This window comes from Micromonospora sp. NPDC047644, from assembly GCF_040704315.1.
GTDB lineage: Bacteria > Actinomycetota > Actinomycetes > Mycobacteriales > Micromonosporaceae > Micromonospora.
The window spans coordinates 170,063-227,733 of the sequence record NZ_JBEYSY010000001.1; the positions used below are offsets into that span (position 1 = coordinate 170,063).

Below are 57,671 nucleotides of genomic sequence, written 5' to 3' on the forward strand. Positions count from 1 at the left end.
CGACGCCGGGCTCTGGGCGGCTCTTCTCCTCGCCACCCCGGCAGCCCTGCTCGGCGCCGACCAGCTGAGCCAAGGGATCCGGGGCAGCCACGGAGGCGGACCCAGCCCAACAGCCTTCGCCGCCACGACCGGGGCGATCCTTCTCGCGGGCTCGGCGCTGCTGGCAGTTGCCCTCGCCGGTCAAGCCGCACGCCACCGGAGCGTACGCCGACGAGTACTCGACATTGTCTGCCCGACCTGCGGGCATAGGCAGCAGGCGACAGCCGAGGCGTGACCCTCTCTCGGAGCTTTCGGATCTCATGGCCGCAGGCAGCACACCTATCGCTGTGGCGACGAGAGTCCCTGTCGTACCCGACGGTCCCGGTGGTGCCAGCGAAGTCCAGCCAGCACCACCGAGAACCTGTCCGTCGACCGTCAGCCGACAAGGAACCCGGCAACCATCACCAGGAACGTGACCACGGTAATGAAGCAGCCGCCACCTGCGACGATGGCGGCCGACGGCTTGTTCCCAGCCAACCACCACAGCACGCCGGCGGCCGTGCCCGCCAACACTCCGACGATCATGAAGATCGCCAACCACACACTCCGGTCCGACAACAAGACTCCCTGTCCGCAGGAACAACCGGCGGGCGAGGAGCATGTCGGCTACGCCATGCCCAGCAACCGGCCGGTAGGAAAAAGCTCCCTGTGCACATGGTCAGCGGTTGGCCCGCGCGGCACCCTGGGACGAGACCGCATGATCTCCCCGGGCGGCCGAGTTGGCGAAGGCGCCGCGGGCAGACCGCAACGAGAGCGAGCCTTCATGGCCAGCCCGTACAAGACCCGGCCGAGCTCGATGACTACGGCCTGGGCCGCATCCCACAGCGCCGCCTGATGGAACTCCTGCGGCCGGTCGACTGCTATCTCGATGCGATCGCCTACCCGCGCAGCACCAATCTCGATGCTGACGGTGGCGGTCACCGGCGACAGATACCCGATAGCACACCCGGCCGGACCCCAGCTGCCGACACGCCCGTGTTCAGCGACCAGTGCCCCATCCGCCAGCGGCAGAGCTGGCCGAATGGCCACGTACAGACGACCAGAGCGGGTGGCTTGCTGCGCGGCGGCGTAGTGCCGCAGCATCTCGGTATGCGCTCCGGCGCGGCTCAGCGCCCGAGCCGATACTGAGAACCCCTTGGTCAGGCTCATCGCCTGAGCTATGAGTGCCAAGGTCATGCTCTTGCCGGATCCGGTGGGCAGAGAGATTACTGGTGGACGGGGGATGTCTCCGCTCCTGGACTGACGGAGATATGCCTCGCCATCACCCTGCGTCGGCGCCGGTTGCGGCTGTGCGGTGAGGAACTCGCGGAGCGAGGCCACGATGCCCTCGAACTCGCTCCTGCCGCTGCGACGCATGCTCACGACTCTACCGAGCCAACTCCACGTCAACCGGCAGGACCGAACACTCGTCCGAGATGGAGGGTCCGCACTCGAGCTGCCCTCTGCCTGCATCGTGCTGCCTGAGTGATGTCCAGCTGGTGTCGGCAAGTGCGTCGCCGTACCGCTCAAACGGCCATCAGCACGACGAACGCTGCAGTCGCTTGCCGAGGTTCCGAGGGGCCGCTGACCGGCCGTTCGGTGCACTCATGCTTCGTGCAGTTTCCGCTACGCTGATGGACGTCACTCCGGCTCTTGTTCCACGACAGCGTCCGACCGGCCTCCCGTCTCGACGCGTGGAACCACGACCGGCGGCGACGCGGACCAGGATAGAGGGGTGGCGTGGCTAGCAGGCGTTTCGAGGAGCGGCGTGCCGAGATTGTTGAGCACGCCCGTCGGAATTACTTGCCGGATCCTGTAGCTCGTCTACTCGCCGTCGCGCAAGAACCGAGATGCGACGGAGAGTCTTCATCAACGGAATTTGATGCCTGCCTAGCCCGCGAGTTGGACCGCTTGCACGGCAGCCTGGACAGGTTGCAAGGCCTTGCCCCCGGTGGCCTGGGCAGGGCAGGTGGAGCCATAGAGGCGGAAGCGACCAAGGCTGCGCGAACCCTGCTTGCCGCCGCGGAGGCGTCCGGGATGACCGTGGCGGCCGAGTTGCTGCGCTCAGCTCTCGGCCGATGCGCGGTCATACCGCAGCAACCGTCGCGGCCCTCCATGAATCCCGAGTTTCCTCAGCCGCTACGAGTCCTCGACCCGGATACGGGCAGGCCGATAGGCTTGTGGCGATGATTCAACGAATCAGCCGCGTTCCGCCCGGAACCCGCTGGAAGCCAGGCAGGAACCGCGCTATCCAAGCCGCCAGGACCTCCCACAGCAGGCCTGGGTCCTCGACGAGGATCCCCCTGGCTGCGCATAGTTCGACCAGCCGTTTCACTGCCTTGATGGTGGTCAGGTTACTGCACTCCTGCGCGATGCGACCGGTAAAGCCCTGCCGCAAGATAGCTCCGACGTAGGCGTTGAAAGTCACCTCGTTTTCGATGCCGTGGGGCACACCCAACGCTTGCAGCTCGGGCTGCACAAAGTCTGTGAGCTCCTGCTCGCGCTGCCCGGTGTAGACAAGCCAGAGAACCTCGGGCATGCGATAAGAGGGCAGCCAATCCGTGTAGTCGATCGGCTCCTTAGCGGCCTGCAGGCGTGCCGGAGGGAGCGCAGCGGCAGCTGCTAGAACGGCGTCGCGGTCCGCTTCCGTGGCCGTCGACGACGTCGCCCGCAGCACGGAAACCAGCGCAGTTAGGGCCGGATCGCTGACTGACGCCCCGACAAGGATTTCTACGGCGCCAGGCCGGCTCCAACCCAGACCATTCCCGGTGACGTTGGCTGAGCCGACCAGGGCAGAGCAATCAGCCAGGTAGACCTTGGCGTGAACAATCGGGTGCAGCGAGACCGTCCCACCGCGAGTGTTCACCAAATCCAGGATATGCGGGTCGCTCGCTCCGGCGGCGACCTCGTCCGGTCGCCACCGGGTGTACACGTCGAGCAGAGCGTCTTGCGGTAGCGCCGAGAGAATGGGGCTAAGGCCGGCCGTGGTGATAAACGGTGCGACGATCGTCAAGGCGGTGGCCGTGGCAGCAAGTTCGAGGACCCTTACGCCGCAGCGCTGAGGGTCGACGTGTTCCTGCGTCATGCATTACCCTCGCCGTCCTCTTCGGCGCTTTCACCGAAGAGTTCGGCAGTCTTGAATGCGGAGTCTTGCACCGTCTCGGCGAGGCGCTGGCCCCACTGGTCACGGATCTGCTTCCACGTGCCCGCGAGGGGATGTCCCTGGTACTCGTTCTCACAGCGAGCGTAGGCCAGCAAGAGCCAGGTGATGGCATCGGCACTTTTGGTGAGGAGCCTCTTGGCTTCCTCTTCACTCATCGCGGCGATGTCTTCACCGGAGGCGCGCAAAGGATCAATGATGGCCTGGTATGCGGGGTGGGCGTTGTTCAAGCACAGCAGCTCTAGGTTCATGGCCTCGTCGGGCCTGAAGAACGCTGGGACGTGCTTCTCCGCGTGCGTCAGGATTTGGACGGTCACGCCACGCCTGTAGTTCTCGATGATTATTCTGCGGGTCTGATCGGGGACATCGTCCGCCTTGAGTTTCGTCTCGATAGCGCCGGCGGCCTTCACAGGGTCCGGATCATCCGCGAACTTCTTCTCGCCGGGCGTCGGGATGACGGTGGAGCGTGTCTTCTTAATGTTGGAGGCGACACCCGCGATGTTCGGTGGGGCGGAGCGACCTCGCGATGCCGCGTCTCGACCTTCTCGACCTTCCTGCCGCAGAGAACGGACGAGGATCAGCAGCTGGTGGGCCATCCCGTACAGCTCGGCGATCTCGTGCTCTTCGTCGAAAAGGCCCTCCTCCAGGGCTTGTTCCTTCGGCAGATCGTAGGTGCGCGCCAGTTGCAGTGCCTGCGTCAGGTTGGGCACGTCCTGCTTGTTGTTCGTCACCCCGAAGATCTCGTCGAGGTCGGGGCTGAAGGAAAGCTCGACACCCCACCACCGGTCGGTGGCTTCCTCGTTTAGGGTCTGTTCGAGGACGAGCTCGCGGCCGGCGCGTACGACCGAGATCCCGGCGTTGTCTCGGGCATGGCGTCCCTGGTGAGTGTCCTTACCGGGATTTCTTCCCGGTCGGGCCTCGGGCCGGGCCAGGGACAGACGCGCGTGGACCAGGGAGTTGCCTTTGCCGTTCGCACGCGCGATCTCAAAGGTCCGAGAGTTGTGATGGGCAGTGAAGGGTGCGGTGTCGGTAACCGGGACGTACTTCTCCTTCTCGCCGTCCGGGCGGGCCTGCTCCCAGTACTCGAGGGTGCTCTGGTCCGCAGGCAGCAGGTACAGGGGGTCGTTGGGGCGTACGTCGTGGAACTCGATGAGCCCGCCGATCATGTCTGCGTCGACAATGGCGATCTTAATGTGGCGCGGCTCGGAGTTGGCGGTCAGGAAGTTGCGGTAGATCCTCCCGAGCAGGTTCTCAGCGTGCTTGAGGATGGTGCTAGCAGTGGTCCAGCGGACCTTGTCGAGCGTGGACCATCGAATGGCCGTGCCGCCGTAGAGCGGCTGTCCCATCGAGGTGTCCGCGGTGGCATGCTGCTTGAAGACGTCGAGGACCCAGTCGGGCATGGCTTCGTAGCCCGACTGACCGGGGTGTGTCGGCCACGGGACGGTGAGCGTGGATCCCTTGCCGGAGTGTGAGAGTTTTAGCAGATCGAGATAGGTGTGGGAGGCGTTCTCCGGTTGTGAGTTTTGCCAGGTCCAGACATCGGTCTTCTTGCACTGTGAGACGCTGGCCTGCGGCAGGCCCATTCCGAAGCGGCCGATGCCCGATCGGTCGTCGTACTTGCCGGATCCGCCGAACGACAGGGCGAGGTTGACGGCCTGATCCGTCATGCCGGTGCCGTCGTCGATGACCCAGATCTCCTCGGCGCGTTTGGTGGCGCGCCGCTTACCCTGCACCATGCGCTGCACGATGACTAGCAGGACTGTATGGGCCTGACCCCACTGGAAGGAGTTGTCGATCAGTTCAGCGAGGGCGTAGTCGGTGCCCTTGTACCCAGTGTCCCGGATGGACTTAACGGTCTGTTCACCGGAAAGAAGCGGAGCTTCCTGGTGGGTGTCGGGTGTTACCACAAGTCCTCCCAGTGGGTGAAGGCGGCGGCGATAGAGCCGAATGCGGGGACTGCGGGGTCGACCACGGTGACGACGACGGCTTTTCTGTTGCCGCCGGCCCTCGGACCCCGGATGCCCCGGCCGACCATCTGGCTGTACAGCACGAGGGAACGCGTCGGGCGCGCGATCACGACGGCGCTGGTCTGCGGGGCGTCGAATCCGGTCGTCAGCACGCCGTAGTTGACCAAGACGCGAGGGATGGGTGCCGGGCTCTTGTACATCCGTATCGCGGTGTCGCGGAGCTCGGGTGCCGTCGTTCCGTCCACAGCGTCCGCGAGGACACCGACCGCTCGCAGCGACGCTGCCAGCGAGTGCGCCAGTTCTACCGAGGCGGCGAACACGATGATGCGGCGATGTGACTCACTGACTAGCTGCAAGGTGGCGCCGAGAACCTCCTGCATGTAGTCGTCCTGATTGAGGCCGATGTCATCCGGTTCGTCATCGTCGCCGCTATCCGGATCATCGTCCTCCGGCAGGTCTCCGAGGAGCCGGAATTCGGGCTCGGCGAGATAGCCCTGACGGATCAGGTAAGCGACCGGGTTGTCCGCGCCCTCAGCGGCGGTGTCGAGCTCCACTTTCATGTGTTCGAAGAACTCGGCGAGATCCTCGTCCGACCGCCCTCCGAGGAAGGTCCGCCCCGGGGTCGCACTGAGCCCGATGATGGGGGTGACCGGTTGCCCGGCGGCTGAGAGCTGTTCGACCACAGACCGGTAGGTGCGGGCGACCGCTTGATGCGCTTCGTCGAACACGATGAGCCCGACGCGACGACCGAGGGCAGGAATGAAACCGGGGTCGCTGCGACGTGCATGGACGGTCTGCAAACTCGCCACGATGAGGCCGTCGGTAAGGTCAGTGAGGTCGGCGTCCTGACCGCCCCAGGCCGAAACGATCGGGACGGGCCGGTCGCCCAGCAGAGACCACGCCTTGTGAAACTCGCGCGCCGCTTGGTCCAGCAGCTCCCGCGTAGATGCGAACCAGAGGACCACGCGACCTTCGTTCTCGCGCAGATAGTCGGCCACCATGCTCATCGTGGTGCGGGTCTTGCCGGATCCGGTCGGCATGTGCAGCAACAGCCGGGTGCGGCCCAGTCGCAGCAGCTTTCGGGCGCGGACCACGGCACGGCGTTGATGCGGAAACAGCCCGTAGGCTGGCGTCGCGTCGGTCGGTGTCTGCGCCGCAGTGCTGGCGCGCACCTCGGGGAGACTAAGAAATACCGCCACGGCACTCGGATTCGCTAGAACGGCCTTGCTGTCGAGCTGATCCGGGTTAAGCGACAGGCGGGCAGACAGATCGCGCCGTTGTTCATCCGGGAGCTCACCGGGCAACACACCGGCCTCGGCGAGACGACGGACCGCGCTGATGGGATCGCCGAGGCACGCAGCCGCGATCACCGCATCACTAGGTGCCCGCCGAACATGCCCGCCGTCAACGAGGCGCCCGATCGCTCGAAGGACCCGCTCGTCTACGAAGCTCGACGTCCGGCTCGACGTTCGCAACAAGTCAAAGATTGTGTATGTCATCGGCATGCTCGAGCAGCGGGAATCAGGAGAGGAAGGGTCAACGCGGCGGCCACCCGGCGACCTGCTGCGGCGCGCCGGGCATCTGCCATCAAGACAGCGGTGTGGAACATCTCGACGGCATCCTCCGCGCGACTCGCCTCGGGGTCGCTAGTCACGTGGGTCATTGAACAAGATGCCTACGACATCGACTCAGGCGCTCACTCTATCGCGCCACCACGCTCGGAGGGGACCGCGAATCACGGGCGTGCTCGTGCAGCTGCGCCTTCCCCTGCAGGCGTCCGGAGCGGCGTTGACCTTCGATGCGGCGAACCGCCGCGAGCGGCCTACGGGGGCGACGGAACAGAACATGCGTACGGTAATCTTGCCACCCATGATCACGGCTGGTGGCACGCGTCGCGGTTTCCTTACAGGCCACCAGCCCATAAGGTGGGTACCGCGACGGAGGGAGAGGGATGGGCCATACGGCTGTTGATCCACTCATCTACCTCGACTACAACGCCACCGCGCCCGTTCGTCCCGAAGCGTTGGCCGCAACTACCAAGGCGCTGATGGCAGTCGGTAACGCCTCGAGCGTGCACGCGGGCGGCCGGGAGGCGGCCCTTGCGGTCGATCAGGCGCGTGAGCGCGTGGCGGCGCTGTTGACATGCTCGCCGAGCGAGTTGATCTTTACATCGGGTGCGACCGAGGCCAACAACTTGGCCCTTCGGTCGGCCGCAACGCCTGGCCAGAGCCTAGTGATCAGTGCGGTGGAGCACCCGGCGGTAACCGAAGCGGCAGTTGCGGTCGCCGACGCTGTTGGGGGCACGGTTCACACGATTGGGGTCCACCGGGACGGCACGCTTCGTCTCGAGGAACTGGAAGAAGCACTGGCAACTTCACCTGCTCTGGTTTCGATCATGGCGGCAAACAACGAGACCGGCGTCCTAAGCGATCTTGACCTAGTGGTGAAGATTGCGCACGAGGCCGGGGCGCTGGTGCACTCGGACGCGACGCAGCTCGTTGGTCGGCTACCGATCGATCTCCGTAGGCTGGAGCTAGACCTGCTGTCTATGTCCGGGCACAAATTTGGTGCTCCGCAAGGGGTGGGAGCGCTGTTCGCGCGCCGCGGCATAGTGCCGGCAATCCGGCCGTTGATGTACGGCGGCGGCCATGAGCGGGGACGACGTCCGGGAACCCTGAATGTACCGGGCATCGTCGGCCTGGGTGCCGCTGCGGACGCTGCCGCCCGGTGCCTCGATCAAGAAGCGGCACGTGTCCGGTTGCTGCGTGACCGCTTCGAGAATGCTGTCATGACGGCCCTACCCGGCACCCGCCGCAACGGTCATCCTGACCGGCGGCTACCCGGCGTGTCGAGTCTGACCTTCGACGGCCTGCCGGCCGACGCGATGCTCGCCGCCATGCCCGCCATTGCGGCGTCCGAGGGCAGTGCCTGCGCGGCCGGTGCCATGGAGCCGAGCCGAGTCTTGCTCGCCATGGGCCTGAGCCGTGATGAAGCCGAGTGCACTATCCGTTTCTCTCTTGGCTACACCACTACCGATGATGATATTGATAGCGCCATTCGCCACGTGATCGACGCTGAGCGCCGGGTTCACGCTGCCCTGTACCCAACCACCACGACTGCCTCTGGAACCGCCCAGGGGCAGGAAGGACCGCGGAGACACGATGCTTGAAACCAAGCTCAAGGACGTTGCCGAGCCTTCGTTCTCCCGCCATGAGACCTTCCACCCCCGGTTCGGCTGGTTGCACAAGGCGCACAGCGCCTTGACTGACCCCAACATTGGCAGCGACGTGTTTCTGCGCGACAACGCGACGGTGACGCTCGGTGTCGGTAAGAACATGGTCAATGCAATCCGGTTCTGGTCATACGCCTTCAAACTCACCGTCGAGTACCCAAAGGACCCCACGTCCCGGGCGAACGTCGCCTCGCCGACCTGGGAGGCGCAATGGCTGCTCAACGAGAACGGCGCCGACCCCTACCTTGAGGACACTGCGAGTCTGTGGCTGCTGCACTGGTGGCTACTGGCGAAACCCTGCCACACGCCCACTTGGTGGGTGGCCTTCCACGCACAGTCGACGTCCCGATTCACCACAGGCGAGCTCACCGAGACTACGCTGCGGCACGTACGCCTGGCTGGCTGGGAGCCCCCGGTAGAGGCATCGGTAGCTAAGGACGCGGATTGCCTCACCAAGATGTACGCACGCCGACGTGAACCCACCGCGGGTGCTGGCGGAAGTTTCGAGGACTTGCTCGATTCACCCTTCCGGGAACTCGGGCTGCTAGAGCCCACCGGGTCCGGACGCAACAACGCAGCGAGCCGCTGGCACTTCACCAGCAACGCCCGCACCTCATTGCCGCCGGCCTTGGTCGCCTACGCATGCCTGGACTACGCAGCGCGTAGCGAACCCTTGCAGAGTGGTTCCATCGCTCTGGCTCGTCTCACCAATGAGCCGGGTGCCCCGGGGAGGGCCTTCCGGCTCAGAGAGCCGGAGATCGCGCATGCCCTGGAGGAGGTCGCAGGCGAGCACCCGCAGATAACCCTGGTGGAGGGCATCGGACAACGCAGCCTGCGGTTCGAGGGCAATCCCAAGGAATTGGCCTGGGACGTGCTGGACGGCTACTACGGCGGCGTTCGCGCCCGCGCAGCCCTCCCGGACCGGGAAGCTTGGTACGCCACGCAACCACCCGGACTGCTGCGCGAGATGCGGCGACGTGGCCGCACCGACCTGCTCGACCAGCCGACTCTCGATCGACTCGCAGGAGCCCTGGTATGACCGCCAATGGTGCACCGTCGGGCATCAGCCCGCAGACGCCGGCCGGGATCAACATCGTCAGCAGCCGACTGCGGTCGACGAACATCGAACGCGACGTCCGCGACGAGCGTCTCGGCCCCGTGCACATTGGCATCCGGGCACAGGACATGCTGGAACGGGTCACCGCCGCCCTGGAGGACCAAGCAAATACCCGTGCCTGGTCTCTGACCGGGCCCTACGGCTCAGGCAAGTCCACACTGGCCCTGGTCGTCGTATCGTTGCTAGGCCGTGCTGGGAACCGCCGGACGGAGGCCGAGGAGGTCCTCGCGGCGACGAGCCCGATCCTGGCCCGCAGGTTGACCACCGCTCGTGACAGCAGCGCGCCCGACGGATTCATCACCTGCGTCGCCACGGCACGACGAGAACCCCTCCTCGACAGCATCACGCGAGCGCTGCTCGACGGTGCCGCCCGGGCCTGGCACAACGGCAACATGCCCGCACCCGTGCAGGAAGCACTCGCGCCCCTCAAGGCTCCGGGTTTCAGTAATCGGGAGCTTGTGTTCGCCGTTAAGGTCCTCTGCGAGCAGGCGCCGGTCATGCTGGTCATCGACGAGTTCGGCAAGTCGCTAGAGCACCTCGCCTCCCATGGTGAGTTCAGCGATGCCGGCAGTGACGTGTTTCTGTTGCAGGAACTCGCTGAACTCGGTGCAGGCTCCCGCGGCGTGCCGCTCCACCTCCTTACGCTGCAGCACCTGTCGTTCGCCGACTATGCCTCCCGCGCGAGTACGCTGCAGAGCCGGGAATGGGCAAAGGTTCAGGGCCGGTTCGAGGACATCCTCATGACGATCCACCTCGGCGACACCGTCGAGCTGATTCGCCGAACCCTCGACCACGACGGCGTGTCGCCCAAGGGACGCAAGCTCATAGCCCAGCATGCCGCTGCTTCCGCTCAGGCCTGGACCGAACGCGGCCTCCAAGGCATCCTCGCCGCAGGCCACGACACGTTCGCCCACGTGTACCCCCTGCACCCGCTGACAACGGTGGTCGCGCCGCTGCTCGCCGCGCAGATCGGTCAGCATGATCGCAGCACGACCGGGTTCATCGCGAATGACGAACCCCACACGGTGCGACGCTTCCTGCTCAGCTACGCCTCGAATCGCCCCTCGTCGGCGTCCACCGTCCGCATCGCCGATGCCTTCGACTACTTCTTCACCGCAGGCCGCACCACCATCTTGGCATCGGCCAACGCGGGCCGGTGGATGGAGATCGACAATCGCATCGCCGAGGCCAACGGCCTCCCTGAGCAAGACCAGGTCATTCTCAAGACCATCGGCATGCTCAACCTCGTCGACGCCTCTGGCGCCCTGCGCGCCAGCATGGACACCATCTTGTTCGCCTTGAGCGACCCCATCACGCTTAACGACACCGCGGCCCGACAGCTACTTGCCGACCAAGTCGCCAGCCTCGTCGACCGCGGTTTCGTGGTGTACCGACAGTTCAGCGACGAGTACCGGGTATGGCGGGGCAGCGACGTCGACCTCACCAACCACATCGAGCAACTCATCAGCGCCTGCGACGACCACGCCGCGGTCAAGGTCATCTCGGCCTACCTGCCGACCGCCGTCGTGGCAGGGAAGCACAGCCAACGCACTGGCATGCTGCGCCACTTCGTCACTAAGGCCACCGACGCAGGTTCGCCCGAGCTCATCGGGCCGTCCGCCGCTGACGCCGAAGACGGACTCCTGCTGTTCCACTTCGGAGACGAATACACCATCCCCACCGTTCGAACCGACCGCCCCGTCATCGCCGGCGTGACCGCCCACGCCGAGAAGGTACTCAGTACCGCCCGCTACCTCCACGCTCTGCACGAGCTACCGTCCAACGTCGAACTCGACGCCGTGGCCAGCACCGAGGTCAGCGAACGTATCGCGCAGGCAAGCGCCGAACTAGCCACCCGGGTTGCAGAGGCCTTCCTGCCAAGCCAGCTGGCCCCCACCTGGTACCTGCTGCCGGCCAAGGCGGAAGCTGCCGTCTTCACATCTGACGCCGAGACCATCGAAGGTAGAAGCCTCGCAGAGCTGGTCTCCAAGGCGTGCGAGAGCGTATTTCCCTACGCTCCGCACATTCGCAACGAGATGTTGGGCCGGCATAAGCTGACCAGCCAAGCAGCCAAGGCACGGCGTGAGCTGATCATCGCCATGATCACGTCGCCCACCCAGCAGTATCTCGGTATTGTGGGCTACGGGCCGGAACGCGCAATGTACAGCGGCGTCCTGGAGTACCTCCAGCTGCACCGCCCCACCGATCAGCGCGCCGACGAGGACACTGAGCTGCTCCCATTCGGCTTTCACGAGCCGGAGCCCGACAACTCGCTGCACCCGGCTTGGACCGCCATGCAGCAGCGGATGCGGGCCGCGACCGAACAGCCGCTGCGGCTCGATGCCGTCTACGAACTCCTCGAAGCGCCTCCGTTCGGGATACGGCCGGGCGTCACCCCGGTCATCGTGCTGACCGCGCTCATCATCGGCAGCCAAGAGCTCGCCCTCTTCGAGGAGGGCACCTACCAGACCCGACTCACCGAGGCTCTCGCCGAACGCATGATCAAGAGCCCGGAGCGGTTTGCAGTCAAAACCATGGGCGTCCAAGCGGGTCCGCGCAAGATCGTAGTGACCGAGATCGCCCAGCAGATCGGTGCACGGATGCCAGCAGCACCGCCGACGAACGTCCGCAACGTGGCGCCCCTGGCGCTCACGCGTGAGCTGCTCGACCGAGCAAGGAGCCTGTCAGCGTACGCCGATCGCACCCAACAAATCCCCAAACAGGCACGGGCTGTACGTCAGGTGCTGAAAGCCGCTCGCGAGCCCGACACACTCCTGTTCACCGACCTGCCGTCGGCCCTCGACCTCGCGCCGATCCCAGCCAGTGGTGAGATCGACGAGCAGGCAGCGCGTCTGTACGCGGAGTCGCTAGGCAAGGCACTTACCGTGATCAGCCAAGCTGACGAACGTCTGCGCACACAGGTGGTCAAGGCCATCGCCGCCGCATTCCACATGCCCACGAACCTCGGCAAGCTACGTCAACGCCTCGCCGTCTACACCCGACACCTTGCCGAAGTAAACCTGGTGGAGGCAAAACTCCGTGGTGTCATCACGCTCGCTCAAGAGACCACGCTCAGCGACGACGAATGGCTCGATCCGTTCGTTGTACGGATCGTCGGCCGCGGGCTCTCCGACTGGCGCGATGGTGACATCAGTACCTTCACCAACGAGGTCCGCGCTGCCGCTCGCGCTATCGAACGGTTGGCCAACCTGCACCAGCCCACGGTTACGGAACCGACCGACGCTTCGTTCCTTTCCCGGGCGATCACCGTTACCCAGGCCGACGGACACGAGCTCCACACCGTCGTCCACCTCTCCGAGGACGAACGCACCAACGCGCAGGCCCTGCTGCCGGAGGTGATCGCCCTCGCTCGAAAGAAGATCAGCGAGAACGGTGAACGGGCACTGCTCGCCCTGCTCGCCGAAAGTGTCATAGTCGAGAAGGACGCTGGCAGCGACGACGCACCATCCACGCGAAGGAAGCCGACCCGATGACTGCACCCCGGCAACGTACGCCCGACGAGACCCGCCACGTCCTCGGCATCTCAGGCGGTAAAGACTCCTCCGCTCTCGCGATCTACATGCGCACCAAGGTGCCGCAGATGGAGTACTTCTTCTGCGACACCGGCGCCGAGCTTCCCGAGACCTACGACTACCTCAACCGGCTCGAAGCGGCCCTCGGCAAGCAGATCGTCCGACTGAACGCCACCCGCGACTTCGACCACTGGCTGCAGGTGTACCAGGGCACCCTTCCGAGCGCGTCCATGCGTTGGTGCACCAAGAACCTTAAGATCAAGCCACTAGAGGAGTGGCTGGGCGACAGCCGCGCCATCTCCTACGTCGCCATCCGCGCCGATGAAAACCGTCTCGGCTACGTCAGCACCAAGCCGAACATCAAGGCTGTATTTCCGTTCAGGGAAGACGGCATCGACCGGGACGGAGTCAACCGCATCCTGGAAGAGTCCGGGATCGGGCTACCGGCCTACTACGAGTGGCGCACCCGTTCCGGCTGCTACTTCTGCTTCTTCCAGCGCAAGCACGAGTGGGTTGGCCTCGCCGACCGACACCCCGACCTGTTCGAACGCGCTGTGGAATACGAGGAGAAGGTCAACTACCAAGCCACAGCGATGCGCGGCCGCCAGTACACGTGGTCTCAAGGTGAGTCGCTGCGCGACCTTCTCGGACGGCGCGAAGCGATCGAAGAGCGGCATGCTGCCGCGCTCGCTCGCGCGGCGGCCAAACCCCGTCCTAACCTACCTCTCATCGAGGTGCTCACCGACGCCCTCGACGAGGAAAGCGACGAGGCGGGCTGCGCCGTCTGCCACCTCTAAGAACTCCTAACTCTTTGAGTGTTGGAGTCGGCGCCAGCAGATGATGGCGCAGGCGAGGGTGAGGAAGGCTTCGTGGATGTCGTCGCGGATCTCCCAGCGGATGCGCAGACGGCGGAACCAGTGCAGCAGGGCGATGGTCTGCTCGACGACCCAGCGTCGGGTGCCGAGTCCTGACCCGTGTCCGGTGCCGCGTCGGGCGATGACCGGTGTGATGCCCTTGGCTCGTAACTCACGGCGGTACTTGTCGAAGTCGTAGCCCCGGTCGGCATAGATCCGCTCGGGTCGTTGCCGGGGCCGGCCTCGGATGCCTTTGATCGGTGGGATCTTGTCGACCAGGGGCATGAGCTGGGTGACGTCGTGGCGATTGCCGCCGGTCAGTGTGACGGCGAGGGGGATGCCGCCCGCGTCGGTGATGACGTGGTGTTTCGAGCCTGGCTTGCGGCGGTCGACCGGGCTCGGCCCGGTTTTGGGCCGCCCTTGAGGGCCCGAACATGGATTCCATCGATCACCGCCCGGGACATGTCGAGCTGGTCGGCGGCTCTCAGCTTGCCGAGCAGGACTTCGTGCAGGCGTTGCCACACGCCGACGTCATTCCAGTCCCGCAACCGGCGCCAGCAGGTCATCCCCGACCCGAACCCAAGCTTGGGGCAGGTACTCCCACGGGATCGCGGTGTAGAGCACGAACAGGATCCCGCACAACACCTTGCGGTCGTCGAAGGGCTTACGGCCCGGGAACCGGTGCCGCCGTGGTGGTCGGGGCGGCAGCAGCGCTTCGATCTCGGCCCACAGGTCGTCCGAGACGATCCACGGCGGCTGCTCACCCCTCCTCACGTTCAGACAGAACGACCCTCACGTCCCAGAGTCACGCCCAACATCATTTCGTTAGGAGTTCTAAGTGTCCGCGTCGAGCGATACCGGCAGGAACAACACATCGGGGTCCCGCGCCAACCTGTTGTACGGCTGGTGCCACCATGCTCTGGCTGCTTCTGTGTCCGCAAAATCCCCGACCGCAGCTGCACGGCGGCTTGCCGTATGGACGATTAGCCCAATCACCATCCCACCCGCAGGTTCCGGTTCCGATACACCGAACAACGCGGAAATTAGCTTCGGTGGCAATCGGACCAGCTGATCTGGGTTGCGAAAGGTGCCGGTCGACCGCTGTACGTCTGAGGGCGGCATTGCGGCTGCCATAAATTTAGCTTCTCGGCCATCGGAGTGCGTAACCAGAAAGGAAACGCGGTTTGCACCAGTCATGCGCGCCTTCAAAATCACCGTAGCTCCAGTGGGTAGCCCTTTCGTTGGACAGTGACCGCTAATTATTCGATCTAGTCAAGTCGGCCATGCGACTTCGGCTTCTGCATAAGAAACTACGTAAGCGTACCGAATCGCTAAGGGCGGTTCGGCAGAGTTGGCGAAGCGACGACGAACGCCTCTTGCAGCCTGTACGCTTCGGGCCTCGACTTGAACCGGCAGAATCGTGAGTCATGGACAGCGCCAAGGCGATCCCCCGGCACCAGACAGCGATTGCCCGTCGGCACCTGTCCAAGCCCATCTCGCTGGCAATGGCCGACGGCATCCTGAGCGATAAGTCGACCTTGTTCGACTACGGCTGCGGGCGGGGCGGAGACGTCGCCCGCCTTCAGGCCATGGGCTACACCGCCCACGGCTGGGACCCGGGACACAGCCCCAACGCCGTACGGCGCGCGGCTGACGTAGTCAACCTCGGGTACGTCATCAACGTCATCGAAGATCCCACCGAGCGGGCGCAAACGCTTGCATCAGCCTGGGCGCTAGCCCGGCAGGTACTCGTCGTGGCGGCCCGCTCCGAGTGGGAGGCGCGAACGATCACCGGCCACCGTCACGGCGACGGTCTCATCACCAAACGCGGCACCTTCCAGAAGTTCTACAAGCAGGAAGAACTACGCAACTGGATCGACGTTCAGCTGGGCACCCACTGCATAGCCGCCGCTCCCGGCATCTTCTACGTCTTCCGCGAGGACGCACACGCCCAGACCTTTCTAGCGTCACGTGCTCGGCAACGACCCGCGGCCGTGCGCCGGCCACGGATTCGGCAAGCCCTCTACGACGCTCACCGCGAGGACATGGACGCGCTGGCGGCCTTCATCACCAGTCGTGGCCGACTCCCCGAGCCGGAGGAGGTGCCCGGAACAGCAGGTCAACTCCTGAGCGCCTTCTCTTCGCTGAGACAAGCCGCAGCGATGTTGCGGGGTGTTACCGGCAGCCAAGACTGGGACAGGGACCTTGAACGAGCCCGTCGTCAGGCAGAGCGGGATCTCCTGATCTACCTCGCACTTGCCACTTTCAGAGGCCGACCCAAGGCGTCCGATCTACCAAAGGGGATAGCGCTTGACGTACGAACGCTATTTGGATCCTACCGAACTGCCTGCTCCAAGGCAGACGAACTGCTTCACGGCATAGCCGACCAAAGAGGTTTGAATAATGCGTGCAGTCTCTCTCATGTCGGAAAACTGACGGCTGACGCCCTGTACGTACACGCCACTGCGATCCAACTGCTAGATCCGCTTCTCCGTGTATACGAAGGATGCGCCCGAGCGCTCACTGGGACGGTAACAGAATGTACCATCATCAAGTTTTCGCGAATAACGACCAAGGTCTCCTACCTGTCCTATCCAGACTTCGATAAGGCGCCACACCCCGCATTGGCGACATCCCTAAGGGCGGACCTTAGGAAGTTGGATGTCAAGTTCACTGACTTCCGCCGATCAGCGAACCCGCCCGTGCTCCATCGCAAAGAATCGTTCGTCCCCCTTGACTACCCCGGCCGTGACAAGTTCGCCCGGCTGACCAAGCAGGAAGAGCGCGCCGGACTGCTGCATGAAACCGCGACCATTGGGACTCATGCTGGGTGGGAGAAAAGGCTACAAGACCAGGGCTACCGGCTGGCTGGGCACCGCATCATCCGCACCACGACGGCGACCGCCCCTTCGGCCTTCCAGTAGTCGACGCCGCTTGCAACCTGTCTGGTTGGCGAACGAAGAGTCTTCGCTGGCGCTCGGCCAGCCTTTTCGTCGTTGCGCGCAGGTGTTGAAGCATGGTGCCATGGATGCCCTCCCCGGCTGCGCAATGCCGCCCGCCTCGGTGCAGGGGTTGTTGGACCTGCTCGAGAAGGCGGAAGGATCTGTGCAGGTTCTGGATCCGTCGGAAGAGGTAAGGGCGGCCTGGCGTCGGCTGGTACATGCGGTGCCGTCTGGAGGGCACATCCAAGGCTGGCATCTGGTTCACCGCGGCCGCAACACCGGTGACCTGGGTATCGAGCTACGGCGGGGCCGCCACCCAAGCAAGCAGTACCAGCCGGGAAATCGCTCATGAGTGCCGGTCCCAGAGCTCCTGGTGGATCCTCATCCGCCCAAGCGGTGCGTGGAGCGAACAGAAACTCGTCATGCTCACGGCCACCTGTGCGACCACACCGTCACCTGGGACGACCGCACCCTCGCCCCAGACGGGTGGGCCGGCTCAGTCGTGAGTGTGTCGGCTGATCGCTGGGCATCGTCCTCTATTCCTTCACAGGACGATGCGGGCTCCATCCGTTCAGGTGTGGGCGTAGATCTTCCGGGCTCGGTTCGATGGTGAGTGCGACGGTTGTGAGCGCGGATTTACCGACAGTAGGGTCGATCTCGTCGGCACGGGCGCGCGCCCAAGCCAACCACGCGGTGAGTTCGCTGTTGCTGTCTGTCTGACGGGCGGAGGCGTGTTCGAGGGCGTCGCAGAACGTTCGCATCTCTGCCGCGTTCCGCCACTGTTGCATCGCGGTGTTGAATGTCGTCCTGCGGTGCTCCTCCACGGCGAGGCGGCGGGCTTTTGTGATGGCGTGCTCCCACCGTGCCCTTCGTTCGATGTCACGGCGGCGACGCTCCTCGGCTGCCTGTTGCTCGGCGAGTCTCGCCGCTGCTTGCCGCTCCTTTTCGCGCTGCCGAAAGGCTGCGGAAATCTGCTCCTGCTCTTCGATGGCCTTGATGATGTCGGCGACGATGCGGACGGCCTGCTGTTCCAAGCTCTTGGCCGCGGTGTCGCGCCAGGTGAGGCGCTGGCCGGATTGGGACTTCCTGACTTCGAGCCGGAGGCGGCCGGTGGCTACCTTGTCGAACTCCGGGATGTCTGCCCAGGGACGGAGTCGCTTTGTTCGCCGTTCGTCGGCGGTAAGCAGGTGGGGCACTTGGTCGTACTCTTCGAAGATATCGAGCGACCGCCGGGCGCCGCCGAACTTGAGGAACGGTTTCGGGTTTTTCGTGCTGAGGTCGACACCGACGCGGCATTTGCGGTCCGCCCCGGCACGGTCGAGCGTATGAAGCAGACCAATCACCCGGGGTATCGATTCCGGTGCTACCTGCAGGTTGGTGGGGTCCTGTTCGAGAGCGCTGTAGTCGGCCGGCGACGGGATGCGGATGTCGCCTTGGTTGAGCCGTAGCCGGTTCCAGTCGGTGTCGTAGGGTTGCGCTGCCGAGTAGAGGCGAATGACGAGGTCGCCGGTGTTGCGGCCAGTGTGCCGGAGATCGTAGCCGACTGGCACGAGTTTGTGCTGCTTAGCGGCGTGGATGGCACGCCGATAGCTCGCACGCGTGTCGGTGTCCGGGTCCGACACGACCACAGTGCCGCCGTCGGTCTGAAGCCGTTCGATCAGCGCGGTCGCTTCTTGAATCACGGACGGCCGCGCCGTCGGCTGGCGGCCCTTTCCGCTGGAGGCCGCCTGCGTGGAAGAGCTTTCCGGAAAGATGCGGACCGTCGCCATCGCCGTGCCGCCCACGGCCGGGTACCGACCGTTGTCGAGGTAGTAGCGGCCACGCTCGGTCAGGGCGGCGGACCACCGGCCGTCCCGACGCGACACGGTGACCAGGCGGCGCCCCTGCAGCGCCCTCGCGGTGTGTTTCGCGCCGTCGCCGGGCATGTCCGCGTCGGGGCATCCAGCCTCTACCCAGCGCAGCACCTCGACTTGGTGCGATTTCAGCGGGGCGGCGATGTCGACCATCGGCCAGTTATACCAACGGCTCAGCCCTCGGCATAGGCTCTCATCATCCTGCAGGTGTCGGCCAACGGTCGACGTCAGAGTGGTACTGCGCGCGCGAGCTCTACTGTCTGAGGGCAGGATCGGCATCCGAGGGGCGGTTCAGGTGGCGTTCGATGCATCGCAGTACGTCGTCGGTGACGAATGGGCGTACCGCCTTCGGGACACCGCACCGTCGGAACGCGTGCGCATCAAGGCTGTCACGCCGAAGAAAGTCACGGCGAGCATCGAGGTGGAGTTCCTCGACGGCGGTCGCCGTGTGCAAACCGTGCCGTCGACTCGGCTGAAAGTCCGCTGGTCGGATGTCGAAGCCTATGATGCCCAACAGGCGGGCTGGCAGCGCATCGACGACTTCGAACTCGACCCCGTCGAACGAAGCGCGGTTTACACCGTCTTCTCCGCCCTCATCCCCGAAGATGTGGCGGAGCTGGACTGGCGTCCGGTCGAGAACGCGACAGTCATCAAGGACCGCACGAGACTGAAAGAAATCCTCCGAGTGCCCGTCGAGGAGATCCTCGCGAAGGTGCAGTGGTTCACCACCGGTGAAGGCACGGTTGTCTCGCCCACCGGCACCGTCATGATCGCGGAGGTCGCCTGCCGCGTTCACTCGCCGAGCATCCTGGAGCATGTGATCGAGGAGGAGGTCGAGGCCCGGCACAAGTGCAAACACGGCGGCCCACACCCCATCCGCAAGGGCGAACAGTCCAGTCCGGAATGGGAGTATCGGTGGTACCGCAAACACGTCCGACCCGAGCACGAGCTTCTGCGGCAATGGTGCGGCCACCGCGCGGTCGCCGCCCACGAACGCCTCACGGCCGCTGAGGCGGAGAACCATCGCCTCGACCTGCTCGTCGTACAGCTCATCAAAGCGCTTGACCTTGCTGGTGAAACCGCGCGAGCCGAACAGTTCGCCGAAGAGCACGAACGCGACCGGATCACCCCCTACCTGGCCCGCCCTGTCGTCGACCGCCCACTGCACTGGTCTGAGATGCCCGTACGCCAAGTCCAGGTTTACCGGCGTCGCCGCTGGTAGACAGCCGTCCATCGCAGTCGCCACACGACACCTCAATAGGCCGCTGCGGGGCGAATCCCCCGGGCCCGGCGGCACCTCCTATCCGGTGCCGTGCCGTGCCGTGCCGGCCGGGTGACAGGAGGGCCCCAGTGCCGGCGGTGCAGGGCTCGTGCGCGGTGTGGGACGGTTCCGGGGGCGGGGCACCAGCTGTGGCCGGTGGTGTCGTGGGCGATCTTGCAAGGAGCCCATCACGACGCTGCGAGATGAGTCGGTCTGCTCTCACCGGAGGGCGGTGCGTCTGACCAGGTCGGGCTGGTAGATCAGGTCCCGTTCGGGCGGGCCGTGAACTCGGCCCGCCGCTGCGCCTCTGCGGCGGCGATCATCGTCTTCTCCTCGGGCGTGAGGTGGACACGGCACGACTCGATCGGAGTCGGGTAGGCGATCGCGTCGGCTTGGCACGGTCGCCCGGCTCGAGTAGGCCTGCCACAGATCGGTACTCGTCTGCGTTGCTCGCGTCGCAGGGCATGCACCTGCTCGTCGAGCAGTTCGTTTTGCCTGCGGAGCTTCGAGACGGTGTCCCGAAGCTGGCTCATCTCCTGCTGGAGGCGCTGGTACTCCTCGCCGCGGGCGCGACGGACCCGGTGCTTGGACGCTCCGTTGCAGCGATCGCCCGGGGCGGCGCCGCACTGCGGGCACGGCCAGTCCAAGTCCGGATCCTCGACCGTGACGATGCCCTCAGGCAGCGTGCGGGCTTCGACACCGCGACCGAGTTCGACGTTGGAGAACACTGTTTCTCCGAAACACACCCGGCGGAATCCGCCTTGTGGGCCGACGACTAACTCGTTGATCGGTCCGTAGACCTCGATGGCCTCCTCGACGGTCAGGAGGTGGGTGTAGGCGATCGGGCCTGAGCCGCCGTACAAGGTGCCAGCGACGGGTTCGCCGACCGTCAGCCAGGCGACCGGCTCGCCGCAGTATCCATCCCAGGCCACAGGGCGGCCCTCTCGGTGCAGCGGCGATCCGTCATCTTCCACCACGCTGGAACCCCCTATCCAACGATCAACTCAGGTCGCTGACGCAGGAGTCTAGCGCGCAAGGCTTTGCGGCAAGGTCATCGAGAATCCGACTTATCTCGCACGTGCCGAAGGTGACCACGTGGGCACATCCGGGGGCACCCGCATCGATGGATGCTCCTGCTGCGCCCTTATCGCGGTGACCGCTGCTAATCCATGAGTACGCACCGTCTGCCGGCCCGCCTCTGCTGTCGCCACACCATCTCACCTGGGGACGACAACCCCCTTCCTCTCATGCCACTCACCTGGCAACCCGCGCCGACCTCACTCACCCGACTACAGGGCCGACAGCATGGACAAGACCAGTAGGAGGTGCCTCGCGGCGGCGAATTCGGCCTCGATTCAGTCCAATCGAGTCGCGACGCGAGAACCAAGTCGGCGCTGTTGTCGGTGCACCAGACGCCCACCTCGGACGCACGGGTTGAACGACGGATGTGCGAGCATGCTCTTATGGATGCCCTGCCCGGCTCCACGAAGCCACCCGCTTCCGTACAGGGGTTACTGGACCTGTTGGAGAAGGCGGGCGGATCTCTGCAGGTTCTCGATCCGCCCGAGCAGGTGCGGGCGGCGTGGCGTCGACTTATCCACGCGATGCGCTCCGGTGGGAAGGTGCCGAAGGGCTGGCATCTGGTTCACCGGGGCCGTGACGCCGGAGATCTGGTCATCGAGTTACGGCGAGGCCGTCACCCGAGCAAGCACTACCAGCCCAAAGCCCGATCGTCGGCCCCGATCCCCGATTCGCTGGTGAATCCGCACCCGGTCGTTGACGGGTTGCGCGATCAGCCGAGCCGCTTGCCGGCCTCTGACGAAAACCGGTCCAGGGCATTGCTGCTCCTGCAATCGATCTGCAAGGACGCGGAGTCGCGGGGGTGGGTCGTCCGCGTCGGCAAGGAGGCGCTGCTGAGCGTGGTCGTGAATGACCAGCCGATCGAGGTGCGGATGCGAGAGGAGAGCGGATCCCGCTGGACGCTGCGCCTCGTGCTGACCGTCACCGACACGGACGGTGGAGTCGCCGAGTGGAAGGACTACGCCCGCAAACGCCTCGAACACGAGTTGCCCGCCGTCCTGTCAGACCTGCGCCAGCGGGGCCGGCGGCTCCACGACCGCCGGGAGGCGGCCGTGCGGGCGGAGCAGCGGCGACTGCAGCAGGAACGCGACCGGGTGGTCACGTCGCACCGTGACCAGGTCCTGCGGGATCAGGTCGGCGCGTGGCTGCTGGCCGGGGACATCCGCTCCTACTGCGGCGACCTCGTCGCCGCTGGGATGCCGCCCGAGGACCCGTGGCTGTCGTGGGCTCACACCTACGCGGACGGTCTGGATCCGCTGGCCGACCCACCCGGCGTCCCCGACGATCCACCGCCAACAGCGACCGCCCCCCGGCGGCGGCACGACGAGAGAATCAGCCCGCCGCCACCGCAGCGGCCGTGGCATCCAAACCGCCGCTGGTACCACGGCTAGAGCCAGTGCCCCGCCGGCAGGTACGGCCGTAGGTCGTCGCGCTCGGGTTTCGGGGTTGTCGGCATGCCCTCTCGGTTGAGGCGGGGATCCACCTGGTCGGCGTGCGACAGGATCCATTCCGCCCAGGCCCGCACCTTCTCGGCGCGGGCCGGTCGCAGGTCAGCGGCGACGGCAAGCAGCGCGGCGGCGTAGGCGCGGGCTTCGTCGGCGAACTGCCGTTCAGCGATACGCGCCTGGATGGTCGTGCGGCGGTGGTCCTCGGTGAATTGGCGCCGGGCATCGGCCTCCCGCCGGTCGCGCTCACGCATGCGCTGCCGCTCGCGGCGCTGCTCGGCCTCGCGACGCTCGATCAGCAGGTCAGCCCACCGCTCGATATGGGTGAACACCTCACCGAGTTGCTTGTGCAGGGGCTTGTCGGGCGTGTCGGTCCAGGTGTCGTAGCCGCGGCGCCGTGCCGGGTGCGTCTCCTTGATCGTCAGCCGCAGTGGTTGGCCGCGCTCGCCGTAGACCTGGATCGGGAACTCGTCTCGGTCGATGCGCAGGATCAGTTGCCCGCTGTCATAGCGGTCCCGCTGGTTGTGCTGGAACTGCGTCTCGTAGCCGCGGAACTCGGCCTCGGTGATGATGGCCTGCCAGATCTGCCGCATCCGCTGCAACGGCCGACGCTTGTTCGGCATCAGGTACGGTCGATTCTCGTAGATCATCCGCTCGGGGTGGTCCAACGCCTCGGTAAGGTCCTCCACGATCTGGTGCGGGCGGCGCACCGTCGGGGGAGCCGGGACGATTCGTCCCAGGAACTCCTGCGTGCGGGGCCGGGGACGCGGCGGAGCAACCCGGGTTGGCTGAACCGGCTGCGGCTTCGCGGGCGCTTCCACGCCGTGTCGGTCGACCTGGACCAGCAGCAGCGACATCGCACCCGGCGACGACGACGTGCGCAGCCGGTGCGGACCTGCTCGTAGGAGCCGCAGCTTGGCTGTCTTCGCCGCGTGCCGCCACGCCTCAAGGGTCGCCTCGTCCAATCCCGTCAACTCGAGCCGGCCGCCCGCAGCACGTACACGGTCGAGAACCAGTTCCGGTGTCACCTCCACGGCCAACTCCTAGCGATCGATCTCGGTGCTCGGGCCAGCGTTCTTGCTGCGTCGATTCTCCCACCGGTTGTGGTTGCGGTGCCGGACCTCAGCCGCAGGCCGCTTGCCGGATCTGGGCTCTTGCACGCTCAGCACCCTTGCGTCTAAGGGGGTGTCTCAGTTGGTGATTTTCGCGAGTCGACGGTGGCAGATGAGGATGGCGGCGAGGTCGGCGAAGGCTTGGCAATGCTCGGCTTTGCGTTCGTAGCGGCGCGCGAGGCGACGGTTGTTGGTGAACCAGGACAGGCACGACTCGACGATCCACCGGTGCCGGCCGAGACGCTGGGAGGACTCGACGCCTTTGCGGGCGATTCGCACGACGATGCCCCGGCGGCGGACCTCGGCCCGGATCGCCTTGTGGTCGTAGGCCTAATGAGCATGCAAGGGCTGGTCTTGCCCGGCTCGTTCGGAGATCTCGCGTTGTAGCCCGCGCGGTGAGCGCTTCGACAAGACCGATCCGACACGGCGGGTCCTGGCAGGACCGGCCCTTGTGCAGTGGTAGTCACTTGCTTGAGCCGCTCGCGTGGGCCACCTCTGGACGGGCCTGGATCATCGAATCCTTCGACAACGGTGGAGGGCCACGCGGGCGTCCACGGTCACTTCAACGCTGGTGGGATGGTGGACCGAGAGTCCTTTCATTAGGTTGCGGCGTGATCGTGGCAGGCCCGCCCGAATCTCAGATATCGCCTACGAGGGGGTTGATGCCTATGACTGTTTACTGCGGAATTGACTGGGCCGAGGAACACCACGACGTCGCGATCGTCGACGACAGCGGCGGGTTGGTCGCACGGCTGAGAATCGGTGATGACGCGGCCGGTTACCGGCAGCTGATCGACCTGCTCGCCGACGCCGGTGACAACCCGCAAAAGCCGATCCCCGTGGCGATCGAGACCTCCCGGGGTTTGCTGGTGGCTTGCCTGCGGGCAACCGGCCGGCAGATCTACGCGATCAACCCGGTCGCGGTTGCTCGTTACCGAGACCGATATACCGTCTCACGCACCAAGTCCGACCATGTCGACGCGGTGGTCCTGGCCAACATTCTGCGTACCGACATGGCCGTGCACCGGCCGCTGCCCAACGACTCCGAACTGGTCCAGGCGATCGCAGTTCTCGCCCGTGCGCAACAAGACGCCGTATGGGATCGAACCCAAGCCCACAACAAACTGCGCTCACTGCTGCGCGAGTACTACCCGACGTTCCTGCTGGCCTTCCGCGACGCCCGCGGCGGGATCACCCGCCCCGAAGCCCGCGCCGTACTCGCCACAGCGCCCACCCCCACCCAGGCAGCGACACTGACCCCAGACGACCTCGCCGACCCCCTACGACGAGCCGGCCGGCAACGAGGCATCACAGCCGAAGCTGACCGACTGCACCACGCCCTGGCCACCGCAACCCTGCACCAGCCACCCCTGGTCGAACAGGCCATGGGACGACAAGCCCTGGCCCTACTGCGCGCCTTGGACACCGCCTGCCTCAACGCCGAAGACCTGGCCACGGCCGCAGAACAGTCTTTTGATCAACACCCGGACGCCGAGATCATCACCAGCTTCGCAGGCCTCGGTCGACTCGTCGGCGCCCGGGTACTCGCCGAAATCGGAGATGACCGATCCCGCTTCGCTGATACACGAGCACTGAAATCGTATGCCGGTTCCGCCCCGATCACCCGCGCCTCCGGCAAGAGCCTGATCGTCATGCACCGACGAGTGAAAAATCAGCGCCTCGCCCATGCCAGCCATCTCTGGGCCTTCTCCGCCCTCAACGCCTCCCCCGGCGCCCACGCTCATTACCAACGCCGACGAACCGCCGGCGACGGCCACACCGCCGCCCTGCGCCACCTGTCCAACCGGCTCCTCGGCTGCCTTCACCACTGCCTGCAAACCCGACAGCTCTACCAGGAGACAACCGCCTTCACCCCACCCCAACCACAACAGCTACCCACCGCAGCTTGACACCAAATTGCGTGGGATGTCTTGTCCGCGTGCAGCTTGCCCGGACGGCGGCGGGGCCGGCCGCGTCGGCCCCGCACCGGTGTGAAGGCATCCAGCAACGGGAACAGCAACTGCGCGTCCGGGGTGTTCGCGGCGGAGATCAGCACCTGCAGCGGCACTCCCCGCCGGTCGCATAAGACGTGGATCTTCGAGCCTGGTTTGCCGCGGTCGACTGGGTTTGGCCCGGTCAGATCCCCCTTTTCAGCGCCCGGACACTGATCGAGTCGATCATCGCTCTGGACCAGTCGATCCCACCGGCCACGTTCAACCGATGCAGCAACTCGTGATGGAGCTGATCCCACAGTCCGAGCCGGGTCCATTCGGTGAACCGGCGGTGCACCGTCGCCCGGGACACCCCGAACAACGCAGCGGGCAGCTTTCGCCACGAGCAACCGGCCTGCACCATGTACGCGATCGCCGCCAGGACAGCCCGGTCGTCAGCCCGGCGCTTCCCACCGCCCTGAGGCCGTTTCGCAGCAACCGGAATCAACGGCTGCGCAACCACCCACAAGTCCTCCGGCGCCCAAGTCTAGATCATGTCCTCGACAACATCCGCCACAAATAGAAGATCATGCCCGAGGCCACAACCTCACCAACTGAGACACCCCCTAAGTTCCTCGTTACACCTGCCGGAGAGGATGACCGGCTACGACTTGAGCAGGGATCGCAGGTTCATGACGCCTCTGCCACACCTGCTCGGCGATGCCGCGAGCGACCGAAAGTTGGCCGCCGTCCCAGCACCCTGCTTGGGCGACCGTGGCACCTTCGATCTCGTGCTTGGATGTGGGACATGCTCACTCACGAAGCGTTCCTAGAGGCGGAGCTGTTCAGCGCCGCAAGGACGTTGACCAATCATCTGTTCCACTACACGACTGCTGAGGCGGCGATTTTCGGCATCCTGCGCAGCGGGACGCTCCGGTTGTCGCCCTTCGAGTCGACCAACGACCTCTGGGAGTCCCGTCCACTGCACCCGAACCTCAGCTCGCACCGCGACGACCTCGATCCCGGCTCTGGTTTAGAGGTATGGAACGACCTCGACAAAGTGATTCGGAAACACGCGAAGGTCGTCTGTTTGACCCAGGACTGGAGCCTGCCCGACACCGTCGCGAACCGAGATGCCTTTCGGGGGTGGAACCATCTTGCCACTTGGGCGCATTACGGAGCCGGCCACGCGGGAATCTGTCTGCGGTTCGATCGTGACAAGCTGATCGCCGCGTTCAGCCAGGTGGCGGTACCCGACGCGCTTCTTCGCTTCCACGGCCCTGTTGAGTATCGTAGAGCATCGATCGGGGCAGGCCCGCATGGAGTCGACCTCGGGCAGATTCTCGAGTTCGGTCTCGACGCTGTGGCAATCAACTACGCGGACGTGCACCGAGATCAGATCTTCTTCCGCAAACACGCGGACTGGTCGAACGAGAGCGAGTACCGGCTGGTCCTCGTAGATCAGTCCGTGCTTCCCGTCGAAGTTCCCATCCGCGCGGCACTGACCGGCGTGTTCCTCGGTGATGCCTTTCCTGACAGCAGGCTTCCCGCCCTGATGGCCACCCTGAAGAAATACCCCGACGTCGAGGTATTGAAGCTTGTCTACCATAACCGTCACCTCGCCTGCATGCCCTTCGATGCGGTGGCCGCCGTTGAAGCGTCGACAGCACCGTCCTTCGCGAACCCCCCACGTCGGTCCGGATCTTTGAGCGAACGGCTGAACGAGCTGAAGGAGAGTGTTCGGTCGGCTGAGGAGGAGCGAGCGCGAGCCGTCACGATCTGCTCACCTCTGCTTGATCAAGTGAAGAGTGCGGTAGGCGAGATCGGCATGGCAATGAGGTCTTGGCCGAACGTCGAGGTCGGCGAGCACACTAGTGTCGCTGCGATACCTGAACACCAACGATCTCGTGCACCAGGCGTCCCCGGCGAGCGCATCCACTTCGAGAGCGGCTACATGTGCGTTGTCGAGAACCTACCGAAGTACACGCACACGTTGGTGGCCGCAGGCGCGATACAGGTACTCGACGACGACCAGGTGAGAGTCCACGCGCTTATCGCCACGGAACGGTGGAAACCCAATGGTAACGAACACGCGGAACACTGGCGTGAGTGCTGCGTAACGCCGCTGGTCGATGCCGTTACGGCGCTCGATTCGGTTCTGGCGAAGCTGCACAGCGCGCTCGAGACCACGAGGCAAGCCTTTGATCGGGACCGCAGCCTGTAGCGGCCTCTCGGCCGGGTTAGCTGCGAGTCGCTGGCCCGTCAGCGTCGGCCGGCCCGGACTTGTTTGCCAACCCCTGTTGTGTTGTAGCGGAATCGGGCCATCTCGATACTGACTGCGAACCGGCTGGCGATTTCGTCGGGGCCCATTCCTTTCGCAGCGGCCCGGATCAGGAGGGGGCGCGGGAGCAGCAATGTTCCGCCCAAGGCAGTTGCTTGCTCCTCTTCGTCAGGGCGGCACGTCCGGAACGGCACCCCGTCGAATTCACTGATTTCAGACAAATCATGTTCGAGCAGGATGTGAGACATCTCGTGTGCGAGGTCGCTGACGATGCGCGCTGGGGGACGTAGTGGGTTCGTGACGATGAACGGACGTCCCTTGATCTCGAAGGTGACGGCGGAGAACGCGAATGCTTGGAGGCGCTCGAGTTCCTCGAGTCTCGCGACGTCCACGAGGGCGGCGGCGCTGACGATCTTCATCTCAAGGTGGTCAGCAACAGCCGCCATGTCGAGCGGGTCGGTGGGGGTGAGGCCGAGTTGGGCTCGCAGCTCGAGCGCGCGCCGCTCTGCGGCGGCCTTGAATCCGCGGGGCAGTGTCACAGTTCCCCTGCCTCCACCTGTCGTTCAAGTTCATCGCGCATGTCGGTCAGGAGGGACGCCAGGCGGTGCGGGACTCCTGGTCTCATTACCGATGCTGCACGCAGATGGCAGGCGATTGCCGTTCGTGGTTGTGGCAGGTCCCGGGCGAGTGTGTTGTACATGTCAGTGAGCACGGACGTGAGCGTCGATGCCGCTTCGGGCGTCAGCCGTGGGTCGGTCCGGAGGTGAGTGACGGCCTCGTCGAGGGGTGTCATCCGTCGCTCGGTCACCGGGTTGAAAAACCTCGCCGCTGGTACCCGCAGCCATGAACAGAGACGTGTGAACGTCGCGAGGTCAGGGTGCGCACCTGCTTCAACCCGCGAGAACGTGCTGAAGCTCACACCAGCATCGGCGGCTGCCTGCCGAATGGACAGCGTTCCGCGGCGTTCCCGCAGCATCCGCCCGAACTCGGCGAGGTCGAGCCGCTCAGTTTCCTGAAGCGGGAGCTCGGCCATCATCGCGTCCTCAAGGTTCGCATACCCCAACCTTAGTGCGGCACTGCCGCTTCGCTGCAACAACCTCTGCTAGGGTGCCACCGAAGTGGTACTGAAGCTTTGATGATGCACGCGGAGGGGTAGTGGCCATCCAGATCACCGCGGTCCGGCTCGAGGGTGGGTCGGACCACGAACACATCACCCACCTGTGGTGGTTGTCCGACTCCACGAACCAGGAGGACAGCAGCACGCGCGAGCAGCTCGTCTCGTGGATCGAGAACCAGGGCGGCAAGGCGTACACCGACGACGGCCGGGGCAACCGCGCGCACGTGGCCGTGGTGACCCCGTCGCGCGGGGCGAAGTACCTGCGCACGCATGCCGACGGCGTCTGGACTAACAACCTCCTGTCCCTCCCTCGCCGCTGACCGTCCGGGCGGTCGCTCGACACCGAACGACACAAGTGCCGTGACGAGCGAGCCAGCCGGCAGAACCACACCGAAACCAGACATCAAGGAGCACAGCGATGACAGCGCCATCCACGCACGCCTCAGCGGAACAGGCCAAGCCTGCGAAGACCATCACCTTCAAGGTCGATGACGAACCGGTCACGACCGCCGAGAAGGACCTGACGCCGAACCAGATCCTCAGCCTGGCCGGGGTCGACCCGGCCTCGGCGTACCTCGTCGAGGTCAAGGGACGGCGCCAGGAGTCGTACGAGGGGCGCGGCGACACCCCGATCCGCGTGCACGCGGGCGACACGTTCGTGTCGGTGTCGACTGGCCCGACTCCGACCTCATGACCACGGTGCAGCAGCCGACGGTGGGCGCGGCGGGCTTCCTCGCCGCGCTCGCCGCCACCGGCCACGACGATGTCACCCAACAGGGTGAGCTGGCCGTCTTCACCTACCGCGTCGAAGTAGGCAGACACGCTGGGGAGGAGATCAAGCTGGCACTCGCCATCCCACCCGACTGGCCGGTGTCACCGCCGCCGGGCCCGCACGTCAGCCCTCGGCTGGGGCACCCAGACGGCGCGGTTCACGCATCTCCCCTCGGGGCTGAGTGGGAGTACTGGAGCCGCCCAGCCCAGAACTGGGTGACCGATCGGAGCATGCGCGCCTACCTAAGGCACCTGCGCACGCTCTTCGCCCGGTCGTGACCAGCGGCCCGAGTTCGGCCCGGCGGCGCCTGTCGGTGGCCATGACCACGACCGTCGCGACCCGGCTTGCCGAACACCTCATCCGCTCGGACGGCCAAGAGGACCTGTGTTTCTTGACCTGGCGGCCGAGCACCGGCGCAACCCGCACCAGCGCCGTCATCGGGGAGGTGATCTGGCCCGGGCGCGGCGAGCGTCTCCTCCACGGCAACGTCTCGTTCACCTCCGGCTACTTCCTGCGGGCAGCCGCGTTCGCCGCCGAGACCGGCGCCGGGCTGGCACTCGTGCACAGCCACCCCAAGGGCCGTGGTTGGCAGGACCTCAGCGATGACGACCACGCTGCCGAGTCGGGCCACGCGGCCCAAGCAGTCGCCCTCACCGGTCTGCCATTGCTCGGCCTGACCTACGCCGTGAGCGACCAAACCTATAGCGCCCGCATGTGGCATCGAGCGGCCGCCCGGCGCTACGCGCCGCAGTGGGCGGAGAACGTCCGATGCGTCGGCGATCGCATCACAGTCTCGTGGAACAACTCCCTGCGTCCGATCCCCGACCTGCGAGAGCAGCTCACCCGCACCGTCTCCGCGTGGGGACCCGACCTGCACGCCAGCCTCACGCGGCTGCACGTCGGCATCATCGGCGCGGGCAGCGTAGGCGCCCTCGTCGCCGAAACCCTCGCCCGCACCGGCGTCGAGCGCATCACCCTGCTGGACTTTGACGCCGTCGAGGAAGTCAACCTCGACCGACTCCTCCACGCGACCACGCGCGACGTCGAGCTCGCTCGGTCCAAGGTCGAGACCCTCGCCCGGGCGCTACGCCGCTCAGGCACCGCCGGCAACCCGGACATCACCGCACTGGAACTGTCTGTCGTGGAACCCGACGGACTGGCACACGCGCTGGACTGTGACGTGCTGTTCAGCTGCGTCGACCGGCCCTGGCCACGAGCCGTACTCAACCTAGCCGCCTACGCCCACCTCATACCAGTCGTCGACGGCGGCATCCTCATCCGCAGCGACGGCCAGAGGATGCGTGGGGCCGAATGGCGCGCACACATGGCAGCGCCCGGTCGCGCATGCCTGGAATGCCTGGGACAGTACGATCCGGCCGATGTCTCCCTCGAACGCACCGGCCAACTCGACAACCCGTCCTACATTGCCGGCCTCAATCGCGACCATCCGCTACGCCGAAACGAAAACGTCTTCGCCTTCTCCATGGCCGCCGCTGCCAACGAGGCACTTCAACTACTCACCGCAGTCATTGCTCCCAACGGCGTCGGTGACGTGGGCGCCCACCTGCACCACTTCGCTACCGGGACCCTCGACCGCGGTGAAGCAGACTGCAACCCGGGGTGCCTCTACACCGGGGCACTCGTCGGAAGCGCTGATAGTCACGGACTCGTCGTCACCGGGCGGCACTCGATCGCCGAGGCATCCCGGCTCGCTCGCCGACGGGCGGGGCGACGGCTCTCAACGCGGATTGCACGTCGCATCGACGACATGCTGTGGAGCAGCGTCTAATCGCAGCCGACCGGGCCTGCCAACCAGATAGTCGGCGGAAAGTTAGCACCATCGACGGGGCGTCACGCGCATACAGCTCGAACGTCCTGCGGTCGCCCTTCCCGACGAGGCGAAACAACTCCTCGTCGTTCACGTCCATCACGCGATTAGGACGCATCACTCGACGAAACGGTTCTCTCCACCGCGCCACACGCATCGCGGACACCGATGACGGTCTGCGTTCTCTACGCTGCTCCCATGGCAGCGTGTCCCGAGCTGACCAGGCCGCTCCCCCACGCGGGGTCCGGTCACGGTCTCTCCGGGGCAACCCCGGGGACGCGACACTCGCCTCGGCACCACACCACAGGTGCGTCGGCACGCTCCGCGAGCCTGTGCACCCGCACGACCGGGCATCGTCGGGACACGCTGCCACCACCGGCCCGATCGTGACCACCATTCATGCCCTCGCCACCGCCCTCGCCGACGCGATCCTCGCCGGCGACGGCTGGCGCCGCGCCAATCTCGTCGACCAGGGTGGGCTCGTCCTCGGCGTCCGACGCCGCTGGCTGTGGCCTGTCGCCGACGCGGTGCTGGTGGCCTACCCACGCCCACCCACCGACCGGCCACGTGAGCTGGCCACGTTCTTGAGCACCCTCGACCCGCTGCGCGCGGCAGTCGTCAGCGCCCGCCAGCACCAGCGGCCGATTATCATCCACACGCGGCCCGTGACGCCGACCCGCGCCGTCCGCCGTCCCTGGCACACCCCGGTCATCGACACGGTCGGCGACCTGGCTGCGATGCTCGACCTGAGCATCGAACACCTCGGCTGGTACGCCGACCGACGCGCCATGAACCGACGCGCCACCGCCCACCGGCTGCACCACTACCACTACCGCTGGACCGAGGGCGGCCGGCTGATCGAGGCACCAAAGTCCCGGCTCCGCGCCCTACAACGCCGGCTGCTCACCGAAGTCCTCGGCCCCATCGCGGTGCACCCCGCCGCCCACGGCTTCGTACCCGGCCGCTCCGCACACACCTTCGCCGCCGCCCACACCGCACAGCCGGTCGTCGTCCGGATCGACCTGCTCGCCTTCTTCTCCCACATCCCCGCCACCCGCGTCTACGGCCTGTTCCGCACCGCCGGCTACCCCGAACCCGTCGCCCACACCCTCACCGGCCTCTGCACCACCCGCACACCGTCCCCCGTCCTACGCCAAGCACCCACCGACCTACCCCACCGGGCAACCCGGCTCGCCGCGCTGCGCACCGGCCACCTGCCCCAAGGCGCGCCCACCTCACCCGCACTGGCCAACCTGTGCGCCTACCGGCTCGACCGACGCCTCACCGGCCTCGCCCACGCGTTCGACATCACCTACAGCCGGTACGCCGACGACCTCGCCTTCTCCGGCGACCTCACCACCCGCCGCATCGACGACCTGATCGCCGCCGTCACTAACATTGCCCGCGACGAGGGCTTCCGAGTCCACACAGCCAAGACACGCGTCCGTAGCCGAGCCGACCGGCAACTCCTCGCCGGACTCGTCGTCAACCAACACCCCGCCACACCACGCGACGAATACGACCAGCTCCGCGCCATCCTCCACAACGCCGCCGACACCGGCCTCGCCGTACAGAACCGGACCGGCCACCCCGACTTCGCTCAATACCTCACCGGACGAGTTCTCTGGGTCGGCCATCACCACCCGGCACGCGCGGCCAAACTCGCCACGCTGCTGGCCCACGCTCTCGCGGCACCGTAGACCGACGCGGCGCGGCAACTTCGCCGGATCTCGGAAAGGACGCGTCGAACCCACCGAAGTACAGCCTGAGCAGGACTTACGTCTATTCTGCTGGTCTTCAGCAAGCGAGCACAGCAATGCGCGTGTGCGACCCACTGGAATAGAAGAATAATAGGTACCTGCAGGTCATTTGCCTTCTGATACAGATAGAGCATCGTCTTAGGAAACCGATGCTCTATCCCCTGAGCTACGGGGGCGCGAGGGCCTAGTCTAGCGACCCGGACGTCCAGCAGGGGTGGCAGGGAGTGGCCGGCGTTCACCCCGACACCCGGCCCCCCGTCCGCCCAGCTCATGGCCACGGCTCGAGCACACGACCCCGGGTTGTGACCGGCCAGGACGGTACGTTGGCCAGCCAGGCGTACGAAGCGACGGGCTGCGCACAGGTGCCTGTCCACGCGAGCGCGATGCCCGAACGGGTCGGCGGCGCGCGAGATTTTTCAAGTCTGCGGTAAGAAACTCTGCGCGCGACGACAAGTACTGGTGTGAGACCACCACCTGGAGGAATGGTGCCGGACGCCGACACGACCGCCGCGGACCACCAACGCCTTACCGACCTGTTTCGACGGCACGGCAATGCCATCCACGCCTACGCCAGTGATCGACTGAGCGGGGACGATGCCCAAGATCTCGTGGCTGAGGTCTTCGTCGTGGCTTGGCGACGGCTAGAAACCATCCGAGTGGGCGATGAACGCCCGTGGCTGTTCGGCGTCGCGCGGCGCCTTCTACTGCAGCAGCACAGGCACCGCGCAGACCAGTCGGCACTGCAGAATCGCCTGAATTCGACTGTCGAGCACGACCCCGGTCCTGGCGGTGGCCCCCTGTGGGAGGGGCGGACCGAGGTCGTGGCAGCCCTGGCGAAGCTGCCGGAAGCCGACCGCGAGGCGTTGCTCCTGCGGTACTGGTACGACCTCAGCGGTGGGGAGTCGGCGAAGGTGCTGGGGTGCAGCGCGGCAACCTTCGCGGTACGGCTGCATCGAGCGCGTCGCCGGTTCAAGAAACTCTATGAGGCCCGCTCGGTCGATACGCACTTAATGCCGGACTCGAGCCTGACGGCGTACATGAGGGGATTGCAGTGAAGCGGCAGGGTAGTGAGACCGAAGAGCTGATCACTCGTGCGCGACCGGTTGCCCGGGTCGACTTCACGACGAGCCCACAGGGAGAGACGATGCTCGCCCGAATCCTGGAAGTGCCTCGGCAGCCGGAGAAGCGCTCGCGGAAGCGAACCTCGATCATCGCGGCGATGGTTGCCGTTGGAGCGATCTTCGCAGGTGGCGCGACGGCAGCGGTTGGTGGTTTCCACGCGCCCGTCGCACCGCCGGAAGCACAGCCGGCCAATGGTGACGCGTTCGTCTGCGGGACGGCGGGCATGCGTCGGATGGGTGAGACCGTAGCTCGGGATGGCGAAAGTCCGGTCGACGCCTGCCGCCGATCCTGGGAACGGATCTTCAGCGACGAGGCACCCGCCCACCTGTACGCCTGCGTCCAGCGCGTCGACCCGAACCCTTCACCGGGTGGCGTTGAGTCCCCGGCTCCGACGTGGGGCAAGCTCGTCTACGTTCTCGACGGTCAACAGTTCAAGAATGCGCCTGAAACCTGCGGTTCCGTGAAAATGCTTGTCGCTCCGACTGGCAACTGAGATACCGCTGGCCTTCCCGGCATGTTCACCGGGAAAACCAGCGGAACTTCGCTGTCAGCGATGCCCTATCGGGGGATGATCACGGGTAGTTCGGCTTCCAAGGCGAGGGGACCGAGCCGCAGACGTGAATTCCGTCGATCTTGTCATTCGGGTTTCCGGAGACGCCGTCCTCCCTCGTGTCCAAGGCAAGGTTCGACCGATACTGCTTCGATCCAACGGTCACCATCTTGCTCCAGTTGCCCGAACCGTTGTAGTTGTAGAAGTACGAGGTAGTGCCGGAGGACTGCTGGTTCGTGATCGACGAGATCCTGTCGTTCCAGTAGCCGCCGCCAGAGTAGGCGTAGTTACCCAGGTTCCATTCGCGACCGCAGACGGTGAAAACCAGTTCCTCACCGCCGTACTGCCGGTCCGTGTAGACGCAGACGTAGTAGATGTTACAGGCGGCCAGAGGAACGATCGGCGAGTCAGCCTGCTTGGCGCCATCCTTGACCGGGCTGCGGAATCGCATGATCAGACCGGGGGCCAATTCGACGGTGGTCTGATCGATTTGGCGCGCACCAGCCGTCCGCGAGACAACGTCGTCGATGCCCTGCTGCAGCTGGGCCTTGGTGGGCGCGACCTTGGCGTTGTTCCAGTCGTAGGCGCCCACGTTCACCTTGTCGGCGGGCGTCGGTGGGGCCTCTGCGCCGGGTGCCGCCGAGGCGGCGATGGGCGACGCGAGGAGTGCGGCAGTCGTCAACAGAGCGGTCAGCCCCGTCCGGACCATAGAAATGCGCACAGTGGAGTCCTTTCACCAAGCATTGTGTGCCAGTATGAGGAATCGCTCATCGGTTGCCACCTCTGCGAGGTAGCCCGAGTTCCTGCGACCGACTGATCGCAGCGTGAATCATCACCTGCTGATACGACAGCAGGCGTGGCAGCGCTCTTCTCAGTGACGTTCCGTTGAAACCTCCCCCGTTTCACGGCTGCGCGGGCACGATGGCCGGAAAAGCGGCCACAACCTCGCGTTGACAATTTCTACCACAGGCGAGTCCACTCCGGATGCCCGTTCCAACCAGGGTCAGAGCAACCCATTGCAACAAATGTCCGATTGAAAGGTGGCGATCCGTACTGGCCCGGCAGAAGGGCCTGACGGCCGACGTTCTGCGTCATGGACGGTGAGTGAGCCGCAGCGCCTGGCCTTCACCCTGCCTGCCGAGCTTCTCGCTAGCCGGTCACCTACGCGCCGGTTCGTCGGGCAACGAGAACCACCCCGGCGACGATGAGGCCAGGACGCCGAGGAGAGCCGACTCCATCGGATTGCCGACCCACTTGGACGGCGCTGCCCGCGTCGTATCCGCGCATGGGGGCGACGTCCCCCGCCTCACAGACAGCGACAAGGACATTTACCAGTAGAAATGGGGCGCAACCCTCCGCGCAGCCCGCAATGGATGCCCTGAACAGGCCGTCACCAGATCTCGAAGATCGACATCTAATACAAGATCGCGAGTTCCATTGACGGCAGGTTTTTCCAAATTTCAGGCTTTTGACAGGTAATGATCACTGCGGGTCCCGCCCTGTCCGCGATCGGGTTAGCGTCGGCCAACCAAGTCGCGGAACGGGGGCGCCCCGCAATTGGGGGTCGTGCGCTGCATTTCCACGGCACAGATGCACCTCAGGCGTTGAAAGGAAAGCATCTTGTCGCATCGTAGAAGTCTGTCCGAAAGAATGTTGGATGCACTACTGGTCATCGGAGTGGCCGTTACCCTGATCGCCACCGGAGGGTCGGCGCCCGCGCTGGCCTACACCGAGACGGTTCAGGGAACTGGCAATTCCGCTCCGTGGTTCGACTTCGACAAGAATCCATCAAGCGCGTTGAACAGCACGCTCACGGCGTATGTCAGCGTGGGTGGTGTGCGTTATCGCATCAGCCAGCGCGCCGGCAGCGGTAACGGGAGCACCAACGAATGCCTGTCCAACCAGGGGTGGCTGCCCAACGGCTACTACTGGGCAGACGAAAGGGACAGCACCCGCTTCGAGCACATCAACAAGACCTGGGGCAACGAGGTCGTCCGCGGCTGGGTCTGGAACCTCGGATCGAAGAAGTGCTCGGGTTCCACGACCCGCACGGAGCTGTTCATCCACTCGCAGGGAACGTCCGGATGGACGAACTCCAACTACTCGTCGAACGGGTGCATCAAGATCAACCAGACCGACCGCAGTCATTTGCACAACCGGTTCAACGCCGCATACGACAAGTCCAACGGCTTCCTCCAAGTAGTCAGCTGAGAGATCGGACCTCTGACATGGACAACTCGAATCGTCGAAACCGTGCACTGCTGTCGGTAGTCGCACTCATCGCGGCCACAATTGGCGCCTCCGTCATCCTTCAACCAGCGGCCCACAGCGAACAGCCCAGTTCGATCCGCGATCAGGTACTCCGCCACGAGCAACTGGTGGCGGACTGCATGAAGGAGCGGGGCTTCGAATACGAGGTGACCGTTCCCGGTGACCTCCTGATCGAGGAGGCCCGCGCCGCAGCGGAGGCCGACGGCCGCGACATCAAGGCTGCGGTAAAGCAGGCAGCCGCCGTGCGCGGCACGTCGCCCAGTCCGAACGAGCTGTTGGTGGCCGGGCTGGAGCCACGGCAGCAGCAGGCCTGGGGGGACGCTCTCTGGGGCACGGACGACACCGCCGGTTGCATGGACAGCACGCTGCAAGCCGCCGCCCGGGTCGACGTGGAGGCCGGCCTCCGACGCGCGGAGGCAATCCTCGCCCAAGTGAAGTCCGACCCCACGGTTCGGTCTGCCGAGAGGACGTACGTCGCCTGCATGACGACCCAGGGATACGCCGTCACGTCGGTCGATGGCATTCACGAGTACGTGGGCACGCGCGCCGAGGTGCTCAGCGACGAGGCCGGGCAGAAGCTGACGGACACGGCGTACGCCCGACACGATGCCTGCGTGCGGCCGTACAACCAGACGTTCAACGCCACCCATCTCCGTCTTCTCGGTGGCAAGTGACGCTGTCGCGAGAGCCCGGCTGCCCAGGTGATCACACGATCAGCTGACAGCGGCACCGTCCGGTGACGGTCTCGTGGGCGGGGTGGTTGGGCCGGTCGTCGGTCCCACCACCCCGCCACTGCGCGTGGTGGTGGTCGAAGACCACCGGCGGCTGGCTACGAGTTGGCGGGCCGGGCGGCTCGGCGACGCTCGGTGAGCCGTCGCGCCTTCACCGCGTTGCCGCAGTCGGCCATGCGACACCAGCGGCGGGACCCGTTGCGGGTCTGATCGAGGAACAGCCAGCCGCAGCCGCCTTCGAGCACCGGGCAGCGGCGCACCCGGGTCAGGTCCGCCGCCACCATGAGGCCCAGGGCGGCCTCGGCGAACCGGTCCGGCACCAACATGGCCGGTACCGCACCGTAGACCAGCCGCACCTGCGACGAGTCGAGCACGAATCTTGCTCGAGCGGCCGCGCCGGACCAGCGCTGATGCAGAGCGACCAGCGCCGCCCCGGCCGCGATGGGGTCACCCGCCGTTTCACCGTTCGGGTCGGTGATCGCCGCCAGCAGCACGAGATGCAGCCCTTCGCGGATGTCACGCACGGCGGCCAGGCCCGCGTGGCCCGCCGCCGGCTCGTCGCGCCAGGCGCGGTCAACCTGGTCGGCCTCCGCGTCGCTGATCAGGCCAACCTGGATTGACCAACGCAGCAGGGCGGCGCTGTCGGACAGGAAGTCGTGCGGCGACGTGCCCCCGCGCTCCAGGGTGTTGACCAGATCCAGCGCGGGGTGCCCCCCGACCATCGGTAGCTGGCACACGTCGAGCGGCATGCCAGTGATGCTACCACCTAAAGCGATAACGTCGGTTCATGTCTGTCCGGAACGAGCGGTGGCACTTCGCGCTTGGCCCCAAAGATCAAGGCGACCAGAGCGCCCGGCGGCGAAGCAACGAGGGATGCTCACTCATCTATGCTACCGTCAAAATCCATTTAGCCGGGATCATTCATTGACGTTAGCGATCTGGGAGGTAGCCGATGGCGCCCCACCGACGCGCGGTCTGTGCCCTCGCCGCGTTGTCCGCCGCCACGTTCTGTTACGTCACCACCGAGGTGCTTCCGATCGGGTTGCTCACGCTGATCGCCCCAGACCTGGGACGCTCCAGGTCCGAGGCGGGCCTGCTGGTGACCGGGTACGCCGTGGTGGTCATGATCGTGGCACTCCCGCTGACCCGGGTCACTCGCCGTGTGCCCCGGCGTCCGCTGCTCGCCGGCGCCCTCGGTGTGTTCGCCGCGGCGACGGCGGTGTCGGCCTTCGCAACCTCCTACGAGGTGTTGCTGGCCGCGCGACTGGTGTCCGCCATCACGAACGGTGTCTTCTGGGCTGTGGTGTTCCCGGTAGCGATCTCGATGTTCCCCGCGAACATCCGCGGCCGCATCGTGGCTCGGTTGTCGATCGGTAACGCCCTCGGCCCGGTCCTCGGCGTACCGCTGGGCACCTGGCTGGGCGGGCAGGCCGGGTGGCGGGCCGCCTTCGTCGCGATGGCCATCTTCGGCGTCGTCACCTGCGTCGCGGTCGCCCTGCTCCTGCCGAGCGTCGCACCGCACCAGAGGGCCGGAGACATCGGGCCGATGCCGGACCGGGCACGCTTCGTCGTGCTCCTTCTCGCCACCATCCTCGCGGTGACCGGCGCCATGGGCGCGTTCACCTACATGACGGTCTTCCTCCTCGACGTCAGCGGCTTCGCCGCAGCATCTCTCGGTCTGTTGCTCTTCGTCCAGGGCTCGTTCGGCGTCGCCGGGACCTGGGCGGTCGGCCGTGTCCTGGACCGGTTTCCGCTCGGCGTCGTGCTGGTCCTGCTCGGGCTCCTCACCGCCGCGATGCTCAGCCTCTCTCTGGTTGGCGCGAGCAAGGTGCTGACGATCCCGTTGCTGGCCGTGGCGGGAATGTCGTTCAGCTCGCTGATCGCGGGAATCCAGCACCGCGTCATGCAGGTGGCCCCGTCGACCACCGACATGGCGTCGGCCAGCCTCAGCGTCGCGTTCAACTTCGGCCTCGCGGCCGGCTCGTTGATCGGCGCGGGCCTGCTGGCGACAGCCGGGGTGCGCGTCATCCCATTGTTCGGTGGCCTGCTGACAGCCGTGGCGATCGCGTTGCTCGCCGGCCATGAGATCTCCCGCGAGAGAGGGCGGAGCCACAACAGTTGGTCGGTGCGGCCGACCCGTGGTCGGGATGCCGAGAAGCCACCGGCCACCAGCGTGCGGACATAGCTGGCGCGGCGTCCCCTCAGCCACGGGGCGCGAACGCCACCTCAGATGGCGAGAAACGGCCCGGCGCGGAGGGGATCCTCCACGCCGGGCCGCCGCACCGATTCAGATCAGTTGGTCACACAGGCGGCCGACACACCCGGGCCGGTGCCGGTGCCCTGGAAGCCGAAGTTGGTCGACTGCCGGCCGAGGACACGTCCGTTGTAGCTCACGTTGGTAAACCCGACGGATCCGCTGGTGCCACTGACCTGCGCGTTCCAGGCGCTGGTGACAGCGCCGTTGGGCAGCGCGACGGTCACCGTCCAGCCGTTGATGTCCGACTGGCCGGCGGTGACCGTCACGCTCGCGGTGAAACCGCCAGCCCACTGGTTGACCGCGATCGACGCGTAGCAGCCGTCACCGGCCGGCGGCGTCGTCGGCGGAGTAGTGGGCGGGGTCGTCGGAGGAGTAGTGGGCGGGGTCGTCGGAGGAGTAGTGGGCGGGGTCGTCGGCGGGGTGGTCGTGGGCGGGTTCGGCGCGCCGTTGGCCAGGCTGAAGGCCAGTTCGGGCTGGAACGAGCCGGCCGTGAAACGGCAGCCGTCCGCCTCCCCCGGCGGCTTCACCCACAGGTACGCGTCGATGTTGCCGTCACCGGTGTTGGTCGTCGGGTACTGCCCGATGCGCCGGTCGGTGTTGTCGTCGCCGCACCAGTCCCCACTGGCACCCCCGTTACGGCTGGTGTCGATGACCTGGCGCTTGCCCGAGATCCCCATGCCGTTGAGAGCGGAGATGACCGCCCGACCGAAGTTCGCCTCGTTGGAGGTGGAGTTGTAGTTCGAGACGTTGGTGAAGAAGCCGTCGGCGTACTGCACGCCGGCCGCCCGGAGCCGGTTGGCCGTCTCGTTTGCGCTGTTCCAGGTGGAGTGGCCGCCGTCGAGGTACACCTTGGCGTTGGGGTTGCCCGACTTGATGGTCCGGGTGGCCGTCGAGATCGCCGCGTTGCGCGCGTTGATCTCGGCGCTGCTCAGGCAGGTCAGCAGAGCGAGCGAGTCGGTCTCCAGGATGATGATGACGGTCTGGTTGCCCAGTCCCCTGGCGAAGTTCGACACCCACGTCTGGTACTGGTTGAGGTCCGGTGCGCCACCGGCGCTGGCACCGCCGCAGTCCCGGTTGGTGATCTCGTAGACGGCCAGAACCGGGATCTGCTGCGCCGCGTTGGCGGCGCCGATGAACCCGGAGACCTCGGACTGCACGGTCGAGGGGTTGAAGTTGGCGAACCAGCGCGCCTGCGGCTGACTCGCGATCTTGTCCCGAATGACGGCCGTACGCGAGTCGCCCGGGTTGGCGGCGACCCAGCGGACGACGGCCGAACTCGGGTCACGGTAGAGCGCCCCGGACAGCGTGCCGGCGGAGGCGCTGCTGACGGCGAGGCAGACGCCGACGGCGGTGGCGCCCGCGACGGCCGCCACGCTGAAAGCCGCCGATCTGCGGCGGAGCGAGGAGAGGATAGCCACGACGTGTTGCCTCCAAATCACATAGATGTATCTAAGTTCATGGGAGCGTTCCCATGGACGTTAGCGGAGGCGGGCACCGCTGCCAAGATGTGAACACCCGTCGATGGCTCAGGTACCGGTGTTTGTGGCTCGATGTCGGGGTGTCACCACTGGCCGAGAGTCAGGAGCCGTAGATGCTGACCTTCAACTTTTCGCGAATGGCCGACGCCTGCTCCTCGTCGCGTCCGTTGTAGACGTCCAAAGCCTGGTGCCACACCTTCCACGCGGCGGCCAGGTCACCCACGGCCTCGTAGGTGTCGCCGAGGCGGGCCAACGCGCTCGCCTGGAGAGTCGTCTCACCGACCTGCACGGACAGGTCGACCGCGCGCCGCCCGCAGGAGAGCGCCTGAGCGTGGTCGCCTCGTTGGTGGTGAACGTGCGCCAGGCTGTCCCACACGTACGCCTCGCCGTGGAGGTCGCCCAGGCGTTGCATGAGAGCAGCGGCGCGTCCGCAGTAGTCCAGCGCGCGGGTGTGGTCCCCCAGCAGACTGTGATACCACCCGACCGCGTTGAGTGCGCTGGCCTCACCGGATTCGGGGCCCGCGTGCCGATGAAGGTGCAGCATCTGTTCGGCGTGCGCCAGCGCGTCACGGTAGCGGCCCTGACGCTCGGCCAACCAGGCCAGGTTGCTGTGGACCTGCGCCTGCCCGGTCCGGTCTTTGATCGCGACGTACAGCTTCAGGGCAGACCCATGGTGCTGGCGGGCCCGCTCGTAGTGCCCCAGCCGGGTGTGGGCGTTGGCGAGGCCCCGATGACAGCGGGCCTCGGCCCGGCGGTCCTTCAGCCGCTGCGCGGCGACGAGACCCGTGGCTTCGACCGCAGCCCACTCGTGCCACCACCCGTACCGGTTGAGGAAGGTGGTCAGGGCCCAGCCGAGTTGCCATGCGTGCGAGTCGAACCCGTTCGAGGCCGCCATGTCGACGGCCGTGACGAGTGCCCGCCGTTCGTCTGTGTACCAGGTGAACGCCGCGTCACTGTCGCTGAGGATCTCCGTGGTCACGCCGGGCTGCGGCGCGGCGAGGTCGATCGAGTCACGCCGGTGCGGATAGATCAGGCGATCGGCGACATGGGCGGTGTGCAGATAGTGGTCGAGCATCCGATGCCGCGCGGCGCGCAGATCGTGCTCGGTCTCGTGAACGGCGACGAGTTCGCGCGCGTATGCGCGTAGGAGATCGTGCAGCGCGTACCGGTTGGTCGAGCGTCGCTCGACCATGTGGACGGCTACGAGGTCGGCCAGCAGGCGGCTGGTCTGGTCCAGCGGCAGGCCGGCCAGGCTGGCGCAGGTCGAGGCGGCCATCGCCAGGCCGTGATGCAGGCCGAGCAGACGAAACAGTCGGGCGTGTTCCGGGCTGAGAGCGCGGTAGGAGCCGGAGAGAACCGTCCGCAGGTCGGACTGTGGATCGTCTCCGGCAAGAACGTCCAGGTCGCTGCCGCTCCCGAGGCGACTGGCGAGGACCTCGATCGAGAGCTGGGCATCGGTGGCCGCACGCGCCGCGACGATGGCCAGCGCCAGGGGTAGTCCTGCGCACCGGCGGATGATCTGGTCGACGGCTTCCGCGTCCCGCACGACCCGGGCGACGCCGAGGCGGCGGGTGAGCAACTCGTGCGCCTCCACCTCGGTCAACATGCCGAGCGGGACGGGTTGAGCCCCTTCGTTCACGACGAGTCCGGTGAGCCGGTTTCGACTGGTGACCACGACCAGGCAGGACGGGTTGCCCGGGAGCAGCGGGCGTACCTGTGCCGCATCGCGGGCGTTGTCCAACACCACCAGCACCCGCCGGTCGGCCAGGACGCTGCGGTAGAGACTCGCCTGGGCGTTGAGCCCGGGCGGTATCCGGTCCGGCGGAACGTGCAACGCCTCCAGGAAGTCTCGGAGGACGTCGGTCGGCTTGAGGGTCTCCGTCCCGTCCGGGCCGAACCCGTCCAGGTTCACAAAGAGCTGTCCGTCGGGGAACCGGTCGCGGACCCGATGTGCCCAACGGACGGCCAGCGAGGTCTTGCCGACACCGGCGTGGCCCACGATGGACAGCACGGCCGGGTACGCCTGGTCGGTGGGATCGGTCGGCAGAGCCGCGTCCAACTCGGCCAGACTGTCGGAACGTCCGACGAACAGGGCCCCTTGCAGAGGAAGTTGAGCCGGGCGAACCCGTGTCGGACCGGCACCGGACGCGATGGCGACGCCCTCGGGACGCGCCGACGGGTCGAGGGCCCGGTCCTGCCGAAGAATCGCCTCGTACCTCTTACGCAGTTCGTCGCCCGGGTCGACGCCCAGCTCGTCGGCGAGCGTGGAAGCGACGCGCTGGTACGCCTCGATCGCCTCGGCCTGCCGCCCGGACTGGTAGAGGCCGGTCATCAGCATGGCCGCGAGCCGCTCACGCAGCGGATGTTTCGCCACCAGATCAGACAGCTCGGCGACCACGGCAGCCCCGCCGCCGACGGTCAGCTCGCACTCCAGACACTCTTCGAGGACAGCGAGGCGCATCTCCTCCAACATCGCCGCCTCGCGCTCCAGCACGAGCCCGTTCAGATCCGCGAGCGCGGGACCTCGCCACATCGACACCGCCTGACGCAGCACGACGGCAGCCTTACGCTTGTCATCGAGCGCTACCAGGCGTCGGCCGTCGGACACGGCGTCCGTGAAGCGGGCGAGGTCCAGCTGACTCGCGTCGACCCGAAGCCGGTAGTTGGCGCGCTCACCGGACAGCAGGTGTGCCGCACCGTGGCGATCAAGTGTGCGACGCAGCTGCCAGATGCCGCTGTGGATCTGGTTGCGAGCTGTCGCGGGCGGGTCGCCGCTCCAGGCGATGGCGATCAGGTCCGCGGCGGACACCAGTTGACCGTGGCGGAGAAGCAGACCGGCCAGCAGTCTTCTCTGCCGCTCGCCGCCCAGCTCAACGCGTTGGTCGGCCGCGCGAACCTCAAGCGGCCCGAGCACCATGAAGTCGATCGGCACCGCCACGATGACACACCCCCGTTATGCAGAGCGGCCCGAAGGGTAGTCATCCGGCTTCACTGTGTCAAGATCAAGCTTCGCAGATCATCGTGAATCGGCCGCGCTGACGCCACCCCGGCCGCACCGTCCGGGAGGGGCCCCGGGCTGGCCCGGTCAGACCCGAGCCAACCCCAGCACCCGCACGTCGACCGCGGCGTCCAGGCCGTAGGAGTCGGCGATGCGGCGCTCGAAAGCGTCGGCATCGACCGCGTATTCCTGCGGGCCCTCCACCTCCAGCACGTGCGCAGCCAGGACGCAGCCCACCTGCGCCGCGCGCTCGATGGGCAGGTCGGCGGCGAGCGCGGCAAAGAAACCGGCCCGGAAGCCGTCACCGACGCCGGTCGGATCGACGATGCGACCCACCCGCGCCGCCGGGACCACAAAGTCACCCTCCGGCCCGGTGACGCGTACCCCGTTGGCGCCCAGGGTCACGACCCGCACGCCCACGCGGCGCAGGATGTCGTCCTCGCTCAGCCCGGTCTTCGACTCCAACAGCGCCGCCTCGTATTCGTTCGTCAACAGATAGCGAGCGCCGTCGATCATCGCCTCGATGTCGGCCGACGGCATCCGGGCCAACTGCTGTGACGGGTCGGCGGCGAAGGGCACGCCCAGCCGACGGCAGGCCGCGGCACGGTCGAGCATCGTGTCCGGGTTCTCCGCGGCGACGATGACGAGCCCGAGCCCGCCGGCCCGTGCGGCGACGCCGTCGAGGCTGATCCGATCGGGCTCGCCCATCGCGCCGGGATAGAACGAGGCGATCTGGCAGAGGTCGGAGTCGGTGGTGCAGATGAACCGGGCGGTGTGTGCGATGGAGCTGACCTGCACCTCCGAGCAGTCGACCCCGTGCCGCTCCAGCCAGCCGCGGTAGTCGCCGAAGTCACCGCCGACCGCGCCGAGCAACACCGGCCGGTGCCCGAGTTGGGCGAGCCCGAAGGCGATGTTGGCGGCGACCCCGCCGCGCCGGACGACCAGGTCGTCGACGAGGAACGAGAGCGAGACGGTGTCGAGGCTGCCGGCGATGAGTTGCTCGGCGAACCGCCCCGGGAAGCGCATCAGATGGTCGGTCGCGATCGAGCCGGACACGGCGATCATGCGGACGGGCCCTCTCAGTAGCGGTAGTGGTCGGGTTTGTAGGGCCCTTCGACCGGAACGCCGAGGTAGCCGGCCTGCTCCTTGGTCAGTTCGGTGAGGCGGACGCCCAGCGCGGAGAGATGGAGGCGGGCCACCTTCTCGTCCAGGTGCTTGGGGAGGGTGTGGACACCGATCGGGTACTGGTCGGTCCTGGTGAACAGCTCGATCTGCGCGATGGTCTGGTTGGCGAAGCTGTTCGACATCACGAAGCTCGGATGCCCGGTGGCGTTGCCCAGGTTCAACAGGCGGCCCTCGGACAGCACGATGATCGAGTGGCCGTCCGCGAACCGCCACTCGTCCACCTGCGGCTTCACGGTGATCCGCTCGACATCGTCGCGTTTCGCGAGCCCCGCCATGTCGATCTCGTTGTCGAAGTGGCCGATGTTCCCCACGATCGCCTGGTGCTTCATCCGCGCCATGTGCTCGTTGGTGATGACACTGAAGCAGCCTGTCGCGGTCACGAAGATGTCCGCGGTCTCGACCACGTCGTCGATGGTCGCGACCTGGTAGCCGTCCATCGCCGCCTGGAGGGCGCAGATCGGATCCACCTCGGTCACGATGACCCGCGCACCCTGACCACGCAGACTCTCCGCGCAGCCCTTGCCGACGTCGCCGTAGCCGAACACCACGGCGACCTTCCCGCCGATCAGCACGTCGGTGGCCCGGTTGATTCCGTCGATCAACGAGTGCCGACAGCCGTACTTGTTGTCGAACTTGCTCTTGGTCACCGAGTCGTTCACGTTGATCGCCGGGAAGAGCAGGCTCCCCGCCTGCTGCATTTCGTACAGCCGGTGCACGCCCGTGGTGGTCTCCTCGGTCACCCCCCTGATCCCGGCCGCGATCCGCGTCCAGCGACGGTTGTCCTCACGCAACGACCGCGTCAACACACCGAGGATGACCTCGTACTCCTCAGAGTCCGCGCTCTCCGGCGACGGGACCGCGCCGATCGCCTCGAACTCGGCGCCCTTGTGCACCAGCAGCGTGGCGTCACCACCATCGTCGAGGATCATGTTCGGGCCCTGCCCGTCCGGCCAGAGCAGCGCCTGCTGGGTGCACCACCAGTACTCGTCGAGGGATTCGCCCTTCCAGGCGTAGACCGGGACACCCGCCGGGGCGTCCGGGGTGCCGGTCGGGCCGACCACGATCGCCGCCGCCGCGTGGTCCTGGGTGGAGAAGATGTTGCAGGACGCCCACCTGACCCGTGCGCCGAGCGCCACCAACGTCTCGATCAACACGGCCGTCTGGATCGTCATGTGCAGCGAACCGGTGATCCGGGCACCCTTCAACGGCTGCCGCGAGGCGAACTCCCTCCGGATCGACATCAGGCCGGGCATCTCGTGCTCGGCCAGCTCGATCTCCTTACGCCCGAAGGCCGCCAAGGACAGATCCGCCACCTTGAAATCGCTGACGTCGAAAGTCATGTCCGCACCTCCCCCACCAGTGTCAAGAACCGATCGAGTTCGGTTCAACCGCGCACTTGCTCGGTGGGGGGAGGCTCGACAGGTCCGTCTACTCCGGCTGGTTGGGGGTTCCGCGCCCCAACTCGTACGGGGATGTCACGCCCTCGTAGGCGAGGTGCAGCACCATGCCGTTGGCCGCGTGGTCGAGGTTGTGGCAGTGGTCCATCCAGAGACCCGGGTTGTCCGCCCTGAAACCGATCTCGTAGATCTCGCCGGGCATCACGTCGAGGCTGTCGATCCACCACGGTGACCCGGTGGCGGCGACCCCGTCGCGGGACAGGACCAACGCGTGATGGCCGTGCAGATGCATCGGGTGGTTCTGGTGGCTGCGGTTGACGATCCGCACCTTGACCAGGTCGTCCATCCGGACCATGAGCGTCGGCGTGTCGGGGAAGCTGTGCCCGTTGACGATCGGCACCAGGTGCGGTTCCCCGTCGTAGAAGGACAGCCGGTCGTCGAGGAGCTGGGTGAACGAGCGGTCGTACGACGAGTCGGCGTCGAAGGGCCGGGAACCGCCGGAGCCGTACGAGAGCGGGTCGAACCGGTCTCCGTCGTCGACGATCTTCGGCGTCGAGGTGTCGCCCGGTGGGGCCAGGACCAGCCCGCCGTCGCGGTTGGCGAGGTCCGTCAGCCGCACCGGGACCGCCGGCATCGTGAACGTCACGTCGTAGCGTCCACCGGTCGCCAGCCCGAACCGCGGGTCGGTCAGCGGGGTCGGACCCTTGACGTCGACCCCGTCGATCGCCGCCACCCGCACCGGTGTGCCGTTGACTGTCAGGGACCGCGGACGACTGTCACCGGCCGGGTTGTTGTCGGTGTTGACCAGCCGCAGCCGCACCGGCGTGCCCGGATCGACCTCCTGCCGTCGCAGCGTGTCACTCGTGCCGAACGAGACGATGTTGTCGGTCGGCGTACGCCACTCGTGGGCCTGCACGACGAAGTCCCGCTCGCCGGGTGGTGGGCCGTCGCGCGGCTCGACGATCAGCGCGCCGAACAGGCCGCGTCGGATCGCCTCGATCGGGTTCTGGTGGGTGTGGTACCAGAAGGTGCCGGCCTGCTCGGCGAGGAACCGGTAGGTGAAGCTGCCGCCCGGCTCCACCGCGTTCTGCGTCGCGCCGGCCACGCCGTCCTCACCGTTGGGGACGTCGAGACCGTGCCAGTGGATGGTCACGTTCTCGTCGGGGATCTCGTTGTGCAGGTTCACCTCGACGAGGTCTCCCTCGCGGACCCGTAGCTCCGGGCCGGGCGACTGTCCGTTGTACGTCAGCGCCTCGATCTGGACGCCGGACGACAGCCGTACCGTCGCGTTTTTCGCGGTCAGCGTGAAGGCCCGGTCGGGCTTGCCGCTCCGCGGCCCGCGCAGGTCGTCGACGGAGACCCCGCCGTGACCGCCGTGACCGAACGACGGGCCTCCGCCGTAGTCGACGTTGTCGTGCGACATCATGCTCATCCGGTCGGGCAGCCTGCTGCTCTGCGCCACGTAGGCGATGCCGGCGGCGACGACCAGCACCACGACGGCGGCCTGCGCCGTGGCGCGCAGGGCGCTGGCCCGCCCGCCCCGGCGGGCGACGTCAGAGGCGGTGACGACCCGCAGGCGACGCCCCTGCCAGAACCACAGCACCACCCCCGACAGCAGGATCGGCGCCGCGTGGGTCGCGATGTCGTCGAGGTAGGACGGGACCGGACGGGACACGTACGCGACGTAGACGCCGACCATCGTCGCCACGGCCGTCACCTGGACCGGCACGACAAGCCGGGGGTCGGCGGCGGCGGAGCGCGTCCCGGCGTCGAGGGGTGCGTCGTCACGGTCGGCCAGGGTGCGCAGGCCCGGCACGGTCCCGAGGGCGACGGCCAGCATCGGCAGCAGCAGGAGCGGCATCTGCACGATCACACGGTTGTCGGCGAAGATCCAGTCGACGGCGAGGATCAGCCCGATCGCGACGCACTTGACGACCAGCACCACCAGCGCGGCGACGAGCAGACGCAGCAACCGACGGGCGCTCTTACGCAGCGCCTCGGGCGTCGGCCGCCAGGCCAGCCGCGTGGCGAGAACCGCCGCGGACAGCCAGATCAGGAACAGGACCCCGGCCAGGATCCCATCGGCGTTCTCTCCAACCTCGAACATGAGCCCAACGTACGAAGGCCGCGTGCCTCGTGGCATCCGCTGAGGAACGGCCGGTGCGTACGGCGGTCGCCGTAGCCCGCACCCCCCGGGAAACAGCGGCCGTAGTCACCTGCCGGGCGCGACGAGCCCGGTCTGGTAGGCGAGGACGACGAGTTGCGCGCGGTCGCGGACGCGGAGCTTGACCATGGCTCGGTGGACGTGGGTACGGGCCGTGGCGGGGCTCATCGACAGCCGGCGTCCGATCTCCTCGTTCGTCAGCCCGATGGCCACCAGGCTCATCACCTCACGCTCGCGGTCGGTCAACACCGCCAACCGGCCGCCGTCGACGCGCGTCGGCGCGACCGTGCTGACGAACGCGCTCACCAGCCGGCTCGTCACCCGTGGCGAGATCAACATGTCGCCGCCGGCCACCACCCGCACCGCCTGGCGCAGTTCGTCGGGCTCGATGTCCTTGAGCAGGAAGCCGCTCGCGCCGGCCCGCAGCGCCTCGAAGACGTACTCGTCGAGCTCGAAGGTGGTCAGGACGATGACCCGCACGGTCGGGAACCGCTCGACGATCGCGGCCGTGGCCCGCACGCCGTCGAGCACCGGCATTCGGACGTCCATCAGCACGATGTCCGGCCGGGTCGCGGCGACCATCTCGACAGCCTGGGCGCCGTTGGACGCCTCACCGACCACCTCCAGGTCGTCGCTGTGGTCGAGCAGGCCCCGGAAGCCGGCCCGCACGAGTGTCTGGTCGTCCGCCAGCACCATCCGGATCGTCATGCTGTCTCCCCCACCTCGACCGGCAGCCGAGCGGCCACCCGGAACCCCCCGCCCTGCTGCCGGGGTCCGGCTTCGAGCGACCCGCCGGCCGCCGTGGCCCGTTCCCTCATACCGGCCAACCCGTGCCCCCGCCGGCCAGCCCCGGACCCGACCCCGTCGTCGACGATCTCCACGGTGACGGCGTCGCCCGCGTAGGCGATGGTGACGTCGACGGTCGTCGCCTCGGCGTGTTTGACGGTGTTCGTGATGGACTCTTGCACGATCCGGTAGACCGAGAGCGCCACCTCCGGCGAAATCGGGCGCGGGGTGCCCGCGATTCCCGATCGCACCTTCACGCCGGCCTGTTCGGCGACCGCGAAGACCCGCGCCAGATCGGGCACCTCACCGGCGTCACGGAGCATGTCGATCGCCGAGCGGACCTCGTGCATGGCGTCCCGGGCCGCGCCCCGGATGCTCCGCAGCGCCGCCCGCGCCTCGGTCGGCCTGCTGTCGAAGATGTCGTCGGCGAGGCTCGCCTGCACACTGATCGCGGCGATCGTGTGACCGAGGACGTCGTGGACCTCGCGGGCGACGCGGAGCCGCTCCTGGGCGACCTCGTGTTGACGCTCCTGGCGCAGCACCGCGAGACGCTGCTGCGCCTCGGCCAGCCGGACCCGGCGGGTGCGGATCGTCTCGGCGAGCAGCACCACCGCCGCGAGCAACGAGCCCTCTTCGAGGGTGGCCGAGAGAGCGGGAAAGAAACCTTCGCCGAGCAGCGCGTACCGCATGATCAGCTCTAGGACGACGAAGAACCCGGCGACGACGAGCGCCCAGGTGAACCGGCCGGCGGCCGCGACGGAGAAGAGGGCGGCGGCCAGCGGGAGGGCGGGCGGGATGCCCGGATACTCGAGGACGTAGTAGATCATCAGCGCGGTGACCGAGCCGACCAGCACCAGCAGCGGCCAGCGTCGTCGGAAGACCAGCAGCAGCCCGATCACCGCGCCGATCGCGTAGGCGCGCGCGTCCGGCGGCCGGGCGCCAGGCTCGTCGGCGACCCGGATCGCCACCGCCACGACGGCCGCGACCACGACCGCGATGAGGGCATCGATCGCGATTCGCCGGACGGCCGGGTTCATGTCCGCAACGGTACGACGCGCGCACGGTCCGTTAGTGAGGGCCCCTTCCTAACTGGAATCCCTCATCAAGGAGCCCGATCTGCCAGCCGTGACGTACCCCGATCTGGCTGATCGTGTGGGCAGCGCCGTCGTCGCGCCGACGCCGGGCCTCGAACAACCGTCAGCCCTTGGCGGCCGCCGTGTGCAGCCGAGCGGGGCTAGTCGCCCCCCAGGTCACGACCGATGCTCAGGCCTGCCACGACGACGGCCGCGCCGGCCCACAGTGAGGCGAGCAGGAGGCCACGTGTGTCACCGGCCCCCGCGCTGATCAACGAGGTGAACGGCAGTGGCAGCTTCAACCTGCCGATCAGACCCTCGACGAAGACGAACCAACCCGCCGACCCGAGCAACAGCCACGTCGATCGCCGAACAATCGACGCACAGGAGGCAGCCAGGACAGCCATGATCGGTACCACCGTCAACACGTCCTTGTAGGGCCCTGACTCGCCACGGATCAGCACGGCGAGACCACTGGCCGCGACGAAGACGGTGGCTACGACGATGGCCGCCACCAGTTGGCCGCCGAGCACCACCATCCGCCTCGGTTGCGAGAGGTAGAGAAGAAAGGCCGTGCGGTGCTGGTAGTGCTGCGCAACGATCATCGCAGCGAATCCGAAGGCGCCCACACCGGCCAGCAGCGCCCAGGCGTCGATGTTCACCGCGCCGAGAAGCAAGCCCAGGATGATGAGTACGGTCAGCGAGACCGACGTCGACCGGATGGTCAGGGTCCGGTAGATGTCGCTGCGGAGAATGGCAATCATCGGTTGGCCGCCATGGTGAGGAAGATCTGCTCCAGGTCCGGTGGATCGACGGACAGTTCGTGTAGCGGCACCCGCGCCTGAAACGCGATCTCACCGACGTCCTCGGACGTCAGGCCCACCACCTCCAGGACATCGCCGTTCCTGGTCACCTGCCCGCCGGCGCTCTTCAGCACGTGCCACAACCGCCGCTGGTCGCGGCTGCGGATCCGCAACCGGGAGGCCACGTTGTCGTACAGGCTGGCCAGCGGCGCCTCGCAGGTGACCCGCCCCTTCACGATGATCACAACGTCGTCGATGAGGTGGGCCAACTCAGCGAGCAGATGGCTCGACAGCAGGACCGTCCCCCCACGGTTGGCGTGGTTACGAAGCAGGGCGCGCATCCAGGCGACACCCTCGGGGTCGAGGCCATTGGCCGGCTCGTCGAGGACCAGCACCGGCGGGTCGCACAGCAGCGCGGTGGCGACAGCCAGTCGCTGCCGCATACCCAGCGAGTACTGGCCCGTGCGCTGATCAGCGGCGTGGGTGAGATCGACATCGTCGAGCAACACGTCGACCCGCGACCGGCTCGCACCTGCGATGATCGCTTGAGAGACCAGATGCGCACGGCCGGACTGACCAGGATGGCTGATCCCCTGTTCGAGGACGGCACCGACCTCCTTCGACGGTTGCTTCAGGTCGCGGAACCGCCGGTGATTGATGCGCGCCTCACCGGATGTCGGACGTGTCAGCCCGAGCAGCATCCGAAGTGTCGTCGTCTTCCCAGAACCGTTGAGGCCGAGGAAGCCGGTGACCCGGCCGGGCCGCGCCTCGAAGCTGACGTTGTCCGCCGCTCGCACTCGGCCGTAGGACTTGGTCAATCCAATTGCTTGTATCATCGCAGGTGAAGACCTTCGTGAGCGGTCAATGGTTCGTCGGCTCAACTCGCAGGCGAGCTGCCCCAACACCTCCCTGCAGCCGTCGTCGGCGCTCATTTCCCGCAAGGCGCGACGGCCTGCTCGGTACGGCGATCAATCATCTCTTCTACACGAAGCAGCCCTCCCGTATCCATGATGATCTCACGAAGCCGTTCGGCACCCGCGTCGTCGAGGTCGGGACTGCCGGGCAACTGCTCGGTGATCCGCGTCTGCGAGGCCGAAGCAGACTGCCGGGCGAGCGTCATCATCACTGTCGCCTTGCCGTCCCGCAGATCTCGACAGCGCTTCGCGGGCTCCTGGGCCTCGACCTGGAGGCGGACACCATCGTCGTGCTGCGTGACGGGGCCGCCATCGGCCAAGGGCGTCTGGGCGACCTGCTCCGGGACCACGCGGAGATGCGTCTGCTGTGGCGTACGTACCTCGACAGCGACGCCCAGACGCCGACGACCGAGAACAGTCGGCCAGCCTGAGCGCCGTCGGTGCCGGCCTCGGGCCCGGAGCCGATTGGCTCCGGGCCCTGCCTCTGCCGAACTCAGGGGCTGGTGCAGGTGACGTTGCTGGCCGCGGTGGCACCGTTGCCCGTGGCGGTGAAGCCGAAGGTGGTCGATGCGCTCGGGCCGACTGTGCCGTTGTAGGCGGCGTTCCTGACGGTGACGCTGCCGGAGGTGCCCGTGTTGACGCCACTCCACAGACTGCTGATGGCCTGACCGCTGGCCAGGGTCATGCCCACCGTCCAGCCGTTCAGGGGCGTGGTGGAGTTGTTGGCCACTGTCACCTCCACCTGGAAGCCGCCGGGCCAGGTGTTTGTCGTCCGGTAGGTGGCGGCGCAGGTGCCGGGCCCCCCGGTGGGCGGGTCGGTGGGCGGATCGGTCGGCGGGTCGGTCGGCGGGTCCGTCGGCGGGTCGGTCGTCGGCGGGGTGGTCGACGCGAACTGGCTGAAGAACCTCCAGATCTCCCCCGAGGTCCAGGTCCGCGAGTCGTTGGGACTGCCCGAACCGTCCACCGGGCTCGGGGTGTGGTCCCCGTCGAACGCCGCCCACTGCACCGGGTAGCCGGCCCGGCAACCCGCGTACGCCGTGGTGATGTGGGTGAGGCTGCCACGGCTCGGCTCCCGTGGACTCTGCGCGGTGCAGCCGTTGTTTCGGACGAACGTGTCGCGCAGTTGCCGACCCTGGGAGATGTTCAGCACGCTGTCGTAGATGCCGTGGATGCCGAAGTAGGCGACCGGCTGGGTGCCCCCGTTGCACCCGCTGAGGTTCGCGCCGGAGATGACGGTGACCGCGCGGATGATCGTGGGCCGGGCGCACGCCACCGCGTAACTCATCGCTCCGCCGTAGCTCCAGCCCAGGGCGAAGCGCTGGCTGGTGTCCACGCACAGATCGTTCTCGATCTGCCGGGAGATGTCGTCGAAGAGGGTCAGGTCCCGACCGTTGGTGTTGGCCCAGCCGGCGTTGAGACCCTGCGGGGCGACGAAGATCGCGCTGTTGTTCGACAGCGGTTGGAGCCCGTAGTAACCGGCCGAGGTGACGTTGTTGGCCGAGCCGTTCAACCAGTGGAAGCCGAAGATCAGCCGGTAGGGGCGGTTGCGGTCGTAACCGTCCGGGATCCGCAGGTTGTACGTACGACTCTGTCCGCTGCTCTGAATCGTCCGCGTCCCGCTGGCGAGTGTGGGGGCCTTGCCGCAGCCGGCGGTCGCCGCGAGGGTGCCGTTGGTGGCGGCCACGGCCGTCGCACCGAAGCCGCCGCTCAACGCGCCGCCGGTGGTGGCCGCGAGCACGAGCGCCGCGGCCGCGATGGATGGGAGGAAGAACCTACGTCTCAGCATTGCTGGGGCTCCTAGCCGTTCGACGACCAACCGTGGTCGTCTGGCATCGACGGGGGCCCGGACTGGTCACCGACCGGGAAGGCGGCGGGAGGGGGCGGGGCCCCTCGGCGCGTCTTCGCCGCTGGCTCGGGTGACCGGGAGCGTGCCCTTCACTCCCGGGTGAAAGATAGCATGTTATCGATAACACCCCGATCCGACCGAGCCTGCCGGGCTCACGTCCCGAGCGGCCGGGCCGCCCACTCGTCAGCCACTTCACGCAGGTCACCGGTGCGAAAGAGCGGGGGCTCGTGCAGCAGGAAGTCACGGTGGCTGATGTTCCAGGCGTACGCCCCGGCCATGGCGAAGGCCAGCACGTCGCCCACGCCGATCGGCCCCGCGGTGGCCGAGAAGGACAGCACGTCCTTCGGGGTGCAGAGCTGCCCGACCACGGTCACCGGCCCGCCGTCGGTGCAGGGGCCACCGGCACCCGGCCGTGGGTGCACGGTGAACGGCTGCGCGTGCCCCTTCGCCGCCGGAGTCCGTAGGTGGTGCGTCCCACCGGCCACCACCACGAACCACTCGCCGTAGGAACGCTTCACGTCGACGACCTCGGTGAGGTACGCCCCGCAGTAGGCGGTGACCGACCGGCCCGGCTCGATGCGCAGCCGCACGCCCGGGTGCCGGTCGAGGACGTCCGCCAGGGCCTGGCCGTAGCCCGCCCAGTCGAACCGCGCGTCCGGGTCGGTGTAGTCGACGGTCATGCCGCCGCCGACGTCGACCTCAACGGCATCGACCTCGGTCACCGCCCAGTCGACCACGGCGGCGGCGACCGTCGCGGCGAGCGGTGCGTCCACTCCGCTGGCCAGGTGGGCGTGGATTCCGCGGACGTCGATGCCGGCGGGCGGGCGGCGGGCGCACGCCACCGCGTCGGCCGGGTCCATGCCGAACGGGCTGGGTCCACCGCCCATCACCAGGCTCGCGCCCGGCGCTTCGACCGGCAGGTTCACCCGCAGCAGCACCTGGGCCGACCGGCCCGCCGCGGTGGCCAGCGCGCCGAGTCGTGCCAGCTCGCTGGGAGACTCGACGTGGATGCGGTGCACCCCGGCGGCGAGAGCGGCGGCGAGGTCGGCGTCGGTCTTGCCCGGTCCGGCGTACGCGGCGGGCGCCCGTCCGGGCAGCACCTCCGCCAGCCTGCGCAGCTCGCCCCGGCTGGCGGCCTCGAACCCGTCGACGATCGGCGCGAGGGTGCGCAGCACACCGGCATCCGGATTGGCCTTGACCGCGTAGAGCAGCTCGACCGGCCGGGGCAGCGCCGCCCGGATGGCGCGGGCCTGCCCGGCCAGCGCGTCGAGGTCGTGGACGTAGACCGGCCGGCTCATCGTGGCCCACCCATCGGGTTCGGCACCGGCACGAACGGCGCGGCCCGGTCGGCGTCACGCCGCCACCGGACCAGCAGGTTCGCCTTGGCCAGCAAGGGTTCCCCGGTCAGCAGCGCGCGCAGCTCGGCCGGCTCACCGAGGTCGGCGGTCACCGCCTCGACGACGGCGCGCAGCTCCTGCCACAGCCGCCGTTCGATTCCGGGCCGCGCGTCGGCGAGGGCCCCGCTGATCCCCCCGAGGTGGTTGACGAACAGGCAGTAGACGATCCGACGGTGAGCGGCCCGGGGACCGGAGCGGACCTGCGGCGGGACGCCGTCCGGCCAGGTGTTCCACCGGTCGGCGTCCAGCTTCACCCCCTCCAGGTCGCGCAGCAGCATCCGTACCGGATGGTGATCCCGGTCGAGCACGACGACCACGTTCTGCAGGTGCGCCTCGTGCACGACGCCGTGGCTGAGCCAGCTGCGCAGCACCGCCGGCACCAGCAGGCCGACGTACGCGCGCCACCAGGCCACCGGATCCGCTGTCACCAGCGGCGTCGCGGCCAGAGCCGCGGCCAGCACCGGGGTGTCGCCGGGACGCAGGTGCGGACGCAGACCGGCGCGCAGGATCGTCCCGTACGCCTCGTCCGGGCCGGCAACGTCGACAGTGCGGTAGGCGGGCTCGGCCAGCAGCCGCACCCCGTCCGGCAGCGGCACCCGGGCCAGCAGATCGGTCAGCGCCACCGCTCCGGTCAGCTCGTATCGGGCGTTCTTGCGCAGACAGTTGGTGATCCGCACGTGCAGGCTGGTCTTCACGAACAGGTCGGCCCCGGGGGCGTAGAGGGTCCGGACGCTCGCCGTGGGTCGTACCGGCACACCGGCCGCCCCCAGGTCGCGCAGCCCTGGGTGGGTGGGCGGGATCAACGACAGTTGCCAGGGGTGCACCGGTAGGACGCGGTAACCGCGCGGGGGACGTGGCGGGTCGAGCGCGGTCACCAGCGGATCGAACGGCCCCGCGTCGGCGGTCAGGTCGTCCGGTACGGCCAGCCAGTGCAGCCGGAACGCGGTGCGCAACTCCGGCGCGTACGCCCGCCAGCTGTCCGGGTCACCGCTGCGCCACTTCGGGGTGGGGTGGTGCGGGTGGCCGAAGACCAGCGACTGCTCGGAGTCGACGTACGCGTCGATGGCGGGCTCACCGGTGGGGGTCGGATCCTTCGCCGGTCGGTCGGCCAGCAGCCGGGCCACGGTCTCCCGACTGGCCCTGACCTGCTCGGCGAACTCGTCGTTGACCAGGCCGGTACGGGTGGCGAGTTCCGCCGCGACCAGAGCGGCGAACCCGTCCGCGTCCAGGTCTTCCCACCGTCCGCCGCCGGTGCCGCGTTGAACCGGGCCGCTGTAGCGGTGCGCGCCGAGCGGCGAGGTTCGCGCGACCTCACAGCGCACTGTGGTGTCGAGGTGCCGCAGGTGCAGCCGTACTACGCCGTCGACAACGGTCGGGGTGCCGTCCGGCGGGGCCAGCTCGCGCAGCAGACAGCCGAAGAGGGCGTGGGCGGCGGC

The 57,671-nt window shown here is 67.0% G+C and carries 47 protein-coding genes and 2 pseudogenes (2 of these 49 running past the window's edge); 21 read left to right on the forward strand and 28 right to left on the reverse strand.

Annotation, left to right across the window (positions count from 1 at the left end; genetic code table 11):
* Positions 1 to 274: the 3' portion of a GlsB/YeaQ/YmgE family stress response membrane protein gene (locus AB0877_RS00830; protein ID WP_366605438.1), read on the forward strand. 779 nt of this gene lie to the left of the window's left edge; only the last 274 of its 1,053 coding nucleotides appear in the window; its start codon lies off the left edge, out of view; its stop codon occupies positions 272 to 274.
* 140 nt (positions 275 to 414) lie between these two features.
* Here AB0877_RS00830 and AB0877_RS00835 read toward each other — a convergent pair whose 3' ends face one another.
* From AB0877_RS00835 to AB0877_RS00855, 5 genes are all read right to left on the reverse strand, one after another.
* On the reverse strand, positions 415 to 576 hold the full coding sequence (locus AB0877_RS00835; protein WP_366605439.1) for a hypothetical protein: 162 nt from the start codon (positions 574 to 576) through the stop codon (positions 415 to 417).
* A 69-nt stretch (positions 577 to 645) separates the two neighbouring features.
* Positions 646 to 1,395, reverse strand: a complete 750-nt coding sequence (locus AB0877_RS00840) for a hypothetical protein (RefSeq protein ID WP_366605441.1) — start codon at positions 1,393 to 1,395, stop codon at positions 646 to 648.
* 814 nt (positions 1,396 to 2,209) lie between these two features.
* A complete protein-coding gene (locus AB0877_RS00845) occupies positions 2,210 to 3,103 on the reverse strand; it encodes a hypothetical protein (RefSeq protein WP_366605443.1) in 894 nt (297 codons plus the stop codon).
* Positions 3,100 to 5,085, reverse strand: coding sequence for an ATP-binding protein (locus AB0877_RS00850; protein WP_366605445.1), 1,986 nt, complete (start codon positions 5,083 to 5,085; stop codon positions 3,100 to 3,102). The genes AB0877_RS00845 and AB0877_RS00850 overlap by 4 nt, the downstream gene beginning before the upstream one ends.
* Complete coding sequence (locus AB0877_RS00855) at positions 5,079 to 6,515, reverse strand: DEAD/DEAH box helicase family protein (RefSeq protein WP_366605447.1); 1,437 nt, start codon at positions 6,513 to 6,515, stop codon at positions 5,079 to 5,081. Before AB0877_RS00855 ends, AB0877_RS00850 begins: the two co-directional genes overlap by 7 nt.
* Positions 6,516 to 7,096: 581 nt before the next feature.
* On the opposite strand from AB0877_RS00855, the gene AB0877_RS00860 reads away from it, so the two are divergent.
* Genes AB0877_RS00860 through AB0877_RS00875 form a run of 4 tightly spaced genes read left to right on the forward strand, consistent with a single transcriptional unit; the run spans position 7,097 to position 13,824 of the window.
* Positions 7,097 to 8,314: a cysteine desulfurase family protein gene (locus AB0877_RS00860; RefSeq protein ID WP_366605449.1), complete on the forward strand. Its 1,218-nt coding sequence runs from the start codon at positions 7,097 to 7,099 to the stop codon at positions 8,312 to 8,314.
* Complete coding sequence (locus tag AB0877_RS00865) at positions 8,307 to 9,416, forward strand: DUF4007 family protein (RefSeq protein ID WP_366605450.1); 1,110 nt, start codon at positions 8,307 to 8,309, stop codon at positions 9,414 to 9,416. The genes AB0877_RS00860 and AB0877_RS00865 overlap by 8 nt, the downstream gene beginning before the upstream one ends.
* Entirely contained in the window at positions 9,413 to 12,988 is a 3,576-nt protein-coding gene (locus AB0877_RS00870; protein WP_366605452.1) for a hypothetical protein, read from the forward strand. Before AB0877_RS00865 ends, AB0877_RS00870 begins: the two co-directional genes overlap by 4 nt.
* Positions 12,985 to 13,824: a phosphoadenosine phosphosulfate reductase family protein gene (locus AB0877_RS00875; RefSeq protein WP_366605454.1), complete on the forward strand. Its 840-nt coding sequence runs from the start codon at positions 12,985 to 12,987 to the stop codon at positions 13,822 to 13,824. Before AB0877_RS00870 ends, AB0877_RS00875 begins: the two co-directional genes overlap by 4 nt.
* A gap of 6 nt (positions 13,825 to 13,830) precedes the next feature.
* Here AB0877_RS00875 and AB0877_RS00880 read toward each other — a convergent pair.
* Positions 13,831 to 14,628: pseudogene (locus AB0877_RS00880) on the reverse strand (IS5 family transposase).
* 680 nt (positions 14,629 to 15,308) lie between these two features.
* Here AB0877_RS00880 and AB0877_RS00885 point away from each other — a divergent pair.
* Together AB0877_RS00885 and AB0877_RS00890 are read left to right on the forward strand one after the other, a co-directional pair.
* Entirely contained in the window at positions 15,309 to 16,805 is a 1,497-nt protein-coding gene (locus tag AB0877_RS00885; RefSeq protein WP_366605456.1) for a DNA phosphorothioation-associated putative methyltransferase, read from the forward strand.
* Between the two features lie 25 nt (positions 16,806 to 16,830).
* Entirely contained in the window at positions 16,831 to 17,175 is a 345-nt protein-coding gene (locus AB0877_RS00890) for a hypothetical protein (RefSeq protein ID WP_366605457.1), read from the forward strand.
* 184 nt (positions 17,176 to 17,359) lie between these two features.
* Here AB0877_RS00890 and AB0877_RS00895 read toward each other — a convergent pair whose 3' ends face one another.
* Positions 17,360 to 18,829 (reverse strand): hypothetical protein, encoded by a 1,470-nt coding sequence (locus AB0877_RS00895; protein WP_366605459.1) that lies wholly within the window; start codon positions 18,827 to 18,829, stop codon positions 17,360 to 17,362.
* Between the two features lie 142 nt (positions 18,830 to 18,971).
* Between AB0877_RS00895 and AB0877_RS00900 the strand changes: the two genes are divergently transcribed.
* Complete coding sequence (locus tag AB0877_RS00900) at positions 18,972 to 19,898, forward strand: hypothetical protein (protein WP_366605461.1); 927 nt, start codon at positions 18,972 to 18,974, stop codon at positions 19,896 to 19,898.
* A 299-nt stretch (positions 19,899 to 20,197) separates the two neighbouring features.
* Here the strand turns inward: AB0877_RS00900 and AB0877_RS00905 are convergent, their stop codons facing one another.
* On the reverse strand, positions 20,198 to 20,914 hold the full coding sequence (locus tag AB0877_RS00905) for a hypothetical protein (RefSeq protein WP_366605463.1): 717 nt from the start codon (positions 20,912 to 20,914) through the stop codon (positions 20,198 to 20,200).
* 348 nt (positions 20,915 to 21,262) lie between these two features.
* On the opposite strand from AB0877_RS00905, the gene AB0877_RS00910 reads away from it, so the two are divergent.
* Positions 21,263 to 22,408 (forward strand): hypothetical protein, encoded by a 1,146-nt coding sequence (locus AB0877_RS00910; protein WP_366605465.1) that lies wholly within the window; start codon positions 21,263 to 21,265, stop codon positions 22,406 to 22,408.
* Here AB0877_RS00910 and AB0877_RS00915 read toward each other — a convergent pair.
* Together AB0877_RS00915 and AB0877_RS00920 are read right to left on the reverse strand one after the other, a co-directional pair.
* Complete coding sequence (locus tag AB0877_RS00915) at positions 22,405 to 23,502, reverse strand: hypothetical protein (RefSeq protein ID WP_366605467.1); 1,098 nt, start codon at positions 23,500 to 23,502, stop codon at positions 22,405 to 22,407. The genes AB0877_RS00910 and AB0877_RS00915 overlap by 4 nt on opposite strands.
* Positions 23,503 to 23,652: 150 nt before the next feature.
* Positions 23,653 to 23,919 (reverse strand): annotated as a pseudogene (locus tag AB0877_RS00920) (IS5/IS1182 family transposase); the annotation flags it as partial.
* Positions 23,920 to 24,242: 323 nt separating this feature from the next.
* On the opposite strand from AB0877_RS00920, the gene AB0877_RS00925 reads away from it, so the two are divergent.
* The gene (locus tag AB0877_RS00925) at positions 24,243 to 25,484 is read left to right on the forward strand and encodes an IS110 family transposase (protein ID WP_366605469.1); all 1,242 of its coding nucleotides are present in this window, start codon (positions 24,243 to 24,245) and stop codon (positions 25,482 to 25,484) included.
* Between the two features lie 226 nt (positions 25,485 to 25,710).
* Here the strand turns inward: AB0877_RS00925 and AB0877_RS00930 are convergent, their stop codons facing one another.
* On the reverse strand, positions 25,711 to 26,028 hold the full coding sequence (locus AB0877_RS00930; protein ID WP_366605471.1) for a transposase: 318 nt from the start codon (positions 26,026 to 26,028) through the stop codon (positions 25,711 to 25,713).
* A 285-nt stretch (positions 26,029 to 26,313) separates the two neighbouring features.
* Here AB0877_RS00930 and AB0877_RS00935 point away from each other — a divergent pair, with 285 nt between their 5' ends.
* Positions 26,314 to 27,729 carry a DUF2971 domain-containing protein gene (locus AB0877_RS00935; RefSeq protein WP_366605473.1) on the forward strand — a complete coding sequence of 472 codons (1,416 nt, stop codon included), beginning with the start codon at positions 26,314 to 26,316 and terminating at the stop codon, positions 27,727 to 27,729.
* 38 nt (positions 27,730 to 27,767) lie between these two features.
* Here AB0877_RS00935 and AB0877_RS00940 read toward each other — a convergent pair whose 3' ends face one another.
* Together AB0877_RS00940 and AB0877_RS00945 are read right to left on the reverse strand one after the other, a co-directional pair.
* Entirely contained in the window at positions 27,768 to 28,325 is a 558-nt protein-coding gene (locus AB0877_RS00940; protein ID WP_366605475.1) for an ImmA/IrrE family metallo-endopeptidase, read from the reverse strand.
* Entirely contained in the window at positions 28,322 to 28,819 is a 498-nt protein-coding gene (locus AB0877_RS00945) for a helix-turn-helix transcriptional regulator (RefSeq protein ID WP_366605477.1), read from the reverse strand. Before AB0877_RS00945 ends, AB0877_RS00940 begins: the two co-directional genes overlap by 4 nt.
* A 122-nt stretch (positions 28,820 to 28,941) precedes the next feature.
* On the opposite strand from AB0877_RS00945, the gene AB0877_RS00950 reads away from it, so the two are divergent.
* The 7 genes from AB0877_RS00950 to AB0877_RS00980 all read left to right on the forward strand — a co-directional run bounded on the left by AB0877_RS00950 (position 28,942) and on the right by AB0877_RS00980 (position 34,878).
* Positions 28,942 to 29,223, forward strand: a complete 282-nt coding sequence (locus AB0877_RS00950; RefSeq protein ID WP_119577979.1) for a DUF3892 domain-containing protein — start codon at positions 28,942 to 28,944, stop codon at positions 29,221 to 29,223.
* Between the two features lie 98 nt (positions 29,224 to 29,321).
* Positions 29,322 to 29,597, forward strand: coding sequence for a hypothetical protein (locus AB0877_RS00955; protein ID WP_366605479.1), 276 nt, complete (start codon positions 29,322 to 29,324; stop codon positions 29,595 to 29,597).
* The gene (locus AB0877_RS00960) at positions 29,594 to 29,953 is read left to right on the forward strand and encodes a hypothetical protein (protein ID WP_119577975.1); all 360 of its coding nucleotides are present in this window, start codon (positions 29,594 to 29,596) and stop codon (positions 29,951 to 29,953) included. Before AB0877_RS00955 ends, AB0877_RS00960 begins: the two co-directional genes overlap by 4 nt.
* Positions 29,950 to 31,464, forward strand: a complete 1,515-nt coding sequence (locus AB0877_RS00965) for a ThiF family adenylyltransferase (protein ID WP_366605481.1) — start codon at positions 29,950 to 29,952, stop codon at positions 31,462 to 31,464. Before AB0877_RS00960 ends, AB0877_RS00965 begins: the two co-directional genes overlap by 4 nt.
* 425 nt (positions 31,465 to 31,889) lie before the next feature.
* Positions 31,890 to 33,203, forward strand: coding sequence for a reverse transcriptase family protein (locus AB0877_RS00970; protein ID WP_366605483.1), 1,314 nt, complete (start codon positions 31,890 to 31,892; stop codon positions 33,201 to 33,203).
* A gap of 545 nt (positions 33,204 to 33,748) precedes the next feature.
* Positions 33,749 to 34,318, forward strand: coding sequence for a sigma-70 family RNA polymerase sigma factor (locus tag AB0877_RS00975; RefSeq protein WP_366605485.1), 570 nt, complete (start codon positions 33,749 to 33,751; stop codon positions 34,316 to 34,318).
* Positions 34,315 to 34,878, forward strand: a complete 564-nt coding sequence (locus AB0877_RS00980) for a hypothetical protein (RefSeq protein WP_366605486.1) — start codon at positions 34,315 to 34,317, stop codon at positions 34,876 to 34,878. The genes AB0877_RS00975 and AB0877_RS00980 overlap by 4 nt, the downstream gene beginning before the upstream one ends.
* 79 nt (positions 34,879 to 34,957) lie before the next feature.
* On the opposite strand, the gene AB0877_RS00985 is transcribed toward AB0877_RS00980, so the two are convergent.
* On the reverse strand, positions 34,958 to 35,656 hold the full coding sequence (locus tag AB0877_RS00985; RefSeq protein WP_366605488.1) for a hypothetical protein: 699 nt from the start codon (positions 35,654 to 35,656) through the stop codon (positions 34,958 to 34,960).
* A gap of 899 nt (positions 35,657 to 36,555) precedes the next feature.
* Here AB0877_RS00985 and AB0877_RS00990 point away from each other — a divergent pair.
* On the forward strand, positions 36,556 to 37,146 hold the full coding sequence (locus tag AB0877_RS00990) for a hypothetical protein (protein WP_366605489.1): 591 nt from the start codon (positions 36,556 to 36,558) through the stop codon (positions 37,144 to 37,146).
* A gap of 17 nt (positions 37,147 to 37,163) precedes the next feature.
* Entirely contained in the window at positions 37,164 to 37,880 is a 717-nt protein-coding gene (locus AB0877_RS00995) for a hypothetical protein (protein ID WP_366605491.1), read from the forward strand.
* Positions 37,881 to 38,035: 155 nt separating this feature from the next.
* On the opposite strand, the gene AB0877_RS01000 is transcribed toward AB0877_RS00995, so the two are convergent.
* Positions 38,036 to 38,686 (reverse strand): CGNR zinc finger domain-containing protein, encoded by a 651-nt coding sequence (locus AB0877_RS01000; RefSeq protein WP_366605492.1) that lies wholly within the window; start codon positions 38,684 to 38,686, stop codon positions 38,036 to 38,038.
* A 203-nt stretch (positions 38,687 to 38,889) separates the two neighbouring features.
* On the opposite strand from AB0877_RS01000, the gene AB0877_RS01005 reads away from it, so the two are divergent.
* The gene (locus tag AB0877_RS01005) at positions 38,890 to 40,122 is read left to right on the forward strand and encodes an MFS transporter (protein WP_366605494.1); all 1,233 of its coding nucleotides are present in this window, start codon (positions 38,890 to 38,892) and stop codon (positions 40,120 to 40,122) included.
* A 107-nt stretch (positions 40,123 to 40,229) separates the two neighbouring features.
* On the opposite strand, the gene AB0877_RS01010 is transcribed toward AB0877_RS01005, so the two are convergent.
* The 13 genes from AB0877_RS01010 to AB0877_RS01070 form a co-directional block, all read right to left on the reverse strand.
* The gene (locus AB0877_RS01010) at positions 40,230 to 41,612 is read right to left on the reverse strand and encodes a glycoside hydrolase family 6 protein (RefSeq protein WP_366605495.1); all 1,383 of its coding nucleotides are present in this window, start codon (positions 41,610 to 41,612) and stop codon (positions 40,230 to 40,232) included.
* Positions 41,613 to 41,772: 160 nt separating this feature from the next.
* Positions 41,773 to 44,610, reverse strand: a complete 2,838-nt coding sequence (locus AB0877_RS01015) for a BTAD domain-containing putative transcriptional regulator (RefSeq protein WP_366605497.1) — start codon at positions 44,608 to 44,610, stop codon at positions 41,773 to 41,775.
* Positions 44,611 to 44,757: 147 nt separating this feature from the next.
* The gene (locus tag AB0877_RS01020) at positions 44,758 to 45,735 is read right to left on the reverse strand and encodes a carbohydrate kinase family protein (RefSeq protein ID WP_366605498.1); all 978 of its coding nucleotides are present in this window, start codon (positions 45,733 to 45,735) and stop codon (positions 44,758 to 44,760) included.
* A gap of 14 nt (positions 45,736 to 45,749) precedes the next feature.
* The gene (ahcY, locus tag AB0877_RS01025) at positions 45,750 to 47,195 is read right to left on the reverse strand and encodes an adenosylhomocysteinase (protein ID WP_366605500.1); all 1,446 of its coding nucleotides are present in this window, start codon (positions 47,193 to 47,195) and stop codon (positions 45,750 to 45,752) included.
* 88 nt (positions 47,196 to 47,283) lie between these two features.
* On the reverse strand, positions 47,284 to 49,359 hold the full coding sequence (locus AB0877_RS01030) for a multicopper oxidase family protein (protein WP_366605502.1): 2,076 nt from the start codon (positions 49,357 to 49,359) through the stop codon (positions 47,284 to 47,286).
* A gap of 105 nt (positions 49,360 to 49,464) precedes the next feature.
* Complete coding sequence (locus AB0877_RS01035) at positions 49,465 to 50,124, reverse strand: response regulator transcription factor (protein ID WP_366605504.1); 660 nt, start codon at positions 50,122 to 50,124, stop codon at positions 49,465 to 49,467.
* Complete coding sequence (locus AB0877_RS01040; RefSeq protein ID WP_366605506.1) at positions 50,121 to 51,239, reverse strand: sensor histidine kinase; 1,119 nt, start codon at positions 51,237 to 51,239, stop codon at positions 50,121 to 50,123. Before AB0877_RS01040 ends, AB0877_RS01035 begins: the two co-directional genes overlap by 4 nt.
* Before the next feature lie 197 nt (positions 51,240 to 51,436).
* Positions 51,437 to 52,039, reverse strand: coding sequence for a hypothetical protein (locus tag AB0877_RS01045; RefSeq protein WP_366605507.1), 603 nt, complete (start codon positions 52,037 to 52,039; stop codon positions 51,437 to 51,439).
* Positions 52,036 to 52,914: an ATP-binding cassette domain-containing protein gene (locus AB0877_RS01050; RefSeq protein ID WP_366606155.1), complete on the reverse strand. Its 879-nt coding sequence runs from the start codon at positions 52,912 to 52,914 to the stop codon at positions 52,036 to 52,038. The genes AB0877_RS01045 and AB0877_RS01050 overlap by 4 nt, the downstream gene beginning before the upstream one ends.
* 92 nt (positions 52,915 to 53,006) lie before the next feature.
* Positions 53,007 to 53,342, reverse strand: a complete 336-nt coding sequence (locus tag AB0877_RS01055; protein WP_366605509.1) for a hypothetical protein — start codon at positions 53,340 to 53,342, stop codon at positions 53,007 to 53,009.
* A 143-nt stretch (positions 53,343 to 53,485) separates the two neighbouring features.
* A complete protein-coding gene (locus AB0877_RS01060; RefSeq protein WP_366605511.1) occupies positions 53,486 to 54,778 on the reverse strand; it encodes a cellulose binding domain-containing protein in 1,293 nt (430 codons plus the stop codon).
* A gap of 212 nt (positions 54,779 to 54,990) precedes the next feature.
* Entirely contained in the window at positions 54,991 to 56,136 is a 1,146-nt protein-coding gene (locus tag AB0877_RS01065) for an alanine racemase (RefSeq protein ID WP_366605513.1), read from the reverse strand.
* Positions 56,133 to 57,671, reverse strand: partial view of an IucA/IucC family protein gene (locus AB0877_RS01070; protein WP_366605515.1) — the 3' portion only. 60 nt of this gene lie beyond the right edge of the window; the window shows 1,539 of its 1,599 coding nt (coding positions 61-1,599); its start codon lies off the right edge, out of view — the gene reads right to left on this strand; its stop codon occupies positions 56,133 to 56,135. The genes AB0877_RS01065 and AB0877_RS01070 overlap by 4 nt, the downstream gene beginning before the upstream one ends.

Bases quoted from the DNA above. Each gene is read 5' to 3' on its own strand.
- AB0877_RS00840 (WP_366605441.1), bottom strand. From the start codon at position 1,395: ATGCGTCGCAGCGGCAGGAGCGAGTTCGAGGGCATCGTGGCCTCGCTC.
- AB0877_RS01005 (WP_366605494.1), top strand. From the start codon at position 38,890: ATGGCGCCCCACCGACGCGCGGTCTGTGCCCTCGCCGCGTTGTCCGCC.
- AB0877_RS00870 (WP_366605452.1), top strand. From the start codon at position 9,413: ATGACCGCCAATGGTGCACCGTCGGGCATCAGCCCGCAGACGCCGGCC.
- ahcY (WP_366605500.1), bottom strand. From the start codon at position 47,195: ATGACTTTCGACGTCAGCGATTTCAAGGTGGCGGATCTGTCCTTGGCG.
- AB0877_RS00865 (WP_366605450.1), top strand. From the start codon at position 8,307: ATGCTTGAAACCAAGCTCAAGGACGTTGCCGAGCCTTCGTTCTCCCGC.
- AB0877_RS01045 (WP_366605507.1), bottom strand. From the start codon at position 52,039: ATGATTGCCATTCTCCGCAGCGACATCTACCGGACCCTGACCATCCGG.
- AB0877_RS00860 (WP_366605449.1), top strand. From the start codon at position 7,097: ATGGGCCATACGGCTGTTGATCCACTCATCTACCTCGACTACAACGCC.
- AB0877_RS00995 (WP_366605491.1), top strand. From the start codon at position 37,164: ATGGACAACTCGAATCGTCGAAACCGTGCACTGCTGTCGGTAGTCGCA.
- AB0877_RS01020 (WP_366605498.1), bottom strand. From the start codon at position 45,735: ATGATCGCCGTGTCCGGCTCGATCGCGACCGACCATCTGATGCGCTTC.
- AB0877_RS01065 (WP_366605513.1), bottom strand. From the start codon at position 56,136: ATGAGCCGGCCGGTCTACGTCCACGACCTCGACGCGCTGGCCGGGCAG.
- AB0877_RS00960 (WP_119577975.1), top strand. From the start codon at position 29,594: ATGACCACGGTGCAGCAGCCGACGGTGGGCGCGGCGGGCTTCCTCGCC.
- AB0877_RS00955 (WP_366605479.1), top strand. From the start codon at position 29,322: ATGACAGCGCCATCCACGCACGCCTCAGCGGAACAGGCCAAGCCTGCG.
- AB0877_RS01040 (WP_366605506.1), bottom strand. From the start codon at position 51,239: ATGAACCCGGCCGTCCGGCGAATCGCGATCGATGCCCTCATCGCGGTC.
- AB0877_RS00895 (WP_366605459.1), bottom strand. From the start codon at position 18,829: ATGGTCGACATCGCCGCCCCGCTGAAATCGCACCAAGTCGAGGTGCTG.
- AB0877_RS01050 (WP_366606155.1), bottom strand. From the start codon at position 52,914: ATGATACAAGCAATTGGATTGACCAAGTCCTACGGCCGAGTGCGAGCG.
- AB0877_RS00925 (WP_366605469.1), top strand. From the start codon at position 24,243: ATGACTGTTTACTGCGGAATTGACTGGGCCGAGGAACACCACGACGTC.
- AB0877_RS00945 (WP_366605477.1), bottom strand. From the start codon at position 28,819: ATGGCCGAGCTCCCGCTTCAGGAAACTGAGCGGCTCGACCTCGCCGAG.
- AB0877_RS00845 (WP_366605443.1), bottom strand. From the start codon at position 3,103: ATGACGCAGGAACACGTCGACCCTCAGCGCTGCGGCGTAAGGGTCCTC.
- AB0877_RS01000 (WP_366605492.1), bottom strand. From the start codon at position 38,686: ATGCCGCTCGACGTGTGCCAGCTACCGATGGTCGGGGGGCACCCCGCG.
- AB0877_RS00875 (WP_366605454.1), top strand. From the start codon at position 12,985: ATGACTGCACCCCGGCAACGTACGCCCGACGAGACCCGCCACGTCCTC.
- AB0877_RS00885 (WP_366605456.1), top strand. From the start codon at position 15,309: ATGGACAGCGCCAAGGCGATCCCCCGGCACCAGACAGCGATTGCCCGT.
- AB0877_RS00935 (WP_366605473.1), top strand. From the start codon at position 26,314: ATGCTCACTCACGAAGCGTTCCTAGAGGCGGAGCTGTTCAGCGCCGCA.
- AB0877_RS01030 (WP_366605502.1), bottom strand. From the start codon at position 49,359: ATGTTCGAGGTTGGAGAGAACGCCGATGGGATCCTGGCCGGGGTCCTG.
- AB0877_RS01035 (WP_366605504.1), bottom strand. From the start codon at position 50,124: ATGACGATCCGGATGGTGCTGGCGGACGACCAGACACTCGTGCGGGCC.
- AB0877_RS01060 (WP_366605511.1), bottom strand. From the start codon at position 54,778: ATGCTGAGACGTAGGTTCTTCCTCCCATCCATCGCGGCCGCGGCGCTC.